Genomic DNA, 45,530 nt, shown 5'->3' on the forward strand with positions numbered 1-45,530 from the left:
CCGGACGCTTCGAAAACTCCTCAGCAACAAGAGCACGACTGAGCACTAGGCCTATCAACTCCCCCGCTGATACGCCGCGCTTGGCCGCACGCAATATAACATCGCCAGAGATGGCCGTCGCATCGGCGATCATCCTCTCGGCAAGTGCAGATAAACGGTCGTCGCTCAGCCCGAGGCTGAGTTGATCGAGGCGTCGACGGACAAGCACCGGCAGGACGCGGAGGTCCGAGGTCGAGGACACCACCATGTTGCGGCCGTGCGTCCGTTCGCGCCGATATCGGATGACCTTGATGCCCTGCGCCATGAGCTGCCGCTTATCGAGGAGGTCGTCATAAGTGGCGACCCACTCGGCCAGGCCGTGAACATCCTTGAACATGGCCTCCAGGCCATGGTCCTGCAGCGAAATCTGACGCGCGGGCAGGTAATGCTCGTTGTCGCGATGCGACTGTTTGCGGATCACGGCCGCCAGAGCGTCGAGATAGCACCAGCCGACCCGAGGTTGGCGTGGCGAAACCAGATAGCTTGTTGCAGTGAGCTGCTCTTCTCCAACAACCCGGCGATAGGACCAGCGAGGCGGCACGTGGTCGGCGATCGATGGGTCCGTGTCGTCGTTGCGTGGTACGGAAAACCAGGCTTCCCTCGCCTGGCGCGATACGACATCGTGCAGGAACGCCACGTCGACGCTGCGCTCGTCAGGAGCCCGCCGCCCCGTGCTGCCTTCAAGCATCACCCCAATTCTGAGCTTCGACATGAAGTTGAGTGAGGTTTCACTGACGACGATGGCGTCGGGGTCGTTGCCGGACTGATCCAGCAGATCGGTATAGACCTTGTTGAGCTTAGAGCGGTCTCGATGGCGGACGAGGACGTTGCAGTGGACCTCGTCTTCGTGAACTGACCCCAACGCGTTGACCGTGGCCAATGGCAGGCCAGCAGCATCGCAGTTGTAGAGCATGATGCTGAGATTGGCGCGCTCATGCGGCTGCAAGTCGAGATATCGGCCGATCAGCCCGCGAATCTCACGTGCGGCCTCGGCCGGATCCACATCGGTGGACGCTTCCGAGGGATCGCGAACCGGCCGTTCCATAAAGCTGTAGTCGTTGAGAGTGCTCGTCTCCGTCAGGAGAACCGCTTCGCCCCCGGTGAAGCCCGGGACTGCCTCCGGATAATAAGGGTGAGCGAGTTCGGACCGGAGATCGGCAAAAAAGAGCCGCTGGTCGCCGAAATTGACTTCCTCCGCCTTGAGCAGATGATCAATCAGGCCGCAAAGAGATCGCATCTTGACTGCCGTTGCGGCCATCCGCATCGGGTGCCACGGCGCTACGACCGCAGCCGGCGTCGAACCGGCAATCTGAACCGTGCCGATCCTCAGGATCGGTTCCCACAGGTCCCGCCGGTTTAAGTCACCTGGCGCCGAGATACGAAGTTGATCCAGCAGCCTTGCGTACAGATCGGCCTGTTCGAGCTGCGCTGTTCCCCCCATGCCGTTCGTCCGCCAATCGTCGATCGCGGCCGAGTAGCCCGCGACGAAGGCAGTCCATGCCTCTCCAAGGTCCGCGCCGGCAGGCGGCGTCATTCGACTGCCCGCGACGGCTGCCTTGATGGCCCTGGGCAGGGCCTTGCTCAAGTCTTCGACATTGGTCGACCGTGGAACCAACGAACCGGCGTCCTGGCGGAAGGAGGGCTGCAGGGTACCCACGTCGGCGAGCGACACCGACTGCATCGCTCCCTTCTTGCTGACCAGCATGCGCGACACTTCGGCAATGCCGAATGGGTTCTTCTCGAGCCTGGCCAGGTCATCGGGCAAGGCCAAGCCGATCGCGTTTGGCTCGGCCCGCCAGATCAACTGAACCGTGTTTTTCTCCGCACCGGGGCCGCTTCCCACCGTCAGAGTGAGATCGAACTTGATCTGAATGTTTGCGCGCGACGTCGAGACGTTCTCGCGGAATTTCCGACTCTTGCTTGCGGCTTCGAGGAGCGTTTCGAACTCGAAAATGTGCGGAGTGTCCCAGCTGACCGCTGGTGGGAGAACCTGACGAAGGGCCTTGTGCTTGAGGCTGAAGGCGCGGGCCACGTCGACATTCATGTCCAACCACTGCGTCTTTGTCCGGCGTGAAGACCGGATCTCGATCCGCCGAGGCATCTTGAGCGTGCCGAGCTGGGCAAAAAGCCGCTCGATGCTGCGGACCAAGCCATCGAGGAAATCCGTGCACTCAATAGGGCGTCCGTAGACGAACTTCTCCCATTTGGCCCGCAACTGCCTGTTGGCCGCGAGATCCTCCCGATGAGCTTCGAAGAACTCGCGGTCGTCCTCCCGCGACTCCTTGAGGGATCGGCTCTTGAGATCGCCGAGATACGCCTTGTCCGGGTCGCTGAGGCGATCGGGACGCTCGTAGTCGAAAAACTGAGCGGTCTCTTCTGGAAGCTTCAACTTCTTGAGCTTGAGGCCCGAGAAGATGAGAAGAATATTGTCCTGTTCCCACTCGAGCTCAGCGAGCTTTTCGGTCGCCTCACGCCACCCGGCTGGCGCGTCGACGAACGCCTCGATCGTCGGGTGCAACTCGGCGGCGATCTCGTCCCGAACGGTCTCGAACTGATCCTGCAGCTCATCGGCCTCGATCGGCTGGCGATTGGGCCGCTGCTTGGAAAGCAATGGTCTACGGTCAGTGATGAGTTTGTCGTAGAGGCGTCGCCAGCGGCTTTGCTGCTGCAGGTCCTTGGGCCGTTGCGATCGGAAGTATCCTGTGTCGCGCGGCAATTGCAGCGCCGGGAGCGCCCAGCCAAGTGCATCCGCGACAGGGAGCGACATGCTGTCGATCGCTTCTCGCGTCATGGCAACATAATTGCTGAGTTGCGCGAGCGGCCAGTCATCGACACTGGACAGAGCCTTGAGGGCGATCTGCCATGCTTCGATGTGCTCTTGCGGTAGTCCGAGACCGTCGGAGGCAGGCAGGACCCAATAGAAGGGGCCTTCTTTCAGTTCCTTGGCGCCGATCAGCGCCACATCGTGCAGCGAAGCGCCCTGATCATCGTCGGTGTTCGCGATGAGGAGCGCGGGACGGTCGCACTCTGCATGTCGCCACGCCACGGTCCTCTCATCGGTGATCACCGATTCCGGCAGACCCTGGCCATCGACGAGTGCTCGGGGCACAGCAATCTTGACCTGCGACTGGATCGAAGAATCGGACACCAGCTGCCTGACGATCGCGGCAACCTGCGGCCCCGTAAGGCGATCAAGCATGAAGCGTGCGGTGCCGCTGTCGGCCCCGAGGCCCTGCAGGCGCTCCTGGAGCGCCGCAGCGCCTGCCGTGCCGATCAGATCGAGAGCGTTCATGCTCGCACCTCGCGGCGAAACGGATTTTCCACGTAGGCTGCCGAGTCTGACAGGCGGTTGAGCAGGCCGAGGCTAATCAGCCGTTCTTCAAGCCGCCGCGCATTGTCGGAGAAGTCCTCCTGATCGGCTTTTCCGGCGCCGATGATGCTCGCGGCCTGTTGATCTCCGATCACAAAGCCATAGCGGTCGTGTAGCGCGGCGAGGAAGTCTTTGAACTCCATACGCTCGCTCACGCAGCAAACAACCAGCGTCTTGAGCAGCCGGTCGGTCGGCGCGTAACGCACGCGGCGGCTTGAGCGACGCGAGCTCAGCCCGATCTGCCGCGCCCAGGTCGAATGAACTTTGCCCACATGCTGCGCGTGCCTGGTTTTCGCCCTGCCGACGAGCTCGTCGATCAGATCTCGAGGATTGCTCATCCCGGTCGGTAGGTCGTCGGGATCCGGCCAGTCGAATTGGCGTCCCAATACCTCCGCGGCGCTGAGAACAGCGTCGTCCGACGCCATGGCGAGCTGCCACTCATGAGAAGTTTCAGCACTGCGGACGTAATGCTCAATGGCAAGACCCGGCAGCGCATTGTTCGCCTGGAAGGAGTCCGCCGCAAGGTCACGGATCACGGTCTTTCGTGGCGATACGATCTCGCAAATCATCGTAATGGGCACCGAGTCGAGCAGTTCACGCGCCCGGTCAAGCTGGTATCGAACAAGATTGAGCCCGGTGATGGTTACGATGTGCGGCAGAGCGTCGAACACCGAAATCGGGCTGTCCAGAATAGCGATCCAATCCTCGGCAAGTTGATCGAAGATCGGGTGGGTCGAGCAGGGCAAATAGGAGCCCGGCCGATCACGCTCGGCAAGCTGTGGCTCGTCTTGCAGGGCGGCGACCAGCCGGTCGTAGACGGTTGGCTGATCGAAGAGCTTTCCGACCAGTCGGTCCCTGAGCTCGACCGCTCGCTTGGACCGGCACAGCATCAGGTAGAGAACTTCGCCGGTTCGAGCAAAAAAGCGCCTGTCGGTTGAGACACCAGACGCCGTCACCGCGGCATCCTCGTAAAGCGCGCTGGGACCGAAGGGGAAGACGAACTTTGAACTCCAGCGTTTGTTGCTGGCGCCTTCGATGGCGGACGACTGCAAGAACCCGACGACGGAGGCAAAATCGTCGAAGCTGTCGAAGCGTCCGCGCAGGTAACTGAAATCCCGGCTCTCCAGGCCGCCGGCGTTCTGTTCCATCAACTCCAGCCATTTAGTCCAGGCTGCATCGTCGGAAAGCCCTTCGGCGCCGATGGTCAAAAGGTAGGGATTGTTGAAGATGAGATTGCGCAGTCGCAATTGCGTCTGCGGACGATAGGACAGTGCGTTGAACTCCTCTTCCGCCAAGGCGCGGCCGGCAACCTGCTCCGATCGGAGCACGCCAAGGAATTCAAGCAGGATCAGCCAGGGCGTCTGTTCGTCATGCAGGCGATGCCCCCAGATCGCTTCGTCGACCCAGAACGCGGGTCCAGTGCGGTCCTCATGGGAAATAGGGCGTTTGAGAATCTCCATCATCAGAGCCTCACCGTGACGCTACGCGATGATGCACGGCCATCAGAATTGAGGTCGATAAACTTGAGGACGATCCCGTCACCGCGGTCGTCTCCATCAAGGAATCGCCGCCGTTCGACGGCGCTCAGCAGTCGTGCCTTGAATGCGAGAAGGTCCTCATGGCACTCGAGCGAAAAACTCGTCGGCAGTGCGCCCTCGGCCACACGTCCCAAGAACTCAAAGCGGGTCGTCGACAGTTGCAGCGTGACTTCAGGCGGATCGTCACGTGCGAGCCGAACTACCAGTTTCATGCCTCCATCCCCGTCACCGAGCAGCGCCACCTCCTCGCCGGCCCGGCGGGCCACCGGTACGAATTCCTCGAGCAGAGGGCTGGTTCTCGACTGCGATTGGCTTCCCGAACTTGCAAGAACAAGTTCGTCCTGGTTCTGGATCAGCATGCCGGTGAACACCCGGTTCAGCCCGCGGATGAGCATGGGCAACACCTGCCGCGGCAACGCTCGTTTTTCGGCCAACGCGCGACTGGTCTCGAGATAGAGCCCGGCGTACCGGAAGACGGTCAGGTCCCAGAGGTCCAATGTGTCTGCTAGCTCATCTGAGATGGTAAAGAAGAGCCGCTGACGCTGCCCGCGAAGGAGCCCGAGAAAACGGGCGACAGCGTTGGGATCGTCGCCCTCGAGGTAGGACTGTTGCCCCCGCTTATAGGCTGGCGTCTCGCCGTAGACCTGATCGGTTTGCACCAGGGCCCGGTAGGTTTCCACCAGTGCCGGATCGTCGGCGCCATAAACCAGCATATTGTCGACTTTGTTGCTCGTTTCCGAGCCGATGCCGAAGAGGTTGAGCTTGCGAAAGGGTTCGGTTCTTTCTGCACGGCTTGGTTTCAAATTGCCGCCGAACACATTGCGGTAGGGACTGGCTCGCTCCGCGGTTCCCGCAGCTGCCAATTCCGCGACATCAGTGCACGCCATCAGTCCGTCGCGTGCATCGGGATGGCCAAGAATGATGTTGGTGACGAGGGATAGAACCTGCCGGATGGTAAAGTGACCACCATTCTGTTCGCTGGCTTCGACCAGATTGCCCAGCCGCCGCCGGAAGAGACCATTGTCGGTGGTCCCGACCAGCCGTTCGCGGTTCTCACGGATTGGACAGGTTGCTCCATTCAGCGCCGGGCAATCCGCGCAGCCGTCCCAACCGGGGTGCAGCGTTACCGCATCAATGACCTGATCGATCATCACTGCGGCGGCCGACCTGCTGAGATCCCTCAAATCGAGCTTGATTGCCGAGTTCCCGCTGCGGCCAACGACGAGAAGATTCTCAACCACCTCGACAAGAGCGCTGGTCGTCTTGTCGGTGCCGGCGTTCTTCATCTTTTCGAGAAGCTGACCGTGATTGGCCGCCATCAAGTAGACCCTGGGGGAATTGGGGTCTGCGACATCCCACGCCATCTGCTCGATCAGCGGTTTACTCTCGTCGGAGCGAAGCTCGCTCAGGTCCTTGACAACGATGAGTTGGCGAGACCCCAAGCTGAGGCGCTGGATCTTCTCTCCGCCATTCCAATCTTCAATCGTGCCTCCAAGCTCTAGCCACACGCGTCGGCAGTGATAGGTCTTTCCGTCGCCGGCAGTGCCAGTGAGGATGATGGACTGGCACTCGTCTGACCTGAAATTATCGACCAACCATGCCAGATGCTGAGCCGGCAACTCGATGGGCTGCATCTTCAAGCGAGCCAACGCCCGCTGAATGGTCTCGTCGTACATATTATCGTTGGTCGGAATGGGTCCGTAGTTCCGAAGAAACCGGATCCAGTTGTTGGTCGGCATGCGCTATTTCCCCCACGACTGCCGCCTTGCGCTGACGACCGTCCTGGAATTCCAGCGCAGCCCCATGAAAATCAGTCAGTTGCAGACTACTGTAGAACTCGTGAAACGCAACAATACAACCCGAATGCTGCCGCGCATCGCCTCATGCAGGCCCGGCTAGAAAGCGTGTGACGATGATTCCTGAATCGGCCGGAGCCACTCCCTATGGCATTTTCCTACTGGCAGATGACTATCTGTCTGCCGCAAAGCTCGCCTTTCGGGACCCGAAAATAGGCACAGGGCCCGTGCGATTGATGACCTACCATGCGGCTGAGCTCTTTCTCAAAACCTACATGCGTTCCGCTGGGGAAACCATCGAAGCCCTGCGCTCCTTGGGCCATGACCTCGAGAAGATGGTCGTTCGCGCCAAATCGCTGGGATTGAAACTGCCAGCTCAGATTTTCGCCCAGTCCCGCAAACTATCGGCAAACAACGACTACGTGCGAGCACGCTACGTGGTGACCCGGGAGCGCACCGACATCTCCGACGAGAGCGTTCTTCGATACTGCCAGACGATCAGGTCGAGTGTCATCGAGGCGCTCAACATGGATGAGCTAGGTGTGCCTCAGGGCGACCCTTGGCTTGGCACCCTCCCTACTGACTACCCGAAACAAGCGTCGACCGAGCCGCCATGAAAAAACCCGATGTCGGCGACAACGCCGGATCGAAGTTCCCCAGAACCGAGCATCTGGTTGAAACGTTGTCGAACAAAGTGATTGTCGATTGCGGCGCGTTGATCAGCCATGAGCGATAGCAAGACAAGTTCGAACGGAAAGGATCGTCCCGGCGCGACGGCGGCATTTCCCTATGACCGCATGACGGTCGAGCGTTTTCGAAAGACCTTTCCGCGGGCTCGCTGGAACGATGATCTGAAGGCGTGGTTTGTCCCGGGCAAAACCGCGGCACGGCGTTTCGATCGATGGCTCGAACGGGAGCGTTTTCAAACGGAAACGCACGCCGACGCGAAAGGCCGCGACGCCTTTGTCTTTGATCCCATCGTCTCGAAGTATCTTCGGCGCCTTGAAAGTCATTTGGAATTGGTGACGCCCTATTCCCGAACCGTAGTAGATGAGGTGCGCGAGGTGCCGTTTGCCTCCTGGGATGCCGATCGCCATGTGTGGACGGTCCCCTACCGGTCATATGAGGCCCTGCGCCGGCACTGGAGTCGCATCGAAGAGGCTGCCAAGCGAAACGAGCCGGACGAGCGCAAAAAGCGCCGAGAAGCCAATCGCGGGTCGGAAAAAGAACGGGCTGCACGTGCGCGCGCCACCGAACGCCGCCGCCGCCGCTATCCGCTCGATCCGGAGAACCTGCCGCCCTTTGGTCGGCCGGTAATGACGTCTACATATGGCATAGTCGTTTTCGTCGGGTGCGATGGCGAGCCGGTCGATCCAGATATCATTGGCACCTCTTACGGCGATGTCCCAATCTCATCCGACAGCGTTTGGGGGCAATGGCGCCCGGCTACACTCGCCGAACTCGTGAAAACTTGGCCCTCGCGTCCCGGATCCAAGATTGATCACGGAATCTGGAGGCAGCCCACGATCGACGAGTTGCGCGTGGCAAGAAAGACAGCCGCCAGCAGGGAGCGACAACGCTCTAGCACCGGCGCCTAAGCGCCGCTGTTGGGTCTGCTCTATCTGGCACGCCAGTGCCAGAATGTCGTCGACGCTTGGCATCCGCGCAGGCAGCACACAATCGTGCCACGTTGATAGTGGGGACGGAAGCAAACGCGGTCCGAAAAATGCTACATATTTCGGACATCGCGATTAGGACCCCGCCGACGGGATTCGAGTAACGTCCGGCATGGAGTGACCGCTCCGTGTCCCAACGGGCCTTCCAATGAACGTGGCCTAGCGCCTCGCCGTCTTCTCATGAGTGATTTTCGCCAGTCTTGTATGTCAGAAAAAACTAGGCTATTTTCTGACATATGAAGACCGCTGTTTCATCTGTCCCATCTAGAATCGTAAAGCGAGCCCGCAGCTCCGGGCGCGGTAGCGTATTCACGCCCAACGATTTCCTTGACCTCGGGGGACGGGACTCGATCGATCAGGCGCTCTCGCGCCTCGCCAAGGCTGGCAGGCTGCGACGCCTCGCACGCGGCCTCTACGATTTCCCTAAGGTGCATCCAAAGCTTGGCCCGCTTTCTCCGGCCCCCGATGACGTTGCCCAGGCACTGGCCAGAGAGACAGGCTCTCAGGTGCAGGTTGCCGGCTCGCGCGCGGCAAATGTCCTCGGTCTATCGACCCAGGTTCCGGCCCGCAGTTCATACCTGACGGATGGTCCATCCCGTCGGGTGGTGCTCGGAAAACGCATCGTCGATCTCCGCCACGCTTCGCCCAAGCATCTCATCGCACCGGGCAGTGCGGCGGGGACTGTTGTTCAGGCGCTGCGCCATCTGGGGCCGTCACGGGCGGCCGATATCGTTCATGTCGCGTCGCGCCAGCTGTCGCCGAGCGACAAGAAGAGGCTAGCCTCGACGGCCGTTCAGGCCCCGGCCTGGATGCGCTCTACGCTGCGCGCCATTGCGGACACCAGATCGGACGCGGTCAATGGATAGCTTCGCTCGCCAGGACGCGTCCGAAAGAGCGGCTGTCTTCGGCGAGTCCGGCGCCTTGCGTGGCGTCGCCAGCATTATCATCGAGAAGGACTTCTGGGTTTGCTGGACCTTGAAGCGTCTCTTTGAACTCCAGAAGGGCGGTGCGCCCACTCTGGTGTTCAAAGGCGGCACCTCTCTCTCCAAGGCCTATGGTGCAATCCGACGCTTTTCGGAAGACATTGACCTCTCCTTCGACCGTGCCGACCTCGGCTATGACGGCGATCGTGATCCAGAGCGGGAAGGGATCAGCAAGAAGCAGTCCGCCAAGCTCATCGATGCGCTCATGACCGATGTCGAAAAGCACATCGCCAACAAGATGCTTCCTGCCCTGCGAGAGGCGATCGCCGCCCAACTTGCCGAGCCGGTAAAGGGCAACTGGTCGCTCGAGATCGACGCCAACGATCCCCAAACCCTGAACTTTCAGTACCCGGCAGCACTGACCGGTCAGGACTATCGAGGCGTCACCTACATCACCCCGCGCGTCAAACTGGAGTTCGGTGCGCGCGGCGATCCTTGGCCTACCGAGCAGAAGACCATCCGACCCTATTCAGCGGACGATTTCCCAACCTTCTTCGAGAATCCGGATTGCACCGTTACGGTCCTGGCGGCGCGCAGAACGTTCTGGGAGAAGGTCACTGCGCTTCACTCAGAAGCGCACCGTCCCGAAGACTCTCCCACCCCTCAGTATTTTTCACGCCATTACTATGATGTGGCGATGCTTCTCGACACGGCCGAGGGGCGGGCGGCGGCGGTCGACTTCAAAATGTTGGCGCAGGTCGCCAGGCACAAGGCCGTGTACTTTCGATCGAGCTGGGCGAGCTATGACACCGCGCGACCGGGCACCCTTCGCCTGATGCCGGCCGAGTCTCGCCTAAAAGACCTGCGCGCCGACTACCAGGCCATGCAGGCGATGATGTTCGACGAGAGATCTTATTCGTTCGACGAGATCCTTGCGCGCATCGAAAAGCTGCAGGCGACGATCAATACAGACGTGCCGGCCGCCGACACGCTAAAATAGCGCCTGCTCTCGGAGCATGGCGTTCTACTTGGCGGTGTCGCTATCTAGCCGCGCGCGCGATGCTCATCTACGGTCACTATCTATCCGTGCGTCGAAAGCCAAAGTATGCCAGCTGCGCCAAGCGCTTCAACGATTTCCGTTCGTCAAACCCTCGACATCCTCGATGGTCCCTTTCGAAGCGTCGCGACGGGCATCGCCGAGGACCAGTATGCCTTCTGGCTTGGTTCGGGCATCTCATTCGGGCGGGTGGATGGCCTGAAGCACATCATCGTGCGCGTGATGGAGTTTCTGCGCCAGCAGATCGATCCGGCCGACCCCAACTGCCCCTATAACGTAGCCCTCAAGCGTGCCCTCGGCCTCGCCCCGCTGTCGGCCGACGAATGGGCAAGGGTCGATCTCACCCTTGGCTTCGCTGCTTGGCCGGACCAGGCCGCCATTGTCGCGCGGCTGACCAACAATTATGCTCGGCTGCTCGACGTCACCGTTGCCGGGAAGGCCGACGACTATCTGCTGTGGGACGGCGTGGGCGTCCCCGCCACCTTCGCGAACCCCGCCATCGAACCCGACGTCGAGCATTTGTGTATGGGCATTCTAGTTCTCGAGGGCAGTGCGTCCAGCATCGCCACGGCGAACTGGGACGGGCTGGTCGAGAAGGCTGTTGCCGAACTGACAGGAGGCGTTCCCAAGCTCGTGGTCTGCGTCCGCGCCGAGGATCTTCGTCAGCCGGAGCTAACCGGTCAGATCATCAAATTTCACGGCTGTGCGGTGTTGGCCGTCGCCGACGAGGGAACCTACAGGCCGTTTCTTGTCGGCCGCTACTCGCAAATCAACCGCTGGGCCGCCGCACCCGAAAACCAAGCCGTGATCAACCGTCTGCTCGATATTGCTGTTTCGAAGCCGACCATCATGATGGGCCTGTCGGCCCAGGACTCCAATATCCAGGCCTTCTTCGCAAAGGCGGAGTCGGTGATGCGCTGGCCTTGGCCTGGAAACAGGCCCAGCTTCGTCTTCTCGGGAGAACAGGTCGGCGCCGACCAGGAGGGACTACTCAAGAACGTCTATCCGCAGACCTATACGGCGGCGACCCGCGACCAGATCAACGAGCAGTCGCTCGTCAAAGCCTACGCCAACCCGCTTTTGCTCGCGCTCGTCCTCTCGGTCATCGCCGACAAGATCAAGGTCATGGTCGACACGGTCCAGGGTACCCTCGACCACGCGGCGCGCGCAGCTCTGCAACAGGGAGTGGTAGCACTGCGGGACCATCTGGCGACCCTCGACAATGGCGATCGACTACAGTTCGTCCGCAAGTTCGTCGACCACACCTCGCGCACGATGACGATGTTCCGGGACGGAGCCGCAGGGGTTGCCCCGCGCCGCTACAATCCTGTAACGCCCTTGCCGCTTCACCAGATTGCGGCCGACCAGACCCTCCCTTCATCCGGATTGCCCGAGATCGCGGTCTTTGCCGGTTTGCTTGGTATTGGCGTGGCGGACGGCACCTGGTCCTTGGCCGAAAGTGATCCCGCTGATCCCGCCTCGGGTGCAGTGAAGGTGGTGACTGCGTCGGCAAGCACCAAGCTTGTCCTTGCGGCCAATGGCCGGTCAGCGATCCGGCTGCAGCAGAATGGCCATATCGATGATAACGAGGACGCCGTCCTGGTCTATAGTGCCGAGAAGCCACCGCCGATGCCCCGCTCGCCCCGAAGCTCACCCGGCCGGACGGGCGTGCTGGGGTTGCGGGAGGTCAGCATTTACGACCTGCTCCAGCACGCGACCAGTGCGGCAGATCTCATGCAGCAGTTTCGTTCGGAGGCAGCGATATGACCATTGCCACGCCAGTCGAGGGAGTCGTCGCGTTGCTTTCGGAAGCCGGTTACCGCCCGCTGTCAGTCCCGCTGTCGATCGCCGGCCTAACCTTCGACCTTCCAGCCGCCCTGGTCGGCGAAAGCCCGTCGCCCGATCTCATCCTTGTCGCTGACACGGCGTTCGACACCGAACAAAAGATCCTCCGCAAGGTGGAAGGGGTGGCACGCGCGCTCGACGTCACCCGCTCCAAACGTCCCCTGACCACGATCCTCGTCGGGCCCAAACCCTCCGCCGCCACGCTTGATGCCATGACCAAGGTCTGCCGTGTGCTTCCCGTCGGTGTCACCGAACATGGAGCGACAACAGCTCTGCTGGAGAACTGGCTGGCTGTCCTGCTGCCGCTCAAGCTGCCTGAACCGACCAGCGACACGGCGGAATCGCTGGGCTCGATCGTCAGCAGATCCGCCGATCTTGACCAAAATATCGTCGGCCTGGTCGCCTTCGCAGACCAAGGCGCAGCCGGCGTCCAGCAACATCTGCACGAGCTTCTCAACACCGCCATCGAGGCCGAAATCGAACCAGAAGAAGACATCGATCTTGGGCCAGAGCTAACACAGGGAGCTTCGGAATGAGCGCTGCTCAGTTGAGTTCGATCACCCTCACAAACTTCCGCAGCATCAAGGGGAGCATCACCGTCCCGCTGGATGCTCCCATAGTCCTCATCCATGGCGCAAACGGAGCGGGCAAAACAAGTCTGTTGTCGGCCATCGAGCTGGCTCTGACGGGCCAAGTCGCGTCGCTCCAACGGGTCGATCCCGACTACGCAGCCCACCTCGTCCACAAGGACGCCAAGTCCGCGGAGCTCAAGATTGAGACGAGTGGCCTCGATCGCAATGAGACCAGCCTCAAGGTGACCGCCAATGCGATAGAGGGCGAGGCGCTGCTCGGACCGGATCTCGCTCGGTTCTATGCCGAACGCTGCTTCCTCGCGCAGTCATCGCTGGGCCGCCTTCTCGAGCTCTATCAGGATTCCGCGAAGCGCTCGGATTCCGCCCTTACCAAGTTCGTCAAGGACCTGCTGGGCCTTGATCACCTCGATGCCATCATCGATGGGCTGCATGATGCCGGTGACGTGCGGCGGCTGCGAAGCGGCGTTCCGGGATATGGCGAGACCAGGGACACCATTCCCCAGGTCGCGGGCGAACGTGACCGCCTGGGTGCCGAACTGGAGAAGACTGATATCAGGATCCGCCAGCTGGAAGAGCAGAACGACGCTCTGTCGAATCGGTTGGTCTCAGTTGGCGACCGACCCGTCACCGGCCCAACTGCCGGCGAGACCGAGCAGAGCGAACTCCTGAGGCTCACGACGGTGCGCCGCGAGGTTGAGGCCGCTAGCTTGCAATGGCAGCAGATCGCCGGCACAGACCTAGCTCGTGATCGCGCCGCCGCGCAGCCCCGCAGCGAGAACGCCGGCCGGGCGGTCGCGGCATGGTCCGCGACAAAGGGAGCCGCGCTTCAGGCCGTGCTCGAACGACTCATGCCCTTGTTCTCCGACCTTCCGTCGGTGAGCGCCGGCGGACCCCAGCCAGCCCATGCCGCCGCGACAAAAGCGGTGCGGGAAGAGCTGCGGCGTTGCCAGGATGTGCTCGACAAGGACGCGGCCGACGCCAAGCTGGAAGCCGATCATGAAGGCGCCGTCACACGCGGTCGGGCGCGCGTACAGGCGCTGGAGCAGCAAATCTTGAACCTCGCATCGGAGGGCGGCGCCCTTGCCCAGGCGTTGAGCGGCGTGCTGCCGCATATCCATACCGACGACTGCCCGGTTTGCGGTCGCAATTTCAAAGAGACCTCAGAGGTGCCGTTGCAGGCCCATGTCTCTGCACGGATAGCAGAGCTCACCGCTGCTGCCGGGCAGCTTCAGGCCCTGAGCCGCGACAGGACCTCCTCCCTCTCGACCGTCGCTGTCGCCGAGAGAGAGCTCGGCGAGGTCCGAGGGCGACGCCTCGACGCCACCAATCGAGACGCACTTCGGACCCGGGTGGCGCTGTTGCAGGAAGTGGACCTGTCACTGGCCGGCATGACCAGCGACGTGGAGGAAGGTCAACGCCTGATCGGTGAGGCCGCTGCTGCTTCCCGCGCGCTTTCGGATCTCGCCGTTCAGGACCAGGGCGGTACGGCCTTGCGGCAGTCGGTCGAGCGCTTCGGCACAGAGCTCGGCGTGGCGCCTCTGGCCCCCACCGAAGACATAGCAGCGGCTCTGTCGCGTTTTGCCGCCGAGGCCTCACGGCTCGTTGAAATCTATACCGCGAACCAGACGATCCGCCGCGAAATGGCGGGGAACGCCCTTGAAGTACAGCGCCTCAATGCCTTGAGGCAACCAGTCGTTGATGCAACGGAAGCCGCTCAGGGTCGCCTAGGCCGGCTGAATGCCGCGAAAGAGCGCGCGGACCGCCTGATTCTTGACGCCCGCGAGCTGGCAAAGCGCGCCGGGGAGGCCCGGACCGCCATTGTCAGGAAAGTCTTCAATGGCTCGCTAAACCGGGTGTGGCGCGACCTCTTCGTGCGGCTGGCGCCGGAAGAGCCATTTGTCCCTGCCTTTGCCGTCCCCGAAACCAATGGCGGCCCGGTCGAGGCAGTGCTTGAGACCTGGTATCGCTCCGGCGGCAAAGGAGGTGATCCCCGCGCGATGCTGAGTGCTGGCAACCTCAACACGGCCGCGCTCACGCTTTTCCTCGCTCTACATCTTTCGGTTTCCCCCGATCTTCCCTGGCTGGTGATCGACGATCCCGTGCAGAGCATGGACGAGGTCCATATTGCCCAATTTACCGCATTGCTCAGAATGCTGGCCAAATCGAACCTGCAGCGCCAGATCATTATCGCGGTGCACGAAAAGCCCCTGTTCGACTATCTTTCGCTCGAACTCAGCCCAGCATTCCAGAACGACCGGCTGATCACCATCGAGCTCAGCCGCAGTGCCGATGGCCAGACGCTGATGAACTATCTGCCTCACGTCTTCACTCCGGACCAGGCGGTCGCGGCATGAGCCCGGCTCAGGTCAAAACGTATCTTCGAACAGAACCCTGCGAACGGGCAGCTCTTCGGCCCATAAGCCGAACATTCGCTTGCAAAGTAGCGGCAGCTCTTGATGATCTTGGACTGGTCCGCCAAGCGCATGAAGTCCTGATGAACCTCGGCGCGCGCCCGGAATGCGGCGGGAGCGATCCCGCCGGTCGAGACCAGTAGCGCTCGACGCCTCCCCTCGCGCAACGCCGGTTCCAGGCAATAGTGTACCGACCGAGCATCGACGCTTCGATCTCGCCGATGCTTGATTTCGATGTTGTACCAGGTCACATCGTCGCGACTGATGCCGCAGCCCAGTAAGGCGGCGACGGCCCAGATCCCCGCAGCTTGCCGAAGGGCTTCAAGTCACCCGAGCTTGTTGATCCAACCTTGAAGGTCGAGCCCGCCAAGGTGAAGACACGCGATTTCAAATAAGCTTGCCATCACAAAAATTGTCATTTATATAGATAAACGTAAATTCACACTAAGTTGGCGGAGGGACGAGCGATGCCGCTTAGCCTGACGAACGCCGAAGCCCGCGGTCGAACCTATGCCGCGGCCCGTATGTTGGCCGGGCTCGATCAGGCCGCGCTTGCCACAGAGGCTGGCGTGTCCGCGGCGACGGTCTCCAATGTGGAGCGAGGACGGGAAGGTCGGCCCGCGACACTCAAGGCGATAAGGAAGGCTCTGACACGCCAGGGCGTGCTTGTCGGCTTCAGTCCAAGCAACGGACTAGCGTCCGTTTCGATCTCCTTTGCCGCCGATGACGAAGAGGAAGAGTGAGAGATGAGGTACTTCGGAGAATTCAACCGCGTCATCTGCGACAACATTCGTATCGCCGCGAGGAGGTTGCGCAGGTTGGGGCTCAACGCGCAGGTCCTGCCCCACAAGACGTCGCTAGTGATCGTGCGTCCGCGTGGGATGTCATGGGCTGATTTCACCACTGCGGTTGCAGCTGTGCTTCAGCCCCGGCGCGGCTCAGTCATGCTGTCCAGCGAAGCCACCGGCAGTACCTTCATCTGTGCCAACCGGGGCAATCGCCCTGGTCGCTTCATCCGCCAGTAGCGACATCTCGTCATCGCGTCTTGGCGATAACCGATCACGCGAATCGAACCCTCGGAGGACAAATTGGCCATCACCGCGAAAGACGTCGAGGAACTGCATACCTATGCCGAGGGCGTCATGGGCCGCGCGGACCACCATGTCGGTGAGGTTAAGGGGGTCGCGCTCGCCATCCTCGGCGGAATCATCTGGCGCGGCGAACCCGATTCCATCCGAATTCGCAGCTTTGCCGGCACACCAGCCAACATGCTCTGGGCCAAGATCGGCGGGAATACCTATGTGTTTGCCTACAACCACGAGACAGAGAAGATCGAGATCAGAGACCGCACCCAGACCGGCGCCGTCCTCCATAGCTTCAACAACAGCACGCCAGTCGCCGACATCGAATCCGCCTTCAGGGCGCTATGACCATGTTGGTGGCTCGCGCGCAGCTCGATTTCATCAAAACTCTGGTCGCGCGGTTCGAACGGCAGGACAATACGATGCAGCCCATCATCGTGTTCCAGTCGCAATACATCGCTATCATCACCCTTCTGAGGTCGGTAGGGCACGTCTTCGAAAAGGTCGACTGCGACACTTCCGACCGGAAAGCGTGGGCCAAGGGAAAGTGGCCCGACTGGCAGCAGGCGTCAATTTTCCAGAGCTTCATCAAGCCCAAGCGCGACGCGCTGCTCAAGGAGTTTCGAGGTGGACTTGAACTGCGCAATGACGCTTTCGAGTCCCCGGCCGTGCTCGCGGATCCCTCGATGCCCGGCATGGTGTCGATGGTGACGACGATGGACGCCAGCAGGTTGCGGGATGCAGACGGTCGCCTGATCATGCCGGCCATCCGCGAAGCGATTGTCTTCTGGACTCGCTGCCTCAGCGAAGCCGAAGCAGCGTTTGGCGAATCGGCCCTTTAGCAACCGCGCAATCCGCCTATCGAGAGAGGTCGCCAATGACTGAGCAGGATAGCACGCCACAGCCAGGAACGCTGACGCATCGGCTCGGCGCCATCTCGAAACTTGAGACCGAGCTCGTCGACAAGGCCCACGCCATCCTGCCAAAAGGCGCGGTCAACATCGTTGATTTCTTCATCCTGGGCGCTACGCAGCGCACGCTGTCACAGTCCCGCGGCTTCCGGACGCTGATCGAGACCAGGAACTTTCCCTCCGCGACGATTCTGTTGCGCACGCAAATTGATACCGCCATGCGCATCAACGGCCTCAGGATGATGGCGAATGTCGAGGCGGACGTTCAGCGCATCTTCAAAGGCGAGCGCACCTTTGACCGCCTGGTCTCGAGTCCCGCTGCCGGCGGCGGCAAGCCCGAGCGCCTCACCGACGCTTTCCTCAAAAAGAAGCTCGCGGAGGAGAATCCCTGGATCGAGCCCCTCTACAGCCAGACCTCTGACTTCGTCCATCTCAGCTTTCGCCATCTATTTACGGCGATCACCGAGACCGATGCGGCAACACAGATGGCGACTATGGCGATCAGCGGCACCGATCCCAAGCAGGATGAGAGCGTGTACTACGAAGTGTGCGATGCATTCTTCCGCGTCTCTCGACTGAGCTCCATGACCATTCTCGCCGCGCTGATGGCCAGGCATCTGGGGGACAGGGTCATGGCCGCCGCTGCCGCGCGGGAAGCCAACGGGAATGAGTGACGCTCGACGCCCAACAATCGAGCTCGATCGTCCCGAGGCGTGGCCCTCGGATCTCCTTGACGTGCTTACCACCAATCGAGATGCGCTCCGCTCGCGCGAGAAAGGTCCGTTGAGTGACCGTTACGATGCAGCGGTCTACGCGGTGGTCGAGGCGTTGGAGCCTTACAGCGTCGTCGGTTGGCATTGCACGCGTCTCGCCGATCACGAGGTCGAAGACATCAGAGCCAATGGAATGGCGCTCCTCGACGTCGATCTCGTGTCCGTCGGATCGATGCCGAAATCCGGCACGAACTGATCTCGTCGAACCATGGCGCGCGCCTAAAGGCAGTCAACCAAGCCGCGGAGCGATACCGGGCTGGCATGCTGTGGTTCTGTTTCTTCACCCCAGCTCGCGCGGGCGAGGGCGGTATCGGAGATCTTCTCCGCTATTGGGGTGGGGAGGCGGTCTACAATTCGCATGACCGGCACCCGGAAATGGGCAAGGTCATCGCGGGGGTCGGGCGGCCCGCTATCGTTGAAGCAGAAATCCCCGTCGCGTGGTGTGGTCGCGATCGCGGCCTGCGGCTGGCGATGAACATTGGGCAAAGATACGTCATCGCCCAGGGAACGCGCAGTCCGAACTCGACCGATGTCGAAGACAACATCAAGCGGCCGCTCCCCGCAGAGTTGGTCCGGGCGGTACATGTCTTCCCAGCCCCCGAATTCCTGACGCTGTCTGGCTGCTCGGATTGGCATCATCCCCTCTGACCTGAGGGGCTAGTCTGAACCGGGGCGGACCGTTTCGACCGCAAGCGACCCAGCCGACAATGGCCGCAACAGCTGGGCCTGCGGCTTAGTAAGATAGAGCCAGGCGGCCCAATCCCGCGGCTGCAGCACGACCATCTGTCGGTCATGGTGGGGCTCGATGTCGGGACCCGGCGAGGTGGTCAGCATCGTGGAGCTTACCGGGTGATTGCGCTGCGCTTCCCGCCACAGCCCCGCAATCGCCAGAATGGGTGATCCGCCAGTGTAAATCGATGCTTGGTCCTGGGTATCTGGTGCCGCTGAATTCGAAGAAACCGGAGGCCGGGATCGGACATCTGTTGCTCTTGGAGAAATAGCGGCCCTCCGAGCGGAAATTGAAGACGGGGCCGCCTTTGGGGCCATTTGGCGCAAAGCTGAAGTTCATCGGCACCAGCTCGACCCCGTTGCCGGCAGCGCGCATCACCGGCGCCATGTCGTTGATCCGCACCAGATCGGATTGCGGCAGGTCCAGTTCCGTCTGCTGCGTCGGAATCCCGAGCTCGAGATCCTGCGTCATCTGGCTGTATTCGACCCAGCGGACGTGTTGTTCGTAAGCGTTGCACATGAGCAGAATGATAGTGCACGGACGAAGCATTTTCGAGGGTGGAGCGTCCGCCTTCGGAGCCGGGCTGTAGGTGAACCGAAGCCCCGCTCTACATCGCCGTCAAAACTAAAGGGACTTGGTCTTGCCGCTCGCGCGTTGCGCCGGTCAAGGAAGTTGCGCCGCGGCTTGCCAACGATGCGCCTCCCGGCACTTTCGTTGGGTTGCGGACCGCGCCCTTTCCCGCCTTGCTCTTCGCGGACTTCGGGTCCCGTCCCCGAAGTGTGGGGTAGGGCTGAAGTCAGAAGGAACGCGCGAAGCGCGTGCGGAGCAGGATGGAAAAGCAGCAACTGAAGAACTGAAGGACAAGGTGCCATGCGCCGCGGTGCTCGAGCATCTGGGCTTTGCTCTCGACGTCAAAGAGAGCACCCGCAAAGGCGACCCCTAGCCGCACTTCAACGTGTACCGGCAATAGCCTATCTGTACGACATGACGCTTGAAAAATTCACCTCACAGCTCAATGCCACCACTTTCTGGAAGGAGTTCACCTTCTCCGAAACGAGATTCTTCCCTCGTCCGAAACAGCAGGTCGAACTGGCGGACGGAATGGTGAAGATCGGATCATTGGCTATGGTGTTCCAGCTCAAGGAACGGGCTGAGGAGACGTCGGACCCTGAGGCTGAGCGACAGTGGTTCCGGAGGAAAGTCCTCCGGAAAGCGACGGATCAGATCAAGGACACGGTGCGGTACCTGGCCGAGCACGAGGAGATCCGCCTCACGAACGCACAGGGTCACGAGATAGCGGTGAAGGGGGTCGACCTCCTAGACATCAAGAAGATCGTCGTCTTCCTTCCTGGTCGGCTGCTGCCTGCGGACTGTTGGGAGACCAAGTTCCACGTCTCGGCCACGGTTGGTTTCATTCATATCGTGGCCGCGCACGACTATCTGGGAATATTGGACAAACTGCGCGTCCCCGACGACGTGCGGCTGTACTTCGAATATCGAGAGTCGGTCCTGCCGCAACTGCGCGAGGCCCGCGTCGTCGTGGAGGAGCCCGACATCATGGTCGCGTTCCTGTCGGAGATGGATTTGCCGGAGCCTGGATCGATCGAGAAGTTGCGCGCCTTCGTGCAGGACCTTGGCGGGTTTGATCTTTCATACATCCTACGGGACCTCCAACTTCACATCGTCAACCCTGAAAGGAGCACGGACTACTACCGGATCATGGAGGAATTCGCTCGCGTCCCGCGATCCATCTGGCGCGAGTTCAAAAGGCGGCTTGTCGTCTCCCTCGAGGCTAGCAAGGCCGGAACACCTCGTCGACCTTTCAGATTCGCATTCCCGCAGACAGACTGCACTTTCATGGTCGCAAGTATGGACCCCGACTGGCCGGTGACCGGCGAGGACGGTATTAGGATGAGAACGAACGCCGTGGAGCTGTTCACGCGAGCGGCGAAGTACGATCTGAAAACTCGGATCGGCGTTGGGCTGCTGATCTCCAAAGATGGCGCCCACTCCCTGCTTGACTGGTGCCTCATAGACGAGCCCTGGTCGGCCAATGCCAAGCTGGAGGATCTACTCTCGACGCCACTGTTCGGCCCTGCTCGCGAGAGGGTGGTGGACAGCTACCACTTCCGTGGCGACAACGCCGAGCCTGGTACTTAAAATCTCCCGTCGGCGTTGGATTCGTGGTCCGGAGTACCCAGCCGACTTCTGCGTCAGGCTGCTGATCTCCCTGGCGGTCATTCGTGGCAAAGCCGGCGCGGGTCTGGGTTTACTCTCCCGCGCCAAGCCTCTGGACCGCAGCCGAATGACCCCTTCTGGCGCAAAACGTCTATGTTCACGCTTCGTGCTTCAAAAGTCGCATAAATGGCAACGTGGAATTGGGAGGGGAATCTCCAGAAACCGGAACTCAGCCTCGGTGTTTCGAGTTCGGTGAACCACTCTGCGACCGATGAGGAACGCATCTCACCAACGACCAAACGCAGCCAAGCCGAGCGCCATCAAGGCGCCTCCTAGGACGATGTCCGCATGCTGTCGGAAACGAGTGTAAAATCGGCGGGCAGCCGGTTGGGAAATACAGAGACCGAGTAGGCCAAACCAGGCAATGGCAATGGCAAAAACCAGCACAGCCAAGGATATGTGGGTCGCCCCGCGAGCCCCTAAACTCAGCGTGGAGGACGCGAAGAACAATGCGGTGGCGGGATTTGCCATTGCTGTGACGGACCCAGCCGGAAGTATCGGGTGACCGGAACCGGCTTCGGCTCGTTGACGCCAATCTTGATCGACAGCGCCCGTCTCATCGAATTCCAACCGATGAAGACCAGCATCGCGCCGTAGAGGCTGGCAGCCATCTGGTGTGCGGTGCCCCCCATCGGCAACGCGGCAGCCCCAGACGCGACGATGGCCGCCAGCGAACTCGCGCCCAAGGCAACCCCGGCGGCAGCGGCTTGTTCATATCGCAAGCTGTGTAGGGACGCCGTGTGGTGTCGTTTTCGGTCCGACGCCGATCGGCTATTACGCCTACCCAAACAATATCAATATTGCGCCCCGTGTCTGCGGCGATTGTTGGTCCATCACTGAGGATTGGCAAAAGACCTGCCTTTTAGGCGCTGCTGAACCGCCTTGCATGTTCACCCAACCACCAAAGGCGGTGGCGCACGCGGCGTTACCGCAGCTGCGAGCCTTGTTGGGAGAGAAGATAACAGCCTGATCTGATACATGCGACGGTGGACTGTAAAACGATCCGCTATCGGCAATTCTGAGAAATCAGGCTGCCGGACTGCAATGCGCCAATGTCGGCCGTGCACAGCCTCTAGCCCGCTTCGAGGAGCGGACATTGCTGACGCATTCATCGAGGTTCAGTTCGCTCCAAAGGCGGCCGCCGGCCTACGAGACGATTGCGGGCACCGCAACATGATTCCACTCGATCCTTGCAAGTTCGGGACGTAGGCACTGCAGGGATAACCAAGCGGGAACTGCAGGAGGTCCGACCGCCATACCCTTCGCACCTTGCGCAGCCGACCTTACCCCGCATCCTCTGGCCCTTTGCCCTTGGTGACGTAGATCGCCACCAATGTACTGGGGCTGGACAGTCTCAGATAGCGGTTGCGCTTGGCCTCGTCGGCGAAGCCGATGCAACCCCAACTCGCGGGGTCTACTAAGCCTTGCTTATGCGTTCAACGCAATCTATATTCTGTTGAACACAGGAGGTTCTGATGGCCGCGCAAACACGGACCGCTTCAGAAAGCGAAGCAAAGGTCGCATCGACCCGCAATAAGCTTGTACTCGAGCAAGCGAAAGCCGCCGGACTGCTCGGCGCGGCGAAGAATACCCGCCTTTCGGGGCGAGTGCCTTCGGAGTTGATCGAGGCGGCCAAGAAGCGCGCTCATGTCACCTCGGACACGGAGCTGTTGGAACTGGCGCTGTCGCGCCTGGCTCTCGAAGATGACTTTGGCGCCCGCTTGGTCGGACGCAAGGGCAGCATCCCGGCGGACATAGATCTTGGGTTTTGATCTTTCCGAGACCCTCCGATCGCTCAAACCGCAAAAGTACACCGGAACGCTGGAGCGTAGGGCCGACGATGATCTCCCATGGGTTGCAAACGAACCCGCGATCGGGGGACCAGTGTTTCTGGATACGTGCGTCTATCTGGATGTCCTGCAAGGACGAGCACCGGTTAAAGTCGATACGCTGCTTACCTATCGCCGATGCCACCATTCCACGGTCTGCCTTTCTGAGCTGACCCACGCCTTTGGCCGGCTCGACCCAAAGCATGCCTCCACAAAAGCTGTCCTCGAGACAATCAAAGCCACGGTGGAGGACATTCCGGACCACCGTCTTCATGCCCCGGATGCAGCGATGTGGGGACAGGCCGGTGTGTTGGCTGGCTTGCTCTTCCGGCTGAGCAATCTGCCCAAGGGGGAGGGGCACGAGCGCCGCTTCGTAAATGACGCCCTCGTATTCCTGCAGGCGCGTCAGTTGGGCGCGGGCGTGCTGACCGGCAACGTCCGCGATTTTGATTTCCTTACCCAGATTCTGCCGACCGGACGGATCATTCTCTATCGAGCTCCGCCGGGACCGCAGACATCATGAACGTGCGGTCGGCCCTCCTGTCGATATTTCCACGAACTGGAACAGCTGGGTCGGGCGCCGGCGACTGACGTTAATCACCTGCAGAACACTCCGGCGTTTCTGCGTTTTGCGGAGTTATGTCAAACTCGATACCCCCAGATTAGAACTGGCTCCATACTGCGATTTTCGCTTGCCTCAGTATTGCGGCAGCTCGGCTTGGCCTGTCTCGTCGGTGGCTCAAGACGTCGCATAAATGGCAGTCTTGGATTGATAAGGAAATCTCCCGAAACTGGAGCTCAGACACATTCACGGCCTCAAGAACAGCGTGTTCGCCAATGTTTGGACTGACGCCATGCAGGTCTCCAGCGCCGCGGCCGACTGGGCCTATGCCGATGCCAAGGGCAAGCCCGGCGTCGTCGTGGGTTATGTCGAGCAGGCAGCTGCGCAGTTGGCCCTGGCCACGGGCCCGGCCGGCCAACTGTGCCAGGCCCAGATCCGCCATTACCGGCCGCTGATTAAACAGATCATCGCCCAGACAGAGCGGTGGGTCCTGGGCGGCGAGGCGCTACAGTGCGGCGACAGGCTGGTCAGCTTGTTCGAGCCGCATGCCGGCATCATCGTCAAGGGCAGCCGCGACGTCGATTATGCCCACAAGCTCAATTTGACTGCCGGCCGAAGCGGGCTGATCCTTGACCTCGTCATCGAAGCCGGAAACCCGGCCGACAGCGAGCGGTTCTTGGCGATGCTGGAGCGCCACATCGGCAAGTGTTAGGTCACGATGAGCGGTGGTCGGAACTAAGAAAGCTTTCTCAATAGGAAGTCGAAAAACCTTTCGTCATCCGCCCGTGACACATTTATGCGGATGCCGGCCGCCATTGGACTCTGTTTGTCGATGCAAAAAACGGTTCCAGGCGCTATGAAAATGCTTTCCTTGGCGCCCAGTCGAGCGAGTTCTATGTCGTCTATGCCTCGGGGTAGCATAAGGTAGAGGTAGTAGCCGCCGCCGTTGCCGGCGAAGATCGAATACCCATTCTGGCTGAGGGCTGAATGCACCCGAGTTGCTGCCGTCTCGATGCGTTGGGCGAGGCGCCTGAGGTGGCGATCATAGTGGCCTTCGGAGATCAGGCGGTGAAGAAGCCGTTCGACGTGACCAGAGCTGTTTACCGTTGTCAGCATCTTCAGTTCCGCAAGTGCCGCGACCTTGTCGGCGCGGCCTGCGATATGGCCTGACCTCAGGCTGGCGGACAGGGTTTTGGAAAAAGTACCTATCGAAATCACGTGGTTGAGTTGGTCGAGCGTTGCAAGCCGATTGGGTGGAACCAGGGAGAGATCCGCAAAGGGATCATCCTCAACGATGGTGACGTTATGCCTCGCTGCGACGGTGAGAATTGAATGAGCGACCGATAGGCTAATCGAGCCGCCGGTTGGGTTGTGGCCAATTGATTGCGTGAAGAACAGTTTTGGCCGCTCTGCCGAAACCTTCTCGGCAAAGTCTTCGATATCTGGTCCGTCAGGCAGGCGCCGGACGCCGATGACCCGAACCTGCGCCAGTTTGAGCTTGGCGAAGAGCGGGTAATATCCGGGCTCGTCGACGAGCACCACATCGCCAGGCGCCAGGAACGCCCGAACGACAAGATCGAGCGCATGATTGGCGCCGAACGTGAGCAGGATTTCCTTTTCAGTCGCCTGAATGTTCTGGTTCGACAGGCGTCGCGCGATCTGCTGCCGCAGAGGAGGAAAGCCCCAGGCGGACCCGTAGCCGTCCGCTCCTTGGGAAGGGCCGCGACCGAACAGCCCAAGATGGCGCCTTATCTCGGACTCCTCGGCCCATGCCGGGGGCGGGCGGCCGTCACCGACCCGGATCTCGAAACTCTCCTCCAGCTGCGCATTGAGGAGCGAAGCGATGTCGACGGCTTCCGATACGTGCCTCGGCCTCGTTCCATTCATTTGCGCGGTCTTGCTGACCGTGAATCCGGACCGGGCCTTCGGCGTTACATGACCAGATGCCGCCAATCTGTCGTAGGCTTCGACTATGGTGTTCTTCGACACGCCATATTCGCGGGCCGCATTCCTGATCGAAGGCAGCTTGCTTCCCGGCGCCCGGTTGCCGGCGACAATATCCTCGACCAGCCGCGCCGCGACATTCTCCGCAAGAGTGGCACCAGATTTCCCGCCGGGTTCTGTCGCCTTCAACGTCACCTCCGATGGGTACAGATTCAGACAAATTCTCCGATCTGTACCTTTCTTGGGATGGTAACAATGATCATGCTTGTTTCAAGAGGAAAATGACAAATTGCGTGGGAGGCATCTGTGACCGGCACAGAAAAGGGCGGAGAGCGTTCCGTCATCAATTCGCGCATCGAGAACCTGCGTAATCTTTCGCCAGCCGAGAGACTTGGCCGGGTGGGCGATGTCGTGTCGCTGACCGACGCCGAGCGCCGCGTGTTTGTCGGCGGCGGCCTCCCGATTGCGCTTGCCGATGGCATGATAGAGAACGTGATCGGCACGTTCGAACTTCCAATCGGAGTTGCCACGAACTTCACGATCAACGGCCGGGACTACCTGATACCCATGGCCGTCGAAGAGCCTTCGGTCGTCGCCGCGGCGTCGTACATGGCTCGTCTTGCCCGCAAGAGCGGCGGCTTCTTCACGTCGAGCACCGGGCCGATCATGCGGGCTCAGGTGCAGGTGCTTGAGGTGCGTGACCCGCATGGTGCCCGCGCCCGCATCCTGAGGGAACGCGAGGCGATCATCGCCGCTGCAAATCTCAAGGACAAGGTCCTGATATCGCTTGGGGGAGGGTGCCGCGATGTCGAAGTCCACGTCTTCGATCAGACGAATGCCGGCCCCATGGTTGTCGTTCACCTGATCGTCGATGTGCGTGATGCGATGGGCGCAAATACGGTGAACACGATGGCTGAAGCCGTCGCGCCGATGATCGAAGCGATAAGCGGCGGCGTGGTGCGGCTTCGCATCCTGTCGAACTTCGCCGATCTCCGTATCGCGCGCGCAATGGTGACCGTCGCCCCCGAGACGCTGCAGACCGACGAATACAAGGGTGACCGCATCGCCCGCGGCATTGTCGAGGCATGCGCCCTCGCCATCGTCGACCCCTATCGTGCCGCCACCCACAACAAGGGCATCATGAACGGCATCGATCCGATCGTGGTGGCCACGGGCAATGACTGGCGCGCCATAGAAGCGGGCGCGCATGTGTGGGCTTCGCGCTCAGGGCGTTACACCGCGTTGTCGACCTGGGAGCTTGATGCCAAGGGCCATCTCGTCGGCACCCTGGAGATGCCCATGGCCCTAGGCCTTGTGGGTGGCGCGACAAAGACCCATCCGGCAGCCCGCGCCGCCCTCAGGATCCTCGGGGTCGAAAGTGCCCAGGAGCTTGCCGAGGTGGCGGTGGCGGTTGGGCTTTCCCAGAACATGGGGGCACTGCGCGCCTTGGCCACCGAGGGCATCCAGCGAGGCCACATGGCGCTGCATGCCCGCAACATCGCAATCGTCGCCGGCGCGACCGGTGACGAGATCGACAGGGTGGCGTCGACTCTGTCCTCCAACCATGACGTGCGCGTCGATCGCGCCAAGGATGTGCTTGAGCTGATCCGGGCGGAAAAGGTCTGAGATCATGCGGCACCGCGATGCTGAAAAATCGATTGCCGTCGGTTGGCGATGCGGCGGCCGGCAATGCTCGATTGCGCGACCCAAGAATCCGGGCAGATATCTCTCAGGATTGTTTTCCGGGAGAATGACGTGACCGAAGCCTATGGGAATGACGCGATTCCAACACGGACGGGCCCTCTAAGCGGGTTGACCGTTCTCGATATCACACGTGTCGTCGCCGGCCCCTTCTGCTCGATGTTGCTGGCCGACCTTGGCGCGACCGTGATCAAGGTGGAGCATCCGGACGAACCGGACTACGCCCGTACCTTCCCTCCTTTCTTCGGCGACGAGGGTGCGGAACTCAGCGCCTTCTTTTCGCAGTTCAACCGCAACAAGCTGGGAATCACGATCAATCTCAAATCCGCTGACGGCAAGGCGCTCTTGAAAAAGCTCGTGCGCCGGGCCGACGTGCTGGTCGAGAATTTTCGACCGGGAACCATGGACAGGCTGGATCTCGGATACGAGGTTCTCAAAGCCGAAAACCCCAAGCTGATCTACACCGCGATCAGCGGCTATGGCCGCAGCGGGCCAAACGCATCAAAGCCTGCCTATGACAACACCGGACAGGCGTCAGGCGGCCTGTGGTCGATGAACGGCTATGCGGATCGGCCGCCGGTTCGGGTGGGCACTATCATCGGCGACCTCGCGGCGTCCTTGTATGCTGCGATCGGCACTCTCGCAGCGCTGCGCGAGGCGGACAAAAGCGGCCTCGGACAGGTGGTCGACGTCTCGCAACAGGACTCCGTGCTGACGCTGACGGAAAATGCTGTTGTTCGTTACACGGTGAAGAACGAAATCGCCTCGCCACTCGGCAATGACCACCCCTTCGTGCGCCCCTACGGCCAGTTCCCCTGCAAGGATGGCTATGTGTTCTTCGGCGGCTACACGGACAAGTTCTGGGCGATTACCTGCGGCCTGTTCGGCGAGCCCGACAAGGCATCCGACCCTGCCATCGACACGATGGAGAAGCGGTTCGATCCGACAGTGGCGGAGACGAAGGTCAATCCGCTGCTCAACCGCTGGTTCAGCCGCTACACCAAGGCCGAACTGGAGGAGATCGCGGGCGACAAGATCCCGCTGAGCGCGATCAAGACGATTGCGGAAGTGGTCGAGGACCCGCACATCGCCGCGCGGAACATGATCGTCAAGGTTCCGATTGCCGGCAAGCTTATCGGCATGTTTGGGTTGCCGATAAAGCTTTCGGGAGCGGTTGAGGCTGCGCCCCAATCGGCGCCCGCGCCAGGAGAGCACAATGAACTGATCCTTGGGAAATTGGCAGGCCTTTCTCCAGAGGAGCTGCATGCGCTCAGGGCCGGGGGAGCGATCTAGATGGGGATTGATCTTACCCAAGACGGTTACGTTGCCACTGTCCGGATCAATCGACCGGAGAAGCTCAATGCGCTGACCTTGGCCATGTATGAGGATCTGGGCCGCGCCTTCAAGGCCGCCAAGGATGATGATGCCATTCGGGCAGTCGTCCTCGCGGGCAGCGGCGAGCGCGCCTTCTGCGTCGGAGCCGATCTAAAAGAATCCATTCCGGCGCTTGCCGCGGGTACTTTCGACATCTCTGCCTGGGACCCGGCCCACATCAAGTTCCCTGGGTTCTTCAAGCCGATCATAAGCGCGATCCGGGGCATGTGCTTTGGCGGTGGCTTCGAGATCATGCTCGCGACCGATATCCGGATTGTGGCGCATGACGCCATTTTCCAGCTGCCTGAAGCGACGCTCGGTTTTGTGCCTGCCGGCGGGACGCTGGTGCGTCTCGTCAGGCAGATCGGTTACGCCCATGCGATGGAGATCATGTTGACCGCGCGGCGTTTTACGGCGGCCGAGATGCTCGCCAAAGGCGTGGTCAATCAGGCGGTGGATAGCCAGGACGTCGAGCGTGTCGCTCTTGAAACGGCGCAACATATCGCAAGCCTGAGCCCGACCGCCGTCCAGACGATCAAGGAAGCCGCCCTCACATTGCAAGACTTGCCGCTCACGGAGGCATTTCGCCAGGAAGCGATACTGGGGCAGCGGACTTTCAGGAGCGATGACGCCAAGCGCGGCCTTGCTGCTTTCGCCGGAAAGGGGAAGTGACCATGTCGAGCGCTCCCCAAGACCTGGCATCGAATGCCCCGCGCAAGGGCGCTGGCCATCGCATTGGCGTGACGCAGGAGCTGATCGTATTCCTCGTCTCGATCGCCCTCTTCGCCTATTTCTCGATCACGCTCGACAACTTTCTCAGCCGGGACAACATCCTTAATCTGATCCGAAACGTGGCCATGCTCGGCATGCTGAGCCTTGGCATGGCGGTCGTCGTGATCGGGCGCGGCGTCGATCTTTCGCTGGTCGCGGTGATGGCCGTGTCGCTGACCTTTTCGATCGTTCTGGCCAACCAGGGCTATGCCTTTTCAACGGCCTTGGTGCTCGGCCTTGCCTTCGTCATCGCTGTCGCGATCATCATGGGTTTTCTGATCGCCTATGTCGAAATCCCCGCCATCTTTGCGACCCTTGCAGTATCGGCGATCGTCTACGGATTGGGGCGCGGCGTGATTGCCACGCTCGATGTCAACAATGTGCCGGACAATTTGAACTGGTTCCTGTTCCTGGGGCGCGGCAGCCTGCTTGGAATCCCGGTACCGATCTGGCTTTTCGCCGTCTGTGCCGCAGCTCTTTATTTCTTTCTTCGCAAGACAGGGCTCGGGCGGTTCATATACGCCATCGGCGACAACATCTCGACCGCGCGGATCACGGGCATTCCCGTCAGGCCGATGATCATCTTCCAATACGTGCTGTCCGGCGTCATGGCCTTTCTCGCCGGTTGCGTGACGGCGGCCTCCGTCGCCAGCATGAACATGAGGATGGTCAATTCCACGCTCATCTACGACGTTCTGCTGGTGGTCATCCTGGGAGGCATCGGCCTCACCGGCGGAAGGGGAGGCGTCCGCAACGTGCTGGTCGGCACGGTGCTGATCGGTCTCCTGCTCAACGGCATGACGATCCTCGACATCTCCTACACCGTCCAGAACCTGGTCAAAAGCACGGTGCTGCTTGGAGCCTTGATCGTGGACGCGCTTCTCAACCCTCGCGATGAACAGACGTCGCAGCAGGGAGACATCTGACGCTCAATATCATCCAACGGGAGGAAACCAACATGATGATAGTGAAATATGCCGCGGCAGCGGTTGTGGCCGGCATGCTCTCATTGGGCGCTGCCCATGCGCAGGAGGGCATGGTCGACGAATTGAGACAGCCGACGCTTGATTCACTCGCCGGCAAGAAGGTCATCTTCGTGCCGATGTCCATGAGTTTCGATCTGCCGGAGGGTTGGGCAGCGATCATGCAGAAGGAGGCGACACGGCTGGGCTACACCCTCGATATCCGCGACGCCAACTGGAGCACGGATACCGGCACGCGTGCCTTGACCCAGGCGATCACCGAAAAACCCGACGTGATCGTGGTGCAGAATTTCGACGTCGCGTCCTACGCGCGCACGCTGAAGAAGGCCGAGGATTCGGGGATCAAGGTCATCCAGGTCAACATGAAGTCGAGTTACCAGACGGACGCTTTTGTCGGGGCGGACTGGTTTGGCATCGGCCAGTATGCTGCCAATCGCATGATCGAGAAGTGCGGCAAGGCGAGCGGCAAGAGCGGCAAGATCGCGGTCATCCAGGGGCCGGCGACGGCAGCGGCCAGTGTCTATCAGCTCAACGCGATCTCCGAGACGCTGAAGGGTCATGACGACATCAAGATCGTTTCCAGCCAGACCGGCGACTGGGATCAGTCGAAGGCGCGCGGTATCGCACAGACGGTGATCCAGCAGAACCCAGACCTGTGCGGCATCATCGGCTTCTGGGATGTGATGGACGCCGGAACGGGGGCCGCGATCCAGGAATCCGGCAAGGATATCTATCTGATCACATCCGGTGGCGGCAACAAGACGGCATGCCAAGGGGTGGAAAACGGAACGTTTAAGGAGGTCATCTCCTACGACGTCGAAGGCCAGGGCCGCGATCTGAACAACGCGATCAAGGTGTTGCTGCAATCGAAGGAAGCAGCAGGCGCCGTGAAGTTCGCGCTGTACACGCCAAACAAGATCATCAGCAAGGAAACGATGTCGACGAACAGCTGCTGGGATTTGGATCAGCTCAAAAAGTAACTTTGTATCAGGCCACCGCGTGGAAACGCGGCAGGCCTTCCCAGCCATGTCTGCAGTTAGGATCTTTAGATGGAAGCCATCGAGCGCCTCTATTTTCGCTATTTTCCGGAAAAGGTGCTTGGCGAAGTGCTGACCAAGCGCTGGAGCGACAACGCCGTTCCCGTGCTTGCGACGATCTTGACGATTGGCTTTTTTGTTCTCCACAATCCGCATTTCTTCACGTTGTCGAGCCTGACGGAAACGTCGCGCCAGCTATCGGAGTTTTCGCTGGTCGTCGTCGCCATGGGCATTGTCTTGCTTGCTGGCGGCCTCGATCTCTCGGTCGGCAGCGTGTTTGCCTTGGCCAACATCACGGCCCTTATCTGCATCACCTTGCTGGGATGGCCGGTGTGGGCCACCGTGATGGCCACGCTGGCCGTCGGCGCCCTCTGCGGTGCGGTCAACGGCTTCCTGATCGGCTATCTGCGCATCCGGGCGTTCCTGACAACGCTGGTCACGCTGATCATCATCCGATCGATCGTCGACATCCTTCTCCTGCGTTACGCAGTCCAGATCTCGGCGGTTTTCCCGGAGTCCGACCTTTGGTACTTTATTGGAGAAGGTCAGGTCCTTAGCATTCCATTCGCTTTCCTCGTCGCCATCGTCGTCATAGGGCTTTGGCACGTCATCCTGACCAGAGCACGGGCCGGGTGGCATATCACGGCGGTCGGCGGCAGCCGTCGTTCCGCCTACAATGCCGGCCTGCGGGTCAAGTTCACGATCTTCACCACCTATGTCTGGTCGAGCGTGCTCGTGTCGTTGGCCGGCGTGTTTTTCGCCGCACGCCTGGGCAGTGCGGGATCAGATACCGGGGTCGGCCTCGAGATCGCGGCGCTGACCGCCGCCGTTCTTGGCGGCAACAGTCTCGGGGGCGGGCGTGGCTCGGTGGTAAAATCGGTGCTGGGCGCGGTTGTCGTGCTCATTTTGACTGACAGCATGGTTCGCATCGGGATCAGCGGCGGCATCAGTTCGATGATCCTCGGCATTGTCCTGCTCGCAGTCGTGGCCATCGACGTCCGCTGGCTGAAGAACCGGCACAAGCTCCTGAACAAGGTTTACGTGTCACCCGGCTACTTCCGTCTCCCGGCCCTTCCCGAGACCGACGCGGGATCCGACAGTCCCTACGCGCTCAACGATCGATTGAAGGATGTTTCGCTCATCGGCAAGGGCGAGATCGAAGGTCCCGAGGACGTCATCTTCGACCGGAACGACAATCTCTACTGTCCAAATCGGCACGGCGACATCGTTCGCTTCTTCGCGCCGGACTACACCAAATGGGAGATATTCGTTCATATCGGAGGCCACCCGCTGGGGCTGGCTTTTGACGCCAGCGAGAACCTGAATGTCTGTATCGGTGGGATGGGCCTCTATCAGGTTTCGCCGGATCGGCAGGTGACAAAGCTGACCGACGAGACCAAGCGGACGGCTCTCTCGGTGATCGACGATTCCCGTCTGAAGCTTGCCGACGATCTCGACATCGCGCCGGATGGCCGCATCTTCTTTTCCGAGGCAACCATCCGCTACGACATGCACGACTGGGCGACGGATGCGCTGGAGAGCCGGGGCAATGGCCGCTTAATCTGCTTTAATCCGCGCGATCGTTCGACGAAAACGATCCTCAGAAATTTGCAGTTTCCAAACGGGGTCTGCATGGCCGGCGACGGTCAATCGTTCTTCTTCGCCGAAACCTGGGGCTGCCGTGTAAACCGCTACTGGTTCGACGGTCCCAGGAAGGGCACCTGCGAGACGACGATTCCAAATCTTCCAGGGTATCCAGACAACATCAATCGGGCCTCGGACGGAAGCTTCTGGGTGGCTCTTGTCGGCATGCGATCGCCGGCTCTCGATCTGGCGATGAGAATGCCGTCGCTGCGCAAACGCATGGCCAAGCGTGTCGCCCGCGATGAATGGCTCTTTCCGAACATCAACACGGGATGCGTGCTCAAATTCAAGCCGAACGGCGAAATCGTGGAATCCTATTGGGACCTTGGAGGCAAGAACCATCCGATGGTGACGTCGATGCGCGAGCACAAGGGATATCTGTATCTCGGCGGGCTCTACAATGATCGGATAGGTCGTCTCAAGCTGCCAGATGCTGATCCAGACTGGACGTCACAAACGTCCTATTGGGGAGCAAACGCATGAGCATGTCTGGCCGCATCGGCAGGATCTTCGACAAGTTCATGGGCGGGCGTGGCGAACATTCCATCACGGTTCCGGTCATGGACGGCGCGCTCAAGCCCAACAATTACCTGGAGCGCATTGCCAGCGTCTCGATGGTGGAGGCGGCGGATAATCTGACGATCGGGGGTGGCCAGGTGCTGCTCACCTCCGGCAATCGGCTGGTTGAGCTTCACGACAGCGGAAGCACGTCGATTCGAAGCACTTTCGATGCCGAGATCACATTCCTGTCCGCATCACCGCAGGGCGCTCTTGCCCTGGGATTGGACAGGCTTGGCATCGCGATTGTCGGCGGTCGCCATCATGGCAAGCGACTTGCCGCGAACCTGTCCGGCCAGCAGCTCAACTGCCCGACGGCCGCTGTTTTCCTGGATGAAGACACGCTGGTCGTTTGCAATGGTTCAAGCGCCCATTCGGCCCTCGAATGGAGCCGGGATCTCCTGAATCTTGGCCGCAGCGGAAGTGTCGTGAGGCTTGATCTCGGATCGGGAACTGCAAGCCTCATCAAAGGCGGACTGGGATTTCCCTCGGGCGTTGCCGTTGCCGGGGCCGGCAAACTGGTCGTGGCTGAAGCCTGGAAACATCGCCTCTTGACGCTGGACATTGCCGGCGGCGACTGCATTGCCGTGGTTGCGGATTTGCCCGCCTATCCCGGGCGGATTCAGCCCGCCAGCCAGACTGGATACTGGCTGACGATGTTTGCGGTGCGCTCCCAGCTGCAGGAATTCGTGCTGCGCGAAGACCGCTACAGGCGCGAGATGATGAAAACAATTGCACCGGAATATTGGGTCGCGCCGGCGCTCTCCAGCGGACGCAGCTTCAAGGAGCCGCTGCAAGCAGGCAGCGTTATCCGATTGGGCATCCACAAACCCTGGGCACCGAGCCGTTCCTATGGTCTTCTGCTTCGCCTCGATGACAGCTTCCAGCCCGTTTGGAGCGCCCATAGCAGGGCCGACGGCCAGCGGCACGGCATCACATCCTGCGTCGAGACCGGCGACAGGCTGCTCGTCGCCTCCAAAGGTCGAGGCGAAGTCCTTGCGCTCCATCATCTCTCGCCGACCGAGCCGGACGACCTCTCGGTCTTGATGGGGTCGGCGGCATGACACCGATTGTCGAACTCAAGGCCGCTACAAAGGATTTTCGTGGCAATCCCGCTTTCTCGGATGTCGACTTTCGGCTGCTGCCCGGTGAGATTCATGCGCTGCTTGGCGAGAATGGTGCCGGAAAGTCGACCCTGACGAAGATCCTTGCCGGCGTCTATCCGCTCAGCAGCGGCAAGATGTTCATCAACGGCCGTGAGGAGAAGCTCGCAACCCCGGCTGAGGGGCTCGCGAAAGGGATAGCCATGGTCTACCAGGAAAACAGCCTGGTCCCGTCGATGTCCGTCGCTCAGAATATTTATCTGGGAAAAGAGAAGCCTCTGAACCGGCTTCGCGGCATTTACATTTCCGCGCAGCAATTCCTCCAGTCCCTGAACTTCCATGTCGATCCTTCAGCCATCGTGGGCTCTTTAGGCGCCGCACAGAAGCAGATGGTCGAGATCGCGCGAGCGGTGCATCACAAGGCGAAGGTAATCATCTTCGATGAGCCCACGGCGACCCTTACCCCGGAGGAAAAGAGCTATTTCTTCAAGCTAATCAGGAAGCTGAAGGACGAGGGGGTCTCCATCATCTTCATTTCGCACGCGCTTGAAGAGGCGCTCATGGTTGCGGATCGGATTACAATCCTGAGAGATGGCAGGCTGGTGGCCTCGGACGAGGCTGCGGCGTTCGACCGCCAGAAGATCATTCAGGCCATGGTCGGCCGAACGCTGACAGATGAGATCTACAGCGGCGCCTCGCGCATGCGCGCCCCAAGGCCGCGTGGCGAAAAAGTGCTCTCGGTCGAAAATCTCTCAATGGGCAACATGGTGCGCAACACATCGTTTTCGCTGTATGCGGGGCAGGTGACCGGGATTTTCGGCCTGGTCGGCTCCGGCCGGACCGAGACGCTGAAGGTGGTATGCGGGGTTCTGAAACGCGACTTCTTTCATGGCGGAGAAGTCAAGATCGATGGCCAAGCCAAGCGCTATCTGGTGCCCGCGCCGGCTGTGCGTGACGGCATTGTCTATGTGACCGAGGAGCGAAAGGCGGAAGGCTTCTTCGAGACGATGAGCATCGCCGAAAACATCTATATGGGCCAACTCGGCGGACAATCGTTTGGCGGCTTCAACATCGTGTCGATGAAGCAAGCACGGTCTGTTGCCGAGGAATGGCGTAAACGTCTCAATGTGCGAGCCATCGACCCGGACGCGAAAGTCATCGAACTGTCCGGAGGCAATCAGCAGAAGGTCGTGATTGCCAAGGCGCTCGTCCAGAAGCCAAGACTTGTGGTCTTCGATGAGCCGACGCGCGGCGTCGACGTCGGCGCCATCGCCGAAATCCATACCTTCATCAACCAGCTTGCTGACCAGGGAATCGCTGTCGCTGTAATCTCGTCTTACCTGCCCGAGATACTCAACCTCTCCGATCGCATCCTCATTGCCCGGCAGGGCAAGATCGTCGAGGAAATGGACCGTCGAATTGCTACGGAAGAAACGATCATGTACGCGGCCGTCCATTGATGAGCGGCGATCGCAAGGTCACGATTGTCGAGGTGGGTCCTCGTGACGGCCTGCAAAACGAGAAAAGCATCGTCTCGACGGAGGACAAGCTAAAGCTTATCCGTCTGCTGGCTGATGCTGGTCTCTCTCGTATCGAAGTCACCGCGTTCGTTTCGCCAGCATGGGTGCCCCAGATGGCCGATCATGACGCGGTGATGCGGCGGACGCCGGCGCGAGAAGGCTTGATACGCTCCGTGCTGGTGCCCAACGACAAGGGTGCCATCGCCGCGATTGCCGCGGGCGCAGACCAATTGGCGGTCTTTACCAGTGCCTCGGAAACGTTCGCGTCCAGAAACATTAATTGCACCATAGCCGAAAGCCTGGAGCGATTCGTGCCGGTGATCAGCCTCGCGAAGTCGCATGGCATTCCAGTTCGCGGCTACGTTTCTTGCGCCGTCGAATGTCCCTACGAGGGCGAAATCGCACCCGATGTGGTTGCGATGGTTTGTTCGCGACTGATGCAACTTGGCTGTTTTGAGATTGCCGTCGCAGATACGATCGGCAGAGGCTCACCAGAACAGGTGGATGCCATGCTGGCTCGAGTGCTTGAAGTAGTTCCGGCATCGATGCTGGCCTGCCATTTCCACGATACCTTCGGGCGAGCTCTGGAAAATATTGACGTTGCTTTGGAGCGAACGATAGCGACTTTTGACAGTTCCGCAGGTGGGCTTGGTGGTTGCCCGTACGCTCCCGGATCGGCAGGTAACGTTGCTACGGGAGCCGTCGTTTCCCACTTGTCACAAAGAAGCTGCGTCACAGGCATCAATCCTGCCGAGTTGGAATTTGCCGAGGCATTTGCCTTGGGACTAAGGGCTTGAGCAGTCTGGGATCACCCCAAGAAGTGCCATGCTTGAGCGAACGCATTTTAAGGCTTGAGCCTCGGAGACGACGTGGCTCAGATCCGGCCCTCGTGCAAAATCTTGCTCTGCGATTTGCATAAGCGGTGGCGACCGTGGAGGCGATCATGGCTGCCGACGCACCACTCTGGATCCCGACGCAAGACCAGATCGACGCCGCGCCCAATGACCGTCTTCATGAGTTCGCGGCAGTTCAGATTTCGCAACGACCTCAAGCAAACCGAGCTGGCCGAAAGTTTGCAAAGAGTGGGTGCTCTCTTCCGGTGGCGATCTCGCCGGCAAGCAGCTCGCCGGCGATCAGGCCAAGCGTTGCGCCGCTGTGACTGAAGGCGACGTAATATCCCTTGATGCCCTTCAATTGGCCGAATACCGGCTCGCCGTCCGCGGGGATCGGCTTGGGGCCGACACCATAGCTTTCCAATTCCAGCTTCGGATGGCCCTCGAGAACCTTTGAGGCTTCGTCGAGAAGCCCCTGAATGGTCGAACCCTTCACGCCATAAGTACCATCCGAATTGACGACCACCTCTTCTTCCGACCAGGCGGAATCAAGCGCCAGGGCTCCGTCCGGCGTCGGGCGGATGGCGACGCGCGGCGTGTTGAGCACAGCCCGGAGAGGCAAGTGTAGCGGCTTTGTCCTGACCAGCAACGCGATCGGCGTCCCGTCGGCAACATGTTGGCCGGAGTCCGCGACCATTCGCGGCACATCACCACCGGTCGCCAGCAGCACCGCGTCGGCAGCGAAGCTGATGCCGCTTGTCGTGGTGACGCCAGTGGCGCTGCCGTCGACGACCGTGACCGCCGCGCTTCCAGCATCGGTGACCAGATGCCCGCCGCGCTCCATGAATTCCGCAACCAAGAGCTCGATCAGCGACGGCAGGTCGACCCAGCCCTCGCCTGGGTTGAAAATCGCACCTTGAGGCGTGACTGCGCTTGCCGAGACACCTGGCGTGACTGGCGCTATGGCGTCCGCGGACAGATGTTGCGCATCATAGCCGAGGCCCTTTTCATGAGCGAAGACATCCGCGATCTCGTTCGAGGCGTCGTCCGCGTCCCATGTCAAGCCACCGTCGAAACGCAGCCAGGCAGCATCCGGATATCTCGCCGACAATGTTCGGTAGCGATCAATACCGACCATGCGCAGGCGATGATACTCCGGCGACCGCTTGCGCGCGGAATTGAGCCACGCAAGCGAGCGGCCGGAAGCTCCCTTCGCGAGCGGTCCATCATTGATGAGGACTGTTTCGATGCCGAGTCGCGCAAGATGAACGGCCGAGGACGCGCCAAAAACACCGCCGCCGACAACGACGACCTTTGAGACCGAATGCAATTTAGCCATGAGATATTCTTTCACCGGGTAGAGGTTGGATTGGGCGGCCGGGGCGGAGGCGAGTACGGCTCACAGCACTTCGGCCAGGAAGTGCTTCAGGCGTGCGCTTTTTGGCGTGTCGAAGATCGCGGCAGGCGTGCCGGCCTCGATGACGCGGCCTTCATCCATGAAGATGACCTGGTCGGCGACCTTGCGGGCAAAGCCCATTTCATGGGTCACGACCACCATTGTCATGCCGCGGCTGCCGAGGTCCGCCATCAGGTTGAGGACGCCCTTCACCAGTTCGGGATCGAGAGCACTGGTCACCTCGTCGAACAGGATAACCTCAGGGTCCATTGCCAGCGCACGAGCGATCGCCACACGCTGCTGCTGACCACCAGACAGGCTGCCGGGGCGATGATGCTTGCGGGCCGCCAGGCCAACATCGGCCAGGCGCGCCTCGGCGATGCGCTCGGCCTCCCGCACAGGGATTCCCTTGACCTTGGTCAGCGATAGCATGACGTTTTCCAGAGCCGTGTGGTCGGGAAACAGGTTGAACTGCTGGAACACCATGCCGACACGCCGGCGCAGTTTTTCGGGTTTCATCGCCAGGATGCTCGCGCCGTCGAGCAGGACGTCATCGCCCTTGGGTTCGACCAGCCGGTTGAGGCAGCGCAGCAGGGTCGATTTGCCCGACCCTGACGGACCGATGACGCAGGTGACGGTGCCGGGCTTGACCGTCAGGCTGACGCCCTTCAGGACATCGAGGTCGCCATAGGCCATGTCGAGATTGCTGACCGCGAGACTGCCGCCCTTGAACCGTGGAAGCGCCGAGCGGTCTTCGGGGCTGGTCTGCGAAGACGGGCCGCCGATGGCGCTTTCCAGTTCGCTAACCTCGGCAAGACCACTGGTGACGAGGCCAGCCTTTTGCTTTCCGACCCGCAGCGAATTGTCGATGTAATTGACCATATGGGTCAGGGGCACGGTGATGACGAGATAGAACACGCCGGCCAGCAGCAATGGCGAGGGGTTTCCGGTGACCACCGCCTGGTCCTGGCCGACACGAAAAATCTCGCGCTCCGACGTGAGCAGCCCGAGGAAGTAGACAAGACTCGAATCCTTGACGTTGCCGATGAACTGATTGACCAGAGCCGGCACCACGCGGCGGATGCCCTGAGGGATCACGATCAGGCGCATGGCCTGCCCATAGCTCATGCTCAGAGCCCTGCAGGCTTCCATCTGTCCGCGCTCCACGCTCTGGATCCCCGAACGAAAGATTTCCCCGATATAGGCGCCGGCGATCAGACTGAGGGCAAGGATGCCGAGCGGATAGGGCGAAGGCCCAAAGATTTCGCGGCCGATGCGGGCGAAGCCCTGGCCGATCAGCAGAATGGTCACGATTGCAGGAAGGCCACGGAAAACATCCGTATAAACCCGGGCAGGAATGCGTAACCAGCGTGATTGCGAGATGCCCATGACGGCAAGGGCCATGCCTAGAACAACACCGAGCACCGTGGATGCCGCAGCCAAGATCAGCGTATTCTTCAACCCAACCGTTATCATGGTGGGAAGAACTTCCGCCATCCCCTGCCAATCCAGGAAACTGCGGCGCATATTCTCTAGCCAGTTCATTCTTTCCCCTTTGTCGGCGCTTCGCTATTCCGTTTGTCGTGGAAGACCGAAAGGCCACCGGATTTATACCGGCGGCCCTATTGTCAATTCTTGGGAAGATATTGATCCGGCATCGGCGCACCAGGAAACCACTTCTGGTAGAGCGTCTTCCAGGTTCCATCTTCCATTGCAGCATGCAGTCCGGTGCTCAGCGCAGCGCGAAAGGCGTCGTTGCCTTTGCGCACAACGAACCCAGCAGGCGCGTCGAAGGATGGAAAACTGATGGCGGGCCTAAGGTCGGAATAGCGCTTGGCATAATCCTTGGCAGGCTCGTCATCGAGAAAATGTGCGTCGATGGTCCCGTTGTTAAGCGCCACCACAGCCGAGTTGTTGTCGGGAAACCTAACGAGATCTGCGCCGGTAAAGTTTTTTGTGGCATAGATCTCCTGCAATGTACCCTGTACAACCCCGACGCGTTTTCCCTTGAGTGCTGGGATGTCGGTGATCGTCTTGTCGGCCGTAAGGACCGTGAGATAGCCGACACGGTACCCATCGGAAAAGTCGACAGTCTTCTTGCGCGCTTCCGTCGTGCCAATTGAGGCGACGGCAACGTCGAACCGACCATTGGCGACGGATGGCATGAGCGCCGAAAACTCTTGGCCGGTGAAGATCACCTGTTCAGGCTTGAAGCCAAGCCGGCCGGCGACGTTTAGGAAAAGTTCGACATCGAACCCGGTAAATGTGCCATCCGCCAGCGTGAAAGTGCTGGGCTTGTCGTCGCTCATTGTGCCGACGCTGATCACCTTGGCGTCAATGAGACCATAGGGATTGTCATCCGCCGCTGCGGCCCGCGAGACCAGACCCGCTCCGATGCATGCAACCATAAGAGCCATTGCGCCGGCCTGGACCGGCGACATCAACGACTTGAGAATTCCAATCCTGCTCATGTCTTCTCTCCACTCTGAAGGTTTGTTTTTCTTGGCACGTTCTTCTTGGCATTTGCGTCGAGGCCGTAATTCAGGCCTCACATAGTTCGTCGTCCGTGGCAGCGGCCCGCACTGCGGGCTGTCCTTATGCCTCCTGCTCAGGTATTTCTTAAAGAGACCGGTCTCTTATTGTGTGAGACCGGTCTCTTTGGTAATCGTTATCGCCAGATTGACCGTCCGTCAACAACTCTTGTAGTCGTTCATCCGATGAAAAGAACCGCGCCCAAAACCCGCTCGATAACAGTCAGCGACGTCGCCCGCGCGGCGGACGTGTCGAAAGCGACAGCCGCGCGCGTGCTCGGCGGATACGGCGTTGTCAGCGATACGATCCGCGCGGACGTCATGGCCGCGGCCAAGGCACTAGACTATCGTCCGAACGAGCTGGCCCGCAGCATGACGACCGGCCGGTCCGGCATCATCGGGGTGGTGGTCGGCGATATCGAGAACCCGTTCTTCAGCCTGGCGGTGCGGGGTATCAGCGATGCGGCAAGGGCGGCCGGGTTCAACGTGATCCTGGCCAACTCGGGCGAGAGGATCGAAGTCGAAAAGGCAGCCGTGCGGCTTTTGATCGGCAAGCGTGTCGACGGGCTGATCGTTACGCCGTCGGAATCGCGTGACATCTCGCATCTGCGCGACATCCATCGTTCTGGCCGGCCGCTTGCGCTGCTTGACAGGGCGCTGCCCGATCTGGATGTCGACACCGTCACCGTCGACGATCACGGCATCGCCATGCGGGCAACCAGCATCCTTGCGGATGCCGGCCACCGAAAGATCGCCTATGTGACGGCGGTCGACGCCGAAGGGCATGAATACCGCCATCTCGGGCAAATCTACACCTCGTCGGTCCGCGAGCGTATCGACGGTTTCCTCACCGTGTGCCGAGAGGCCGGAATGGACCGGCCAGAGCGTCACGTTTGCCTTGGTGCAACAAGCCCTGTCGAAACGCGAAGGATTGCCGACAAGCTGCTGTCCGGACCAGATCGGCCGACAGCGATCCTCGCTTCCGACAGCGTCATAGCGCTGGAGATATTCAAGGTGATCCGTCAGCGCGGGTTGCGGGTCCCCGAGGACATTTCGCTGATCACCTTCCATGATGCGGACTGGACGAGCGTCACCACACCGCCCATCACTGTCATCGACCAGCCCGTCTATGCGCTTGGCAAGAGTGTCGCGGAATTGCTCATCCGGCGATTGAATGGAGATCAACGCCCGGCGGAAAGGCTCATTTTGCCGACCGCGATCATTGAGCGCGAATCCGTTGCCCCCCCCTCAAACAGAGGGCGGTAGATGTTAAACGTCAAGAGCGAGCGACGCGGCAGCTCAGGAGGGCAAGCTGATGGAACGCACGCAGGTTCTGGAACTGATCGACACGCTGAAGCTCTACGGGGATGTCGGGGGCGGCCTAAATAAGGGCGAGGCCGTGCAAGCTGAAGCGCGCCGTCTTTTCCACGAGCGTGGCGAAATCCATGACCAATCGTTCGCAAGGAGCGTCGGTTTGATTCCGACCACCCGCACCACCTTCTTCTTCGATGAATGCAACGGTCGGAACGTTCGAAAATCGGGCGTGTTCTTGTCGCGATGCACCAGCATCCGGAGCGCAACTGGACAATCGAGAGCCTTGCTGACGCAATGGGTGCGTCTCGTGCGTCATTTGCCGCCAAATTCGTGGCTGTCGTCGAAATCACGCCGGCTGACTATCTCAGGCGCGTCCGGATGTTCGCCTCGGTTATGGATCGGAGACATCATTCAGCAGGGCTTTCAAGAAAACCATGGGCGCGCCGCCAAGCCACTATGTTGGTAAAGACGACGCGACCTAGCAGAGGATGTAGGTCGATCCCGCGACCAGATCGAGTCGATGCTGTGTGATCCGGAACAGAGGCGGCGTCGCGATCCCGTGAACGGCTCCTAACGCAGGCCAGCGAGGGCAGGAGTGCGTTTCATTTCCGGAACTCGGTAATGACTGCTGTCGCGATCGGCAACCCGTGATCGCCATTGGCTGCCGCGTCGATTGCAGCCACAAGGGCGGCACGGCGATCGTCTCGAGATGCAGCCCGGAGACGGAGGTAAGCCATCAACGACCGGCTGTGATCGAAACGCGTCTGTACTCGATGTGCACAGAAGGCGTAGAGGCGCGCGTCTATTCCGAGCTGATCCGCACGACAGTTGATCACAGCCGCGGGTGGCTGCTCGTTGTCCCACAAGAGCCGCCCCGTTTGTCGCATCGTGCAGAGGTGAACGGCGAAGCCAAGCTTGTTCTGCGGTCGCCGGCGGAGTTCGCATTCCAATCTATCTGCCGGGTCCAGTGTAAAGTGACGGATCAGGCTATCCTCGTCCGTCACCATGCCCAGAAGTATCGCCGCTTCCTTGAACTGACAAGCCGTCTTCTACCCACTCGCCTTCTCCCTCGGCACACTAAATTCCAAGGGGTAGTGGTTCGTCATTGACCGGAGGCTTTCAACCAGCCCGGTCGCTTCATCTACAGATCTATGCGCGTGTTCGAGCTTCGTTCGACATTAGCGTGTCTGCGCGAACAATTCTTGTTCCGACCCGGTGTTGGGAGTGAATCGCTAGGCAAGTGCGAAAATGGAGAGGGCGGCTTTCGGGTCGCCCTTTTGCTGGCTACGACTTCACGGCCAAGCTGAAGCCGTCCAACTCCTCGCCGATCTCAACCAGAGCGTTTCTGACTGTCTCCTCAACCTCCTGTCGTTTTTTCGGCGGCATCAGGCCCAGCCCCTTCAGCATCGCCTCGCGCCAGTGTTGTCCCCTGCCCCACGCTTCAGAGAAAGCTGTTGCAAGGTCGTCCTGGCGACGGGTGGCCTCCAGTGCCTCGACAAGCAGGCTGGCCTGATAGACGTCTTTTTCGCGCTTGGCGACGCCGTTTTTATCTGATTGCCTACGGGAGGCGACGATGAGCTTGTGAACTGCATAGCGTTCCGGCGACGGCACGGTTACAGGCACCCCTGACCGATGCAGCATCACCGTCCGGATGGGTTCGTGGATCAGGAAATCTAGGAAACGCAAAGGCTGCGCCGAAGCACCGCCAAGTGCTGGCATCGGACTGGCGTGGTCGGTGTAGTCATCGGATCCCCGGTTTGGCGTAAGGAACTCGACCTTGTATCTCGTTGCATTCTCGAATTGCGTCGCGTGCCCGGAACGAGATCTGTGGGGGATCTCCCTGAAGGTTGGGTCAATCTCTCTCAAGATTTCCAGGATCGGAGGCAGGCTGTCTGCGACTGACGACGAGATCGAGTAGTGCTGCGCGAAATCGGCATCGCCAGTTTGCAATGAAGCACCGGGCAATCTTACGCCGAGATGTCCCGCATACGTCTGGAAGGCAACCGTACCGACGAGCACGCCTCTTAGGCGGAAGATTCCTGCTGCTCCCATGACTTCAACGACATCGCCAGTGAACCGATCCGGTGCAGTCAGCCCTGCTTCGCGGGTCAGCGTGGAGACGAGTTTCCGACGGCTGCGAAGATCTTCCTTGATCTCCTGGAAGGCTTCAACGCGTTTCGAAATCTCAGGATCGTCGGACGGGCCGACATACTTCCGCGTTTTCTTAGGCTGGGTTTCCTCAAAATACCAGTAATCCCGCCCCTTCACCGGAACCCGGACGAAATTACCCCCGGTTGAGAAGTCGGTTTTGAACGATGCATCAAGGGAGCGCTGGACGAGTTCCGCATACATCGTGCGATAAACGAGATCGACCGTCTTCATGTGGCGGCTCCGTTATAAGAAAAATGCGTCTCTCTTATAACGGCATGAGCTTGAGCGACGCAATCGGCGTTATAAGAAAATTGCAGAAATCTTATAACACCGCTGCAATATCCAGGATTGAGCAGACTCCCTGGCCGACACAACGAGAGCCTGATCCGCGACCTCGCCGCCGGCGCCTTCGTCGCCGATCGGCGCAATGTCGTCCGAGCGCTGCGGCCTAAAAAAGCGCCGCCCGATGCCGTGACCGAGCAATTGATCCTAGTTCGTCTTCAATTGACCAACACGGTTCTCGGCAATCCAGCGGGCGGCAAGCACCAAAGCGCCCATGCTGAAATCCTTGCCGTGCTTGGCAACCATTTCTTCCGCCAATTTGGCGAGTCGTTCGAAAAACTCGTCCTTGCTCTCGTCTTCGGCGGTGAGTTCGGTCTGCATTTCATCCTCCTGTTTCATACCGACTGCGTCCTTTATTTGAACATCTGCGCTGGAAAGGTGACGATCGCGGCGGTGCCGCCGACGGCGCCCACCGCCAGATGCCGTCCGTCGCCGGACCAGGCAAGCGCGGTGACCGCGCTGCCCAGAGGCCTGACGAGGTGTTCGTCACGGGCGCCGATCTGGGCGATGGTGATCCGGCCGTTGGCGTAGCCGGCCGCGATGAGTTTCTTCTCGGGGTGCGCCGCCACCGTTTCGACCAGCACCAGTCCGGCACGACCCGTCTCCAGCGCGCCGGAGGTTTCGCCGCCAACCGGCGGCGCGGTCATCGACCAGCCGGCGATCCGGAACGCGCCCGGGGCAAACAGCGCATTCGCCGGCTCGCTCCAGCACACGGTCCGCACCGACGATGGAAATCCTGCGACGATGTCAGCGTGGCCATCGGCCATGCTGACCAGGGCAAGGCCTCCGGTTTCGAGCCCGCAGGCCAGCCAGGTGCCGTCGCTGCTCCAGCGGATCGACACCGGGCGCGCTGGAAACGAGACATCGCGTATCAAGGCGGCGTCGCCATCGACAGACCAGATCGATAGTCCCTCATCTAGGCCGCAGGCGAGGCGACGCCAGCCAGGTGAGAAAG

The 45,530-nt window shown here is 60.5% G+C and carries 38 protein-coding genes and 3 pseudogenes (1 of these 41 running past the window's edge); 29 read left to right on the forward strand and 12 right to left on the reverse strand.

Annotated elements, in window-relative coordinates:
* The 3 genes in view from EOA19_RS21305 to EOA19_RS21315 are tightly spaced (each overlapping or abutting the next) and all read right to left on the reverse strand, a layout consistent with a single transcriptional unit that may run on beyond the window.
* On the reverse strand, positions 1 to 3,331 hold the 5' portion of the coding sequence (locus EOA19_RS21305) for an FtsK/SpoIIIE domain-containing protein (protein ID WP_128304736.1). Its footprint begins 2,000 nt before the window's first position; 3,331 of the gene's 5,331 nt are visible here — the first part of the coding sequence; the start codon lies at positions 3,329 to 3,331; the stop codon falls past the left edge of the window.
* Positions 3,328 to 4,872 (reverse strand): hypothetical protein, encoded by a 1,545-nt coding sequence (locus EOA19_RS21310; protein ID WP_206638074.1) that lies wholly within the window; start codon positions 4,870 to 4,872, stop codon positions 3,328 to 3,330. Before EOA19_RS21310 ends, EOA19_RS21305 begins: the two co-directional genes overlap by 4 nt.
* Positions 4,872 to 6,686 (reverse strand): hypothetical protein, encoded by a 1,815-nt coding sequence (locus EOA19_RS21315; protein ID WP_206638076.1) that lies wholly within the window; start codon positions 6,684 to 6,686, stop codon positions 4,872 to 4,874. The genes EOA19_RS21310 and EOA19_RS21315 overlap by 1 nt, the downstream gene beginning before the upstream one ends.
* A 167-nt stretch (positions 6,687 to 6,853) precedes the next feature.
* Here EOA19_RS21315 and EOA19_RS21320 point away from each other — a divergent pair, with 167 nt between their 5' ends.
* The 14 genes from EOA19_RS21320 (at position 6,854) to EOA19_RS21380 (ending at position 18,662) form a co-directional block, all read left to right on the forward strand.
* Positions 6,854 to 7,360: a hypothetical protein gene (locus tag EOA19_RS21320; RefSeq protein ID WP_128304737.1), complete on the forward strand. Its 507-nt coding sequence runs from the start codon at positions 6,854 to 6,856 to the stop codon at positions 7,358 to 7,360.
* Positions 7,357 to 7,479 carry a hypothetical protein gene (locus tag EOA19_RS36430; RefSeq protein WP_281040485.1) on the forward strand — a complete coding sequence of 41 codons (123 nt, stop codon included), beginning with the start codon at positions 7,357 to 7,359 and terminating at the stop codon, positions 7,477 to 7,479. The genes EOA19_RS21320 and EOA19_RS36430 overlap by 4 nt, the downstream gene beginning before the upstream one ends.
* Positions 7,469 to 8,341: a hypothetical protein gene (locus EOA19_RS21325; RefSeq protein WP_128304738.1), complete on the forward strand. Its 873-nt coding sequence runs from the start codon at positions 7,469 to 7,471 to the stop codon at positions 8,339 to 8,341. The genes EOA19_RS36430 and EOA19_RS21325 overlap by 11 nt, the downstream gene beginning before the upstream one ends.
* Positions 8,342 to 8,655: 314 nt before the next feature.
* The gene (locus EOA19_RS21330; protein ID WP_128304739.1) at positions 8,656 to 9,285 is read left to right on the forward strand and encodes a DUF6088 family protein; all 630 of its coding nucleotides are present in this window, start codon (positions 8,656 to 8,658) and stop codon (positions 9,283 to 9,285) included.
* The gene (locus tag EOA19_RS21335) at positions 9,278 to 10,342 is read left to right on the forward strand and encodes a nucleotidyl transferase AbiEii/AbiGii toxin family protein (protein WP_128304740.1); all 1,065 of its coding nucleotides are present in this window, start codon (positions 9,278 to 9,280) and stop codon (positions 10,340 to 10,342) included. The genes EOA19_RS21330 and EOA19_RS21335 overlap by 8 nt, the downstream gene beginning before the upstream one ends.
* A 105-nt stretch (positions 10,343 to 10,447) precedes the next feature.
* Positions 10,448 to 12,166, forward strand: coding sequence for an SIR2 family protein (locus EOA19_RS21340; protein WP_128304741.1), 1,719 nt, complete (start codon positions 10,448 to 10,450; stop codon positions 12,164 to 12,166).
* On the forward strand, positions 12,163 to 12,780 hold the full coding sequence (locus EOA19_RS21345) for a hypothetical protein (RefSeq protein WP_128304742.1): 618 nt from the start codon (positions 12,163 to 12,165) through the stop codon (positions 12,778 to 12,780). Before EOA19_RS21340 ends, EOA19_RS21345 begins: the two co-directional genes overlap by 4 nt.
* On the forward strand, positions 12,777 to 15,191 hold the full coding sequence (locus EOA19_RS21350) for an AAA family ATPase (protein ID WP_128304743.1): 2,415 nt from the start codon (positions 12,777 to 12,779) through the stop codon (positions 15,189 to 15,191). Before EOA19_RS21345 ends, EOA19_RS21350 begins: the two co-directional genes overlap by 4 nt.
* Before the next feature lie 524 nt (positions 15,192 to 15,715).
* On the forward strand, positions 15,716 to 15,991 hold the full coding sequence (locus EOA19_RS21355; RefSeq protein ID WP_128304744.1) for a helix-turn-helix transcriptional regulator: 276 nt from the start codon (positions 15,716 to 15,718) through the stop codon (positions 15,989 to 15,991).
* A gap of 345 nt (positions 15,992 to 16,336) precedes the next feature.
* Positions 16,337 to 16,678, forward strand: coding sequence for a hypothetical protein (locus EOA19_RS21360; protein ID WP_206638078.1), 342 nt, complete (start codon positions 16,337 to 16,339; stop codon positions 16,676 to 16,678).
* A 2-nt stretch (positions 16,679 to 16,680) separates the two neighbouring features.
* Positions 16,681 to 17,172, forward strand: coding sequence for a hypothetical protein (locus EOA19_RS21365; RefSeq protein WP_128304745.1), 492 nt, complete (start codon positions 16,681 to 16,683; stop codon positions 17,170 to 17,172).
* 35 nt (positions 17,173 to 17,207) lie between these two features.
* Positions 17,208 to 17,915: a hypothetical protein gene (locus EOA19_RS21370; protein ID WP_128304746.1), complete on the forward strand. Its 708-nt coding sequence runs from the start codon at positions 17,208 to 17,210 to the stop codon at positions 17,913 to 17,915.
* Positions 17,916 to 18,024: 109 nt separating this feature from the next.
* Positions 18,025 to 18,210: a hypothetical protein gene (locus tag EOA19_RS21375; RefSeq protein ID WP_128304747.1), complete on the forward strand. Its 186-nt coding sequence runs from the start codon at positions 18,025 to 18,027 to the stop codon at positions 18,208 to 18,210.
* A 65-nt stretch (positions 18,211 to 18,275) separates the two neighbouring features.
* The gene (locus EOA19_RS21380; RefSeq protein ID WP_128304748.1) at positions 18,276 to 18,662 is read left to right on the forward strand and encodes a hypothetical protein; all 387 of its coding nucleotides are present in this window, start codon (positions 18,276 to 18,278) and stop codon (positions 18,660 to 18,662) included.
* 9 nt (positions 18,663 to 18,671) lie between these two features.
* Here the strand turns inward: EOA19_RS21380 and EOA19_RS21385 are convergent.
* Positions 18,672 to 19,263 (reverse strand): annotated as a pseudogene (locus EOA19_RS21385) (SOS response-associated peptidase family protein).
* A gap of 465 nt (positions 19,264 to 19,728) precedes the next feature.
* On the opposite strand from EOA19_RS21385, the gene EOA19_RS21395 reads away from it, so the two are divergent.
* The 4 genes and pseudogenes from EOA19_RS21395 to EOA19_RS21415 all read left to right on the forward strand — a co-directional run.
* On the forward strand, positions 19,729 to 20,904 hold the full coding sequence (locus tag EOA19_RS21395; protein ID WP_128304750.1) for a hypothetical protein: 1,176 nt from the start codon (positions 19,729 to 19,731) through the stop codon (positions 20,902 to 20,904).
* Positions 20,905 to 22,457: 1,553 nt separating this feature from the next.
* On the forward strand, positions 22,458 to 22,754 hold the full coding sequence (locus EOA19_RS21405; protein WP_127296724.1) for a hypothetical protein: 297 nt from the start codon (positions 22,458 to 22,460) through the stop codon (positions 22,752 to 22,754).
* A complete protein-coding gene (locus EOA19_RS21410) occupies positions 22,744 to 23,334 on the forward strand; it encodes a hypothetical protein (RefSeq protein WP_127296725.1) in 591 nt (196 codons plus the stop codon). Before EOA19_RS21405 ends, EOA19_RS21410 begins: the two co-directional genes overlap by 11 nt.
* A 397-nt stretch (positions 23,335 to 23,731) precedes the next feature.
* A pseudogene (locus tag EOA19_RS21415) lies at positions 23,732 to 24,073 on the forward strand (ISNCY family transposase); the annotation flags it as partial.
* Positions 24,074 to 24,108: 35 nt separating this feature from the next.
* Here EOA19_RS21415 and EOA19_RS21420 read toward each other — a convergent pair.
* Positions 24,109 to 25,512: a PLP-dependent aminotransferase family protein gene (locus EOA19_RS21420; protein WP_245486247.1), complete on the reverse strand. Its 1,404-nt coding sequence runs from the start codon at positions 25,510 to 25,512 to the stop codon at positions 24,109 to 24,111.
* 111 nt (positions 25,513 to 25,623) lie between these two features.
* Here EOA19_RS21420 and EOA19_RS21425 point away from each other — a divergent pair, with 111 nt between their 5' ends.
* The 9 genes from EOA19_RS21425 to EOA19_RS21465 all read left to right on the forward strand — a co-directional run bounded on the left by EOA19_RS21425 (position 25,624) and on the right by EOA19_RS21465 (position 36,805).
* Positions 25,624 to 26,943 carry a hydroxymethylglutaryl-CoA reductase, degradative gene (locus tag EOA19_RS21425; protein WP_127296727.1) on the forward strand — a complete coding sequence of 440 codons (1,320 nt, stop codon included), beginning with the start codon at positions 25,624 to 25,626 and terminating at the stop codon, positions 26,941 to 26,943.
* Positions 26,944 to 27,072: 129 nt separating this feature from the next.
* Positions 27,073 to 28,311, forward strand: a complete 1,239-nt coding sequence (locus EOA19_RS21430; protein ID WP_245486249.1) for a CoA transferase — start codon at positions 27,073 to 27,075, stop codon at positions 28,309 to 28,311.
* Positions 28,312 to 29,064 (forward strand): enoyl-CoA hydratase/isomerase family protein, encoded by a 753-nt coding sequence (locus EOA19_RS21435; protein WP_127296729.1) that lies wholly within the window; start codon positions 28,312 to 28,314, stop codon positions 29,062 to 29,064.
* 2 nt (positions 29,065 to 29,066) lie between these two features.
* The gene (locus EOA19_RS21440; RefSeq protein ID WP_127296730.1) at positions 29,067 to 30,089 is read left to right on the forward strand and encodes an ABC transporter permease; all 1,023 of its coding nucleotides are present in this window, start codon (positions 29,067 to 29,069) and stop codon (positions 30,087 to 30,089) included.
* A 32-nt stretch (positions 30,090 to 30,121) separates the two neighbouring features.
* Entirely contained in the window at positions 30,122 to 31,126 is a 1,005-nt protein-coding gene (locus tag EOA19_RS21445) for a sugar ABC transporter substrate-binding protein (protein WP_127296731.1), read from the forward strand.
* A 69-nt stretch (positions 31,127 to 31,195) separates the two neighbouring features.
* On the forward strand, positions 31,196 to 33,310 hold the full coding sequence (locus tag EOA19_RS21450; protein WP_128304751.1) for an SMP-30/gluconolactonase/LRE family protein: 2,115 nt from the start codon (positions 31,196 to 31,198) through the stop codon (positions 33,308 to 33,310).
* Positions 33,307 to 34,449 (forward strand): strictosidine synthase, encoded by a 1,143-nt coding sequence (locus EOA19_RS21455; RefSeq protein WP_128304752.1) that lies wholly within the window; start codon positions 33,307 to 33,309, stop codon positions 34,447 to 34,449. The genes EOA19_RS21450 and EOA19_RS21455 overlap by 4 nt, the downstream gene beginning before the upstream one ends.
* Complete coding sequence (locus EOA19_RS21460) at positions 34,446 to 35,948, forward strand: sugar ABC transporter ATP-binding protein (RefSeq protein ID WP_128304753.1); 1,503 nt, start codon at positions 34,446 to 34,448, stop codon at positions 35,946 to 35,948. Before EOA19_RS21455 ends, EOA19_RS21460 begins: the two co-directional genes overlap by 4 nt.
* Positions 35,948 to 36,805, forward strand: coding sequence for a hydroxymethylglutaryl-CoA lyase (locus EOA19_RS21465; protein ID WP_127296734.1), 858 nt, complete (start codon positions 35,948 to 35,950; stop codon positions 36,803 to 36,805). Before EOA19_RS21460 ends, EOA19_RS21465 begins: the two co-directional genes overlap by 1 nt.
* 250 nt (positions 36,806 to 37,055) lie before the next feature.
* On the opposite strand, the gene EOA19_RS21470 is transcribed toward EOA19_RS21465, so the two are convergent.
* From EOA19_RS21470 to EOA19_RS21480, 3 genes are all read right to left on the reverse strand, one after another.
* Positions 37,056 to 38,180, reverse strand: a complete 1,125-nt coding sequence (locus EOA19_RS21470) for an FAD-binding oxidoreductase (protein WP_127296735.1) — start codon at positions 38,178 to 38,180, stop codon at positions 37,056 to 37,058.
* 60 nt (positions 38,181 to 38,240) lie between these two features.
* Entirely contained in the window at positions 38,241 to 39,782 is a 1,542-nt protein-coding gene (locus tag EOA19_RS36435; protein ID WP_128304754.1) for an amino acid ABC transporter permease/ATP-binding protein, read from the reverse strand.
* A gap of 83 nt (positions 39,783 to 39,865) precedes the next feature.
* Positions 39,866 to 40,678 (reverse strand): ABC transporter substrate-binding protein, encoded by an 813-nt coding sequence (locus EOA19_RS21480; RefSeq protein ID WP_127296737.1) that lies wholly within the window; start codon positions 40,676 to 40,678, stop codon positions 39,866 to 39,868.
* A 276-nt stretch (positions 40,679 to 40,954) separates the two neighbouring features.
* On the opposite strand from EOA19_RS21480, the gene EOA19_RS21485 reads away from it, so the two are divergent.
* Together EOA19_RS21485 and EOA19_RS35940 are read left to right on the forward strand one after the other, a co-directional pair.
* Positions 40,955 to 42,034 carry a LacI family DNA-binding transcriptional regulator gene (locus tag EOA19_RS21485; protein WP_127296741.1) on the forward strand — a complete coding sequence of 360 codons (1,080 nt, stop codon included), beginning with the start codon at positions 40,955 to 40,957 and terminating at the stop codon, positions 42,032 to 42,034.
* Positions 42,035 to 42,304: 270 nt separating this feature from the next.
* Positions 42,305 to 42,564 (forward strand): annotated as a pseudogene (locus EOA19_RS35940) (AraC family transcriptional regulator); the annotation flags it as partial.
* 120 nt (positions 42,565 to 42,684) lie between these two features.
* Here EOA19_RS35940 and EOA19_RS21495 read toward each other — a convergent pair.
* From EOA19_RS21495 to EOA19_RS21505, 4 genes are all read right to left on the reverse strand, one after another.
* The gene (locus tag EOA19_RS21495; protein WP_127297720.1) at positions 42,685 to 43,089 is read right to left on the reverse strand and encodes a DUF4158 domain-containing protein; all 405 of its coding nucleotides are present in this window, start codon (positions 43,087 to 43,089) and stop codon (positions 42,685 to 42,687) included.
* A gap of 277 nt (positions 43,090 to 43,366) precedes the next feature.
* On the reverse strand, positions 43,367 to 44,464 hold the full coding sequence (locus tag EOA19_RS21500; RefSeq protein ID WP_128304756.1) for a GSU2403 family nucleotidyltransferase fold protein: 1,098 nt from the start codon (positions 44,462 to 44,464) through the stop codon (positions 43,367 to 43,369).
* Between the two features lie 258 nt (positions 44,465 to 44,722).
* On the reverse strand, positions 44,723 to 44,896 hold the full coding sequence (locus EOA19_RS35330; protein WP_164780526.1) for a hypothetical protein: 174 nt from the start codon (positions 44,894 to 44,896) through the stop codon (positions 44,723 to 44,725).
* A 32-nt stretch (positions 44,897 to 44,928) separates the two neighbouring features.
* Positions 44,929 to 45,530, reverse strand: a 602-nt coding sequence (locus EOA19_RS21505; protein ID WP_206638080.1) for a WD40 repeat domain-containing protein, incomplete at its 5' end; no start/stop codon positions are given.

It is taken from the genome of Mesorhizobium sp. M7A.F.Ca.US.010.02.1.1, from assembly GCF_004023085.1.
Lineage (GTDB): Bacteria > Pseudomonadota > Alphaproteobacteria > Rhizobiales > Rhizobiaceae > Mesorhizobium.

What these genes read in the sequence shown, in the direction of transcription:
- EOA19_RS21310 (WP_206638074.1), bottom strand. Translation starts at nt 4,872, where the DNA reads ATGATGGAGATTCTCAAACGCCCTATTTCCCATGAGGACCGCACTGGA.
- EOA19_RS21315 (WP_206638076.1), bottom strand. Translation starts at nt 6,686, where the DNA reads ATGCCGACCAACAACTGGATCCGGTTTCTTCGGAACTACGGACCCATT.
- EOA19_RS36430 (WP_281040485.1), top strand. Translation starts at nt 7,357, where the DNA reads ATGAAAAAACCCGATGTCGGCGACAACGCCGGATCGAAGTTCCCCAGA.
- EOA19_RS21325 (WP_128304738.1), top strand. Translation starts at nt 7,469, where the DNA reads ATGAGCGATAGCAAGACAAGTTCGAACGGAAAGGATCGTCCCGGCGCG.
- EOA19_RS21330 (WP_128304739.1), top strand. Translation starts at nt 8,656, where the DNA reads ATGAAGACCGCTGTTTCATCTGTCCCATCTAGAATCGTAAAGCGAGCC.
- EOA19_RS21335 (WP_128304740.1), top strand. Translation starts at nt 9,278, where the DNA reads ATGGATAGCTTCGCTCGCCAGGACGCGTCCGAAAGAGCGGCTGTCTTC.
- EOA19_RS21340 (WP_128304741.1), top strand. Translation starts at nt 10,448, where the DNA reads ATGCCAGCTGCGCCAAGCGCTTCAACGATTTCCGTTCGTCAAACCCTC.
- EOA19_RS21345 (WP_128304742.1), top strand. Translation starts at nt 12,163, where the DNA reads ATGACCATTGCCACGCCAGTCGAGGGAGTCGTCGCGTTGCTTTCGGAA.
- EOA19_RS21350 (WP_128304743.1), top strand. Translation starts at nt 12,777, where the DNA reads ATGAGCGCTGCTCAGTTGAGTTCGATCACCCTCACAAACTTCCGCAGC.
- EOA19_RS21355 (WP_128304744.1), top strand. Translation starts at nt 15,716, where the DNA reads ATGCCGCTTAGCCTGACGAACGCCGAAGCCCGCGGTCGAACCTATGCC.
- EOA19_RS21365 (WP_128304745.1), top strand. Translation starts at nt 16,681, where the DNA reads ATGTTGGTGGCTCGCGCGCAGCTCGATTTCATCAAAACTCTGGTCGCG.
- EOA19_RS21370 (WP_128304746.1), top strand. Translation starts at nt 17,208, where the DNA reads ATGACTGAGCAGGATAGCACGCCACAGCCAGGAACGCTGACGCATCGG.
- EOA19_RS21380 (WP_128304748.1), top strand. Translation starts at nt 18,276, where the DNA reads ATGCTGTGGTTCTGTTTCTTCACCCCAGCTCGCGCGGGCGAGGGCGGT.
- EOA19_RS21395 (WP_128304750.1), top strand. Translation starts at nt 19,729, where the DNA reads ATGACGCTTGAAAAATTCACCTCACAGCTCAATGCCACCACTTTCTGG.
- EOA19_RS21405 (WP_127296724.1), top strand. Translation starts at nt 22,458, where the DNA reads ATGGCCGCGCAAACACGGACCGCTTCAGAAAGCGAAGCAAAGGTCGCA.
- EOA19_RS21435 (WP_127296729.1), top strand. Translation starts at nt 28,312, where the DNA reads ATGGGGATTGATCTTACCCAAGACGGTTACGTTGCCACTGTCCGGATC.
- EOA19_RS21440 (WP_127296730.1), top strand. Translation starts at nt 29,067, where the DNA reads ATGTCGAGCGCTCCCCAAGACCTGGCATCGAATGCCCCGCGCAAGGGC.
- EOA19_RS21445 (WP_127296731.1), top strand. Translation starts at nt 30,122, where the DNA reads ATGATGATAGTGAAATATGCCGCGGCAGCGGTTGTGGCCGGCATGCTC.
- EOA19_RS21450 (WP_128304751.1), top strand. Translation starts at nt 31,196, where the DNA reads ATGGAAGCCATCGAGCGCCTCTATTTTCGCTATTTTCCGGAAAAGGTG.
- EOA19_RS21455 (WP_128304752.1), top strand. Translation starts at nt 33,307, where the DNA reads ATGAGCATGTCTGGCCGCATCGGCAGGATCTTCGACAAGTTCATGGGC.
- EOA19_RS21460 (WP_128304753.1), top strand. Translation starts at nt 34,446, where the DNA reads ATGACACCGATTGTCGAACTCAAGGCCGCTACAAAGGATTTTCGTGGC.
- EOA19_RS21465 (WP_127296734.1), top strand. Translation starts at nt 35,948, where the DNA reads ATGAGCGGCGATCGCAAGGTCACGATTGTCGAGGTGGGTCCTCGTGAC.
- EOA19_RS21470 (WP_127296735.1), bottom strand. Translation starts at nt 38,180, where the DNA reads ATGGCTAAATTGCATTCGGTCTCAAAGGTCGTCGTTGTCGGCGGCGGT.
- EOA19_RS36435 (WP_128304754.1), bottom strand. Translation starts at nt 39,782, where the DNA reads ATGAACTGGCTAGAGAATATGCGCCGCAGTTTCCTGGATTGGCAGGGG.
- EOA19_RS21480 (WP_127296737.1), bottom strand. Translation starts at nt 40,678, where the DNA reads ATGTCGCCGGTCCAGGCCGGCGCAATGGCTCTTATGGTTGCATGCATC.
- EOA19_RS21485 (WP_127296741.1), top strand. Translation starts at nt 40,955, where the DNA reads ATGAAAAGAACCGCGCCCAAAACCCGCTCGATAACAGTCAGCGACGTC.
- EOA19_RS21495 (WP_127297720.1), bottom strand. Translation starts at nt 43,089, where the DNA reads ATGGTGACGGACGAGGATAGCCTGATCCGTCACTTTACACTGGACCCG.
- EOA19_RS21500 (WP_128304756.1), bottom strand. Translation starts at nt 44,464, where the DNA reads ATGAAGACGGTCGATCTCGTTTATCGCACGATGTATGCGGAACTCGTC.
- EOA19_RS35330 (WP_164780526.1), bottom strand. Translation starts at nt 44,896, where the DNA reads ATGCAGACCGAACTCACCGCCGAAGACGAGAGCAAGGACGAGTTTTTC.